At 44.0% G+C, this 57,671-nt stretch carries 53 protein-coding genes (1 of these 53 running past the window's edge); 21 read left to right on the top strand and 32 right to left on the bottom strand.

Features of this window, described 5'->3' with window-relative positions; genetic code table 11:
* Positions 1-744: the 5' portion of a D-alanyl-D-alanine carboxypeptidase gene (locus J3998_RS06425; protein WP_208148807.1), read on the bottom strand. It extends 534 nt beyond the left edge of the window; only the first 744 of its 1,278 coding nucleotides appear in the window; the start codon lies at positions 742-744; its stop codon lies off the left edge, out of view.
* A 97-nt stretch (positions 745-841) separates the two neighbouring features.
* Between J3998_RS06425 and J3998_RS06420 the strand changes: the two genes are divergently transcribed.
* The 3 genes from J3998_RS06420 to J3998_RS06410 all read left to right on the top strand — a co-directional run bounded on the left by J3998_RS06420 (position 842) and on the right by J3998_RS06410 (position 2,570).
* Positions 842-1,210: a hypothetical protein gene (locus J3998_RS06420; RefSeq protein WP_208148797.1), complete on the top strand. Its 369-nt coding sequence runs from the start codon at positions 842-844 to the stop codon at positions 1,208-1,210.
* Positions 1,211-1,218: 8 nt separating this feature from the next.
* Positions 1,219-2,052, top strand: a complete 834-nt coding sequence (locus tag J3998_RS06415) for a class I SAM-dependent methyltransferase (RefSeq protein WP_208148795.1) — start codon at positions 1,219-1,221, stop codon at positions 2,050-2,052.
* A gap of 140 nt (positions 2,053-2,192) precedes the next feature.
* The gene (locus J3998_RS06410; protein ID WP_208148775.1) at positions 2,193-2,570 is read left to right on the top strand and encodes a response regulator transcription factor; all 378 of its coding nucleotides are present in this window, start codon (positions 2,193-2,195) and stop codon (positions 2,568-2,570) included.
* A 4-nt stretch (positions 2,571-2,574) separates the two neighbouring features.
* Here J3998_RS06410 and rsmI read toward each other — a convergent pair whose 3' ends face one another.
* Positions 2,575-3,456, bottom strand: coding sequence for a 16S rRNA (cytidine(1402)-2'-O)-methyltransferase (gene rsmI / locus J3998_RS06405; RefSeq protein WP_208148774.1), 882 nt, complete (start codon positions 3,454-3,456; stop codon positions 2,575-2,577).
* Between the two features lie 122 nt (positions 3,457-3,578).
* Here rsmI and J3998_RS06400 point away from each other — a divergent pair, with 122 nt between their 5' ends.
* Together J3998_RS06400 and J3998_RS06395 are read left to right on the top strand one after the other, a co-directional pair.
* Complete coding sequence (locus tag J3998_RS06400; protein WP_208148772.1) at positions 3,579-5,246, top strand: penicillin-binding protein activator; 1,668 nt, start codon at positions 3,579-3,581, stop codon at positions 5,244-5,246.
* Positions 5,218-5,700: a YraN family protein gene (locus J3998_RS06395; protein ID WP_243750629.1), complete on the top strand. Its 483-nt coding sequence runs from the start codon at positions 5,218-5,220 to the stop codon at positions 5,698-5,700. Before J3998_RS06400 ends, J3998_RS06395 begins: the two co-directional genes overlap by 29 nt.
* 8 nt (positions 5,701-5,708) lie before the next feature.
* On the opposite strand, the gene ppsA is transcribed toward J3998_RS06395, so the two are convergent.
* From ppsA to J3998_RS06345, 10 genes are all read right to left on the bottom strand, one after another.
* Positions 5,709-8,138, bottom strand: a complete 2,430-nt coding sequence (ppsA, locus tag J3998_RS06390; RefSeq protein WP_208148770.1) for a phosphoenolpyruvate synthase — start codon at positions 8,136-8,138, stop codon at positions 5,709-5,711.
* 199 nt (positions 8,139-8,337) lie between these two features.
* Positions 8,338-9,027, bottom strand: a complete 690-nt coding sequence (locus J3998_RS06385) for a class I SAM-dependent methyltransferase (protein ID WP_208148768.1) — start codon at positions 9,025-9,027, stop codon at positions 8,338-8,340.
* 89 nt (positions 9,028-9,116) lie between these two features.
* Positions 9,117-12,677, bottom strand: coding sequence for a UvrD-helicase domain-containing protein (locus tag J3998_RS06380; protein WP_208148766.1), 3,561 nt, complete (start codon positions 12,675-12,677; stop codon positions 9,117-9,119).
* Positions 12,637-15,549 (bottom strand): PD-(D/E)XK nuclease family protein, encoded by a 2,913-nt coding sequence (locus J3998_RS06375; RefSeq protein WP_208148755.1) that lies wholly within the window; start codon positions 15,547-15,549, stop codon positions 12,637-12,639. Before J3998_RS06375 ends, J3998_RS06380 begins: the two co-directional genes overlap by 41 nt.
* Before the next feature lie 217 nt (positions 15,550-15,766).
* Positions 15,767-16,699, bottom strand: coding sequence for an HNH endonuclease (locus J3998_RS06370; RefSeq protein ID WP_208148743.1), 933 nt, complete (start codon positions 16,697-16,699; stop codon positions 15,767-15,769).
* Between the two features lie 103 nt (positions 16,700-16,802).
* On the bottom strand, positions 16,803-17,615 hold the full coding sequence (locus J3998_RS06365) for a hypothetical protein (protein WP_208148741.1): 813 nt from the start codon (positions 17,613-17,615) through the stop codon (positions 16,803-16,805).
* A 10-nt stretch (positions 17,616-17,625) separates the two neighbouring features.
* Positions 17,626-18,678, bottom strand: a complete 1,053-nt coding sequence (locus J3998_RS06360) for a DGQHR domain-containing protein (protein ID WP_208148739.1) — start codon at positions 18,676-18,678, stop codon at positions 17,626-17,628.
* Positions 18,679-18,938: 260 nt separating this feature from the next.
* Positions 18,939-19,772, bottom strand: coding sequence for an MDR/zinc-dependent alcohol dehydrogenase-like family protein (locus tag J3998_RS06355; protein ID WP_208148738.1), 834 nt, complete (start codon positions 19,770-19,772; stop codon positions 18,939-18,941).
* Positions 19,773-20,250: 478 nt separating this feature from the next.
* Complete coding sequence (locus tag J3998_RS06350) at positions 20,251-20,535, bottom strand: type II toxin-antitoxin system RelE family toxin (RefSeq protein WP_208148736.1); 285 nt, start codon at positions 20,533-20,535, stop codon at positions 20,251-20,253.
* Positions 20,525-20,785 (bottom strand): type II toxin-antitoxin system Phd/YefM family antitoxin, encoded by a 261-nt coding sequence (locus J3998_RS06345; protein ID WP_243750628.1) that lies wholly within the window; start codon positions 20,783-20,785, stop codon positions 20,525-20,527. The genes J3998_RS06350 and J3998_RS06345 overlap by 11 nt, the downstream gene beginning before the upstream one ends.
* Before the next feature lie 240 nt (positions 20,786-21,025).
* Here J3998_RS06345 and J3998_RS06340 point away from each other — a divergent pair, with 240 nt between their 5' ends.
* Positions 21,026-21,364: a DUF6172 family protein gene (locus J3998_RS06340; RefSeq protein ID WP_208148734.1), complete on the top strand. Its 339-nt coding sequence runs from the start codon at positions 21,026-21,028 to the stop codon at positions 21,362-21,364.
* A gap of 85 nt (positions 21,365-21,449) precedes the next feature.
* Here J3998_RS06340 and J3998_RS06335 read toward each other — a convergent pair whose 3' ends face one another.
* Entirely contained in the window at positions 21,450-22,151 is a 702-nt protein-coding gene (locus J3998_RS06335) for a M48 metallopeptidase family protein (protein WP_208148732.1), read from the bottom strand.
* A gap of 55 nt (positions 22,152-22,206) precedes the next feature.
* On the opposite strand from J3998_RS06335, the gene J3998_RS06330 reads away from it, so the two are divergent.
* The 5 genes from J3998_RS06330 (at position 22,207) to J3998_RS06310 (ending at position 25,978) form a co-directional block, all read left to right on the top strand.
* Entirely contained in the window at positions 22,207-23,178 is a 972-nt protein-coding gene (locus J3998_RS06330) for an RluA family pseudouridine synthase (RefSeq protein ID WP_208148731.1), read from the top strand.
* Complete coding sequence (locus J3998_RS06325) at positions 23,178-23,585, top strand: HIRAN domain-containing protein (RefSeq protein WP_208148729.1); 408 nt, start codon at positions 23,178-23,180, stop codon at positions 23,583-23,585. The genes J3998_RS06330 and J3998_RS06325 overlap by 1 nt, the downstream gene beginning before the upstream one ends.
* Before the next feature lie 73 nt (positions 23,586-23,658).
* Entirely contained in the window at positions 23,659-24,546 is an 888-nt protein-coding gene (locus J3998_RS06320; RefSeq protein WP_208148727.1) for a 3'-5' exonuclease, read from the top strand.
* Between the two features lie 59 nt (positions 24,547-24,605).
* Positions 24,606-25,103 carry a thiol peroxidase gene (gene tpx / locus J3998_RS06315; protein WP_208148725.1) on the top strand — a complete coding sequence of 166 codons (498 nt, stop codon included), beginning with the start codon at positions 24,606-24,608 and terminating at the stop codon, positions 25,101-25,103.
* Between the two features lie 284 nt (positions 25,104-25,387).
* Positions 25,388-25,978 (top strand): cytochrome b, encoded by a 591-nt coding sequence (locus J3998_RS06310; RefSeq protein WP_208148723.1) that lies wholly within the window; start codon positions 25,388-25,390, stop codon positions 25,976-25,978.
* A 69-nt stretch (positions 25,979-26,047) separates the two neighbouring features.
* Here the strand turns inward: J3998_RS06310 and J3998_RS06305 are convergent, their stop codons facing one another.
* From J3998_RS06305 to J3998_RS06290, 4 genes are all read right to left on the bottom strand, one after another.
* Positions 26,048-26,425, bottom strand: coding sequence for a diacylglycerol kinase (locus tag J3998_RS06305; protein ID WP_208148721.1), 378 nt, complete (start codon positions 26,423-26,425; stop codon positions 26,048-26,050).
* Positions 26,426-26,448: 23 nt separating this feature from the next.
* On the bottom strand, positions 26,449-28,257 hold the full coding sequence (gene ggt, locus J3998_RS06300) for a gamma-glutamyltransferase (RefSeq protein ID WP_208148719.1): 1,809 nt from the start codon (positions 28,255-28,257) through the stop codon (positions 26,449-26,451).
* 183 nt (positions 28,258-28,440) lie between these two features.
* On the bottom strand, positions 28,441-30,444 hold the full coding sequence (locus tag J3998_RS06295) for a M48 family metallopeptidase (protein ID WP_208148717.1): 2,004 nt from the start codon (positions 30,442-30,444) through the stop codon (positions 28,441-28,443).
* A 17-nt stretch (positions 30,445-30,461) separates the two neighbouring features.
* On the bottom strand, positions 30,462-31,055 hold the full coding sequence (locus tag J3998_RS06290; RefSeq protein WP_208148714.1) for a LemA family protein: 594 nt from the start codon (positions 31,053-31,055) through the stop codon (positions 30,462-30,464).
* A 170-nt stretch (positions 31,056-31,225) separates the two neighbouring features.
* On the opposite strand from J3998_RS06290, the gene J3998_RS06285 reads away from it, so the two are divergent.
* Both J3998_RS06285 and J3998_RS06280 read left to right on the top strand, forming a co-directional pair.
* On the top strand, positions 31,226-31,861 hold the full coding sequence (locus tag J3998_RS06285) for a lipid-binding SYLF domain-containing protein (RefSeq protein ID WP_243750627.1): 636 nt from the start codon (positions 31,226-31,228) through the stop codon (positions 31,859-31,861).
* 8 nt (positions 31,862-31,869) lie between these two features.
* Positions 31,870-32,337, top strand: coding sequence for a hypothetical protein (locus J3998_RS06280; RefSeq protein ID WP_208148712.1), 468 nt, complete (start codon positions 31,870-31,872; stop codon positions 32,335-32,337).
* A 73-nt stretch (positions 32,338-32,410) separates the two neighbouring features.
* Here J3998_RS06280 and J3998_RS06275 read toward each other — a convergent pair whose 3' ends face one another.
* Complete coding sequence (locus J3998_RS06275; RefSeq protein ID WP_208148702.1) at positions 32,411-32,689, bottom strand: peptidylprolyl isomerase; 279 nt, start codon at positions 32,687-32,689, stop codon at positions 32,411-32,413.
* Positions 32,690-32,818: 129 nt separating this feature from the next.
* On the opposite strand from J3998_RS06275, the gene J3998_RS06270 reads away from it, so the two are divergent.
* The 6 genes from J3998_RS06270 to mvaD all read left to right on the top strand — a co-directional run bounded on the left by J3998_RS06270 (position 32,819) and on the right by mvaD (position 39,451).
* Positions 32,819-33,883, top strand: a complete 1,065-nt coding sequence (locus tag J3998_RS06270) for a hydroxymethylglutaryl-CoA reductase (protein WP_208148700.1) — start codon at positions 32,819-32,821, stop codon at positions 33,881-33,883.
* Between the two features lie 8 nt (positions 33,884-33,891).
* Positions 33,892-34,956: a type 2 isopentenyl-diphosphate Delta-isomerase gene (gene fni, locus J3998_RS06265; RefSeq protein ID WP_208148698.1), complete on the top strand. Its 1,065-nt coding sequence runs from the start codon at positions 33,892-33,894 to the stop codon at positions 34,954-34,956.
* 138 nt (positions 34,957-35,094) lie between these two features.
* Positions 35,095-36,273 (top strand): hydroxymethylglutaryl-CoA synthase, encoded by a 1,179-nt coding sequence (locus tag J3998_RS06260; RefSeq protein WP_208148686.1) that lies wholly within the window; start codon positions 35,095-35,097, stop codon positions 36,271-36,273.
* A gap of 67 nt (positions 36,274-36,340) precedes the next feature.
* Positions 36,341-37,390 carry a mevalonate kinase family protein gene (locus J3998_RS06255; RefSeq protein WP_208148665.1) on the top strand — a complete coding sequence of 350 codons (1,050 nt, stop codon included), beginning with the start codon at positions 36,341-36,343 and terminating at the stop codon, positions 37,388-37,390.
* Positions 37,391-37,394: 4 nt separating this feature from the next.
* The gene (locus J3998_RS06250) at positions 37,395-38,417 is read left to right on the top strand and encodes a mevalonate kinase family protein (RefSeq protein ID WP_208148663.1); all 1,023 of its coding nucleotides are present in this window, start codon (positions 37,395-37,397) and stop codon (positions 38,415-38,417) included.
* Complete coding sequence (mvaD, locus tag J3998_RS06245; RefSeq protein ID WP_208148662.1) at positions 38,414-39,451, top strand: diphosphomevalonate decarboxylase; 1,038 nt, start codon at positions 38,414-38,416, stop codon at positions 39,449-39,451. Before J3998_RS06250 ends, mvaD begins: the two co-directional genes overlap by 4 nt.
* Positions 39,452-39,531: 80 nt before the next feature.
* Here the strand turns inward: mvaD and J3998_RS06240 are convergent, their stop codons facing one another.
* The 4 genes from J3998_RS06240 to efp all read right to left on the bottom strand — a co-directional run bounded on the left by J3998_RS06240 (position 39,532) and on the right by efp (position 42,346).
* A complete protein-coding gene (locus J3998_RS06240) occupies positions 39,532-39,999 on the bottom strand; it encodes a ClpXP protease specificity-enhancing factor (RefSeq protein ID WP_208148660.1) in 468 nt (155 codons plus the stop codon).
* A gap of 4 nt (positions 40,000-40,003) precedes the next feature.
* Positions 40,004-40,636 carry a glutathione S-transferase N-terminal domain-containing protein gene (locus tag J3998_RS06235; RefSeq protein ID WP_208148658.1) on the bottom strand — a complete coding sequence of 211 codons (633 nt, stop codon included), beginning with the start codon at positions 40,634-40,636 and terminating at the stop codon, positions 40,004-40,006.
* Positions 40,637-40,798: 162 nt separating this feature from the next.
* Positions 40,799-41,776, bottom strand: coding sequence for an EF-P lysine aminoacylase EpmA (gene epmA / locus J3998_RS06230; RefSeq protein ID WP_208148656.1), 978 nt, complete (start codon positions 41,774-41,776; stop codon positions 40,799-40,801).
* 3 nt (positions 41,777-41,779) lie between these two features.
* Positions 41,780-42,346, bottom strand: a complete 567-nt coding sequence (gene efp, locus J3998_RS06225) for an elongation factor P (RefSeq protein ID WP_208148654.1) — start codon at positions 42,344-42,346, stop codon at positions 41,780-41,782.
* Between the two features lie 101 nt (positions 42,347-42,447).
* On the opposite strand from efp, the gene epmB reads away from it, so the two are divergent.
* Positions 42,448-43,395, top strand: coding sequence for an EF-P beta-lysylation protein EpmB (gene epmB, locus J3998_RS06220; RefSeq protein WP_208148652.1), 948 nt, complete (start codon positions 42,448-42,450; stop codon positions 43,393-43,395).
* Here the strand turns inward: epmB and J3998_RS06215 are convergent.
* Positions 43,392-44,006 carry a tRNA-uridine aminocarboxypropyltransferase gene (locus J3998_RS06215; protein WP_208148650.1) on the bottom strand — a complete coding sequence of 205 codons (615 nt, stop codon included), beginning with the start codon at positions 44,004-44,006 and terminating at the stop codon, positions 43,392-43,394. The two genes, epmB and J3998_RS06215, sit on opposite strands and share 4 nt — an antisense overlap.
* A gap of 40 nt (positions 44,007-44,046) precedes the next feature.
* Between J3998_RS06215 and J3998_RS06210 the strand changes: the two genes are divergently transcribed.
* Positions 44,047-44,502: a GNAT family N-acetyltransferase gene (locus J3998_RS06210; RefSeq protein ID WP_208148648.1), complete on the top strand. Its 456-nt coding sequence runs from the start codon at positions 44,047-44,049 to the stop codon at positions 44,500-44,502.
* 1 nt (position 44,503) lies between these two features.
* On the opposite strand, the gene J3998_RS06205 is transcribed toward J3998_RS06210, so the two are convergent.
* The 9 genes from J3998_RS06205 to J3998_RS06165 all read right to left on the bottom strand — a co-directional run bounded on the left by J3998_RS06205 (position 44,504) and on the right by J3998_RS06165 (position 57,050).
* Positions 44,504-45,967, bottom strand: a complete 1,464-nt coding sequence (locus J3998_RS06205) for a DNA recombination protein RmuC (RefSeq protein ID WP_208148645.1) — start codon at positions 45,965-45,967, stop codon at positions 44,504-44,506.
* Positions 45,967-46,767: a hypothetical protein gene (locus J3998_RS06200; RefSeq protein WP_208148635.1), complete on the bottom strand. Its 801-nt coding sequence runs from the start codon at positions 46,765-46,767 to the stop codon at positions 45,967-45,969. The genes J3998_RS06205 and J3998_RS06200 overlap by 1 nt, the downstream gene beginning before the upstream one ends.
* A 77-nt stretch (positions 46,768-46,844) precedes the next feature.
* Positions 46,845-47,507 (bottom strand): hypothetical protein, encoded by a 663-nt coding sequence (locus J3998_RS06195; RefSeq protein WP_208148633.1) that lies wholly within the window; start codon positions 47,505-47,507, stop codon positions 46,845-46,847.
* Positions 47,491-49,056 (bottom strand): hypothetical protein, encoded by a 1,566-nt coding sequence (locus J3998_RS06190; protein ID WP_208148631.1) that lies wholly within the window; start codon positions 49,054-49,056, stop codon positions 47,491-47,493. Before J3998_RS06190 ends, J3998_RS06195 begins: the two co-directional genes overlap by 17 nt.
* 1 nt (position 49,057) lies before the next feature.
* The gene (locus J3998_RS06185; RefSeq protein ID WP_208148629.1) at positions 49,058-50,260 is read right to left on the bottom strand and encodes a type II secretion system F family protein; all 1,203 of its coding nucleotides are present in this window, start codon (positions 50,258-50,260) and stop codon (positions 49,058-49,060) included.
* Positions 50,261-50,270: 10 nt separating this feature from the next.
* Positions 50,271-51,956, bottom strand: a complete 1,686-nt coding sequence (locus J3998_RS06180) for a GspE/PulE family protein (protein ID WP_208148627.1) — start codon at positions 51,954-51,956, stop codon at positions 50,271-50,273.
* Positions 51,956-53,815, bottom strand: coding sequence for a tetratricopeptide repeat protein (locus J3998_RS13490; protein WP_208148617.1), 1,860 nt, complete (start codon positions 53,813-53,815; stop codon positions 51,956-51,958). The genes J3998_RS06180 and J3998_RS13490 overlap by 1 nt, the downstream gene beginning before the upstream one ends.
* A gap of 18 nt (positions 53,816-53,833) precedes the next feature.
* A complete protein-coding gene (gene mshL / locus J3998_RS06170) occupies positions 53,834-55,522 on the bottom strand; it encodes a pilus (MSHA type) biogenesis protein MshL (protein ID WP_208148609.1) in 1,689 nt (562 codons plus the stop codon).
* On the bottom strand, positions 55,512-57,050 hold the full coding sequence (locus J3998_RS06165; protein WP_208148608.1) for an ExeA family protein: 1,539 nt from the start codon (positions 57,048-57,050) through the stop codon (positions 55,512-55,514). The genes mshL and J3998_RS06165 overlap by 11 nt, the downstream gene beginning before the upstream one ends.
* Between the last annotated feature and the right edge of the window lie 621 nt (positions 57,051-57,671).

The raw sequence follows: 57,671 nt of genomic DNA, 5'->3' as shown, positions 1-57,671 counted from the left end.
TGCATGTTTTTTTAGAAATGCCTGCAAAAGCTCGACAGCATATTGCTGATTTAATTGCGTATCTGCGCCAGTATTAATCCGCTCCGATTTACCTTGTTTTAAGGTTAATCCTGAATGCTGGACGATGTCATCCGCAACCGACACCCAAGGCGTTTGTTCTTCGGCAGACTGCCAACCCAATTGGTTTTTCCGAGCATTCAGGCTATTAAAGTTAGCGACCAAGGCACCATTAATCGCATCATAAGGGTTCAGGCTCTTCCCTGCCCCCGGCATAACCAATGGCTGTTGATACCAATGGTTTACCAACGCCATCTGCTCAATATGACTAATGCCGTGTACTTGCAATTTCTCGGCAAGCGTCGCAGCGATTTGCGCCAATTCTTCCGACACCAAAAACGGATCGCCGTAAGCTTTAATCTCTAAGCGCGCGCAATCTTTGGCATTTGTCTGGCACGGATAAAACGTAAAGTCGGTATAGAATCGGTGCTCCGCCCCCCAGTGTTGTAATGCCAATAATGCAGTAATCAATTTGGTGGTCGATGCCGGAACCATCGCCTGCTCAATATTATCGGAATACAGCAACTGACCACCTTCGTCGGCAATCAATAACGCCGCCGGATTCAGCGTCTGATAAAGTGCAAAGTTTTTACCGGAAAAATTCAACTGTTTATGAATAACCGGTTCAGCTGCCTGAGCAGAAAAGCCAACTATCAGTAAAAACATTGTCAGGTAAAATTTAATCACTGCCAGCACTCATTTCATAAAAAATTAAAAATTAGAGTCTAACCGAATATTCTTTTAATATAGTCGCCAATTATAATAAAACGAACCTTTACAAAAAATGACCTCTACAGTAACCGACTTCCGCTGGCATCAACGCCCAGCCAATAAAACCCTATTTTATAGTTTCATTTGGGCATTGATTGCCGCCCTGTTTATCCCGCTTGGACAAATCGAGCTTTGGCAATATGGCTATCTATTCAGTGCCGTGCCTAGCATGCTACTGTGGGATTTATTCGATATTCGCAGCCCTACTAGCGTTACCCTAGCGGCTTTGCTCAATATCATTATTCTATTCAGCCCATACCTTGTTTACCGCAAAATTCGTGAGCAATTCTGGTGGTTTTACGGCAGTATTTCTATCTATGCTTTGGCGAATGCCGGTTTAGGTATCACCATGATTATCAGTTTACGGAATATTGCAAACTAGGCTTATCGATGCAGGTTTATATTGACGATCGAGAGTTTCCAGAAAAAGCGCAAGCCTTAGCTAAGCGTTTACAGTTGCCAATACTCACTGAATGCGACTTCCGTAAAAAGGAAGACGCCCTACTAACTTGGCAAACGCCGAAAAAATCCGAATACTTGCAGCTATCGCTTTTACCGCCTGATTCCGGTGTCATTAGCATCGATTTTTTTGGCGGCAAGAAAGCCCATCGCCGTCAATTTGGCGGCGGCAAAGGTCAACCTCTGGTTCGCGCCATGGGCTCTGTAGAAAACGGTCAGCCGAGTATTTTCGATGCGACAGCCGGTATGGGAGGCGATGCCTTTGTACTCGCCTCACTTGGTTTTAAAGTTCATATGAATGAGCGAAGTTCCATTATTGCCGCTCTACTTGACGATGCTTTACAACGAGCACAGCTAATGGCAGACAACGGCGAGTTGGATAGAGAAAGTATGCAAATTTTGCAAAATCTTAGCTTAAGCCACGGCGACAGCGCACAAGTCATCTCTGAATTCGCACGACAAGGTGTGCGTTTCGACAGCATTTATCTCGATCCAATGTATCCACATAAAAAGAAAAAGGCCGCCACCAAAAAAGAGATGGCAACTTTTCAAAAGTTGCTCGGGCCGGATATGGACAGCAGTCATTTACTGGAAAGCGCGTTACAACATGCCAATTACCGTGTCGCAGTCAAACGTCCAAAAGGAGCCGAACCGATTGCGCATAGCGTTCAACCCAGCACTGCTATCGAGAGCCCCAACACTCGCTACGACATCTACTCAATTAAAGCGCTTATTGCCAGCGGCAGCTTGCAACAAAACCGCTAATCGATTTCTCTCATAGGCGTTTGATTTTTAATTAAAATCAAGCGCAATCCGTAATTATTCAAGGCAAGAAAAAATCAGTAGTCAATGCCGTAAAAATCCACTTATACTGACTGAAAAATCACAAGATTAAATGAAACTGCATGAACAAGATTCCACATGTTTTAGTGGTCGATGATTCTGAAGTCATCCGCAAACTGCTACAAATTACCTTGCAACAAAGCAATATGCGGGTGCGGCTTGCTGAGAGTTTGAGTGCAGGCTTGAAAGCAGCGCAGAGCGAGTTGTTTGATTTGATTATCGTCGATTACATGCTCAGCACCGAAGAGAATGGATTACAGCTCATCGCACAACTACGTTATACACAAAATGCCGCCACGCCGGTACTGATGTTAAGTGCGGAAGTCGAGCAAAAATATAAACAACAAGCCAAACAGCTTGGCGTAAAAGCATGGGTTAAAAAACCGTTTTCACCGCAATCAATCAGCAAGTTAAGCCAACAGATTTTAGGCATTAATTAACCCTTTAAAGCAAGGAGCCGTCTTTTAACTCCAAAACTCTTTGGTAAACTTGCTTTTTCTTTACCGACAAGACATCCGCAATGATTTCCGAGATTTGTTTGACTGGCAAATTCTGTTTCAGCATGGCGTTAATCATTGGATCGAACTCAGTGCTCTGCACCTCATCTTTTTCAAGATCCGCACCTTTCAGCATCAATACAAATTCACCACGAACCTTGTCCGAGTTTTCCTTAAAAAAATCATGAACCTCTTGCAAAGTACCAGAAACGAATTGCTCATATTGCTTGCTCAGTTCTCGGGCTACCGCGATTTCTCGCTCCGCGCCAAACAGTTCCAGCATATCGGCTAAAGTCGCCAATAATCGATGCGGAGATTCATAAAACACCAACGTTGCTGAATCAGCGAGCAATTGCTGTAATCGCAGTTTGCGCTTATTTGACTTAGCTGGCAAAAAACCTTGATAACTGAATGAATCGGTCGGCAAACCGGCGGCACACAAAGCGGTAATCACGGCACTCGGCCCCGGAATCGGCACCACACGCACACCGGCTTCTCGCAAACGTTTCACCAAAACAAAGCCCGGATCATTAATCAATGGTGTCCCGGCATCGGAAACCAAAGCACCGTTTTCACCGGCAAGTAATTTTTGCAGCAACTGCTCGCTACGCGCCGCTTCGTTATGCTCGTGTAAACTAATTAAGCTTTGGTTAATGGCAAAATGCTGCAAAAGAGGCTTGCTGTGTCGGGTATCTTCCGCCGCCACCCAATTGACCGATGTTAAGGTCTGAATCGCTCGTTCGCTAATATCCGCTAAATTGCCAATCGGAGTCGCGACAACATATAGCGTACCGCTGCCGTCCTGATATTGATCTGAATTGAGTAACAAAAGCCGTCCTTCACTGTTTCGTCAATCGGCGAATTCTGCAAAATTCTTAGCCGAGAATGCTCTGTGCCGAGAGAGCAAATCTTTTATAATTCGCCTATTCTAACTGAAAAATTTTTGCCGCCATGTCGAATCCAATCAATTATTTACGTCGCAAACCTTCTCAACTGGCTATTGCCGGTTTATTAGGCCTAAGTTTTACCTTAACTGGCTGCGGAACTCAGCCCCCAAAACCGGAACCGGTCGTAAAAAAAGTAGCCCCGCCTGAGCCAAAAGTCGAAATCACCCCTGTGGTTCCAGAACCGGTAGTGGTTGCAATTGACCCAGAAGTGGAACGGCAAAAAGCTTTCCAAGAACAAGATTGGGAACGTTATCTGCAATTCAGTGATGACCTATGGCAAGAATCTCCAGATCAACGTCGCGCCCAATTAGAGAGCGAAATCTGGCAAAATTTATTACCGTTGGATGAAATGGTTCTGCAACGTCTTGAAGACAGCGTCGACATGCGTGTCAACGCTTGGGCATATTTAGTCAGAGTGTTTCGCCTGCAAGGGCTGGATTTCAAACAAGGTTTAAAAAACCTAGAGGTCTTTGAGCAAGATGCGATCTACCAAGCGCACCTGTTGCCACAACTTTTGACGCAAATCCCAAGTGAAAAAAGCATTCAAAAAATTGCCGTATTCCTGCCTGTTAACAGCAAATACGGACCCGTTGCAGAGCAGATTCGTGATGGCATTCTGAAAGCGTTTTATCAGAACCAAAACCTGCAACAACAGTTACAACTTCGCTTCTATGACAGCAGCGACGAAACTCAGGTCAGCAGCCGGTATTTTCAAGCTAAACAGGAAGGTGCAGACGTTATTATCGGGCCGTTGCGTAAAAGCGCTGTAGAACAGTTACAAGGTTTTGACGACGATTACATTATTGCCCTGAACGACATCGGCAAGCCAACGCCGTTTCCGCAATTTAGCCTAAAAAGCAGTGACAAAATCGGCCAAATGACCAATGCATTTGTCCAGCAGAGATATCAAAATATCGGAATTATAGGTAGCGACAATGCAGAACAAGGATTACAGGCAACCTTGCTGATTAACGCTTGGAACAACCCGCCATACCATACCCAAACTCAGGTCACTTATTCGGACGAAAAACCACGTTTTCGCCAAGCTTTTGACCAACTGCTAAACGCTAGCAACAGTATTGAACGCAAAAACGTGCTGAGCCGAACCATTGGCGAAAAATTGGACTTTTACCCACGCACTCGCAAAGACTTAGATGCCATTGTCGTCTTCGACTCAGCACAGCGTTTGGCAGTTATCAATCCGCAAAAAGATCTTTATCAACTCGATATTCCTATTTACAGCCCGACCAAAATGACAGGACGAAACCTCGCTGCAATGCAGAATAACCGTGATTTGCGCGATGTTACCGTACTGACCCAACCCCTAGTATTAAATCCAGATAATATTGGGAGCGCTTTTGAGGCTTTTGGCTGGGATTCACTCATGCTAGCGAGCCACATCGGTTCGCTCAAACAAGGCGGCTGTCTCAGTAATACCAAAACCGGCCATCTACGTTTACAAGATAATAAAGTCGTACAGGAATTAGTGTGGGCAAAATTTAATCGACAAGGCAAATTGCTCGCCTATCAATTACCTCAAATTTCCGAAGAACCGACCTTGCCAAACGATCTCGAAACTCAGGATGACATGAGTGATGAGGAGCAGGAGCTCCAGATGCGTTTGCGTCAAGAGATGCTCGACAATGCGCAGCGAGAGAGCGCCACGCCTTAACCGACAAGGACAGCAAATGGGTAAGCAACAGACGTTATTGCAACAAATCGCCGACAAGCTTACCCAAGCGGATGCTCAGAAAAAAGCCGGCCGAGTTATCAGTAAATGGATTGGCCAACAGAAAGAACAAGCCGCTGTCGATTTTCTCAAACAGCACAAAATTACCATCCTGCAGCAGAACTTTCGCTGCGATCGTTATCAAAAAGGTGAAATCGACCTAATCGGCATTGATAAAAGCAAACAAGTGTTGATTTTCTTTGAAGTCAAATACCGCAAAAACGCCAATTACGGCAACCCGGCCGAAATGATTACCTCCGCCCAACAACAGCGTATTCGCCGCTGTGCCGAAGTTTTTCTACAAAAAAACCGCCAGTACCAGAATTGGGACTGCCGGTTTGATGTTATCAGTATGCTTGCCGAGCAAGCACCGGAATGGCTAAAGAACGCTTTTTAAGTAACTCACTAACCGCGTTTTTTCTCAGCCGCTAAAATCACCGGCCAAGTACTTAATACCGAATCCGGATTCAGACTCATAGTATCGATTCCACACTCAACCAAGAACTCGGCGAAGTCGGGAAAATCCGATGGCGCTTGTCCACATAGGCTGATGTGTTTGCCGTTACGATGCGCACCTTCAATTGCCCACTGCACCATTTTCTTAACCCCCGGATCGCGCTCGTCATAATCGAAGGCAACTTTTTCCGAATCGCGGTCAACCCCTAAAACCAGTTGAGTCAAATCATTGGTACCGATGGAAAAACCATCGAAGAATTCCGAGAACTCGTCAATCATTAAGACATTATTCGGAATCTCGCACATCATATAGACCTGCAAGCCGTGCTGACCGCGCACCAAACCGTTGGCCGCTAAGTTATCGATAACCGCACGTGCTTCTTCGACACGACGACAGAACGGCACCATCACAATGACATTTTCCATGCCCATCTGTTCACGAACCTGTTTAATCGCCTGACATTCCAGAGCAAACGCTGGTGCAAACTCTTCGTCGTTATAACGCGAAGCACCGCGGAAACCGAGCATCGGATTTTCCTCACTGGCTTCAAAAGCCTTGCCGCCAATCAAGTTTGCATATTCATTGGTTTTGAAATCTGACAAGCGTAGTACCACCGGTTTTGGATAAAAACCGGCTGCCAAAGTACCAATACCTTCACCCAGCTTCTGTACAAAAAATTCTGCACCGGAGTCATAACCGTCAATCAAATCAGCAATTTTATTACGCGCTTTCTCGGAAACTTTCTCTGGATGCAGAAGCGCCAAAGGATGCGCTTTGACTTCATTATTGATGATAAATTCCATCCGCGCCAAACCAACGCCGTCGTTCGGAATGGAATTCACACTAAATGCGATTTCTGGATTGCCGACATTCATCATCACTTCGGTTTTCGGCTTGCTCAAGGCGCTCAAATCGGTTTCAACAATTTCAAACTGCTGCTGCCCTTCATACACACGGCCCAAATCACCTTGCGCACACGAAATCGTCACCATCTGCCCTGTCTCGATTTTCTCGGTGCCACATTCGGTTCCAACGACTGCCGGAATGCCTAACTCACGGGCGATAATCGCAGCATGACAAGTTCGTCCACCACGATTGGTAACCAGTGCGGAAGCAATCTTCATGACCGGCTCCCAGTCTGGGGTCGTGATATCGGAAATCAATACCTCACCGGCTTGGAATTCATTCAAATGTTCTACCGAATCAATCACTCGCGCACGACCATAGGCGATTTTGCCGCCGACTGAACGACCGCTAACAATCGGCGTCAATTGCTCGACTTCCGGATTGATTTTGTACTGTTTTAAAACTTGCTGGCGTTTCTGCGAAGCGACCGTTTCCGGGCGCGCTTGCACAATAAACAACTCGCCGGTTTTACCGTCCTTAGCCCACTCAATATCCATTGGCCGGGCGGTTCCCGCCTTAGCACTGTAATGTTTCTCAATCTTATTGGCATAACCGGCTAGCTGTAAGACTTCTTTATCACTAACACAATAAGCTTGGCGCTCGGCAATCTTCGTCGGCACATTGCGCACCGGATTACGGTGATTGGCATCGGATGAGTAAATCATCTTGATTTTCTTTGCGCCCTTATGGCGTTTCAAAACTTTGCGAAAACCTTTCTCATAAGTCGGTTTATGCACATAAAACTCGTCTGGATCAACCGCCCCCTGTACCACGTTTTCACCCAGCCCATAAGCACCGGTAATCAACACCACATCTTTAAAACCGGTTTCGGTATCGATAGTGAACATGACACCGGAAGACGCTAAATCCGAGCGCACCATTAACTGCACACCAATCGACAGTGCCACTTCAAAATGGTCAAAGCCTTGGTCAATACGGTAGTGAATCGCGCGGTCGGTAAACAAACTCGCAAAACAGCGTTTACAGGCATCGACAAAAGACGGAATGCCGCTAATGTTCAGATAGGTATCTTGCTGACCGGCAAAACTGGCGGTTGGTAAATCTTCGGCTGTTGCCGAGCTACGCACCGCAAAAGAGACCTCTTGGCCATACTCATCCACCAATTGGTTATAGGCTGCAACCATTTCATGGAATAACTCGTCAGGAATTTGCGCACCGTAAATCGCTTCGCGCACCTGTGCACCGCGCATCTGCAAATCTCGTGGGTCTTCCGGATTTAATGCATCCAGTAAATCGTGCAACTTAGGCCATAGGTCATTGTGCTCGATGACCAAACGATAGGCTTCAGCGGTAATCGCAAAACCGTTCGGCACCGGAATGCCCTTCGGCACCAACTCCTGATACATCTCACCAAGCGACGCATTTTTACCACCGACGAGCGGAATATCTTCAATTCTTAGCTCACTGAAAAAACGGATATAACGGAATTGATTCGTATCTGAAACGGCCACAAGCACCTCCTGTCATCGTGTCGAACTTGGATGATTTAGGATACGCGCTTTTACGCTAAAAAGAAGAGAACCGAGTTAAGATTTCGGTGCTATTGGCATGCCACTTAAGTGAAATCAAAATTAAGGAAAATTCTAGAAAACTGTCGCTAATTAAGAGGTAGTGGTGGGCAAATAGATTTCATTGCCCACATCAAAATGATTAATTATTGACTGGCTTTTGTACGACAAGGCGAACCATACGTCCCATCGGTTCTTGTGAAACCACCTCAAAACCGACGCTTTCCAGCATGTAGATCAAGTCTTCGGCATGGTAACGGTTGTGCTCCAGAAAATGCTCAAAAACATCTTCAATTTCCGCATTCTCAACCGCTTCATTCCATAAACGGTTCTCAGGGAATTTATGATCCAGATAACTTTGCAACGGTTGGCGAACCAAATCGATAATGCACCAACAACCGCCCGGTTTTAGCCATTGATAGACCGATTTAAACAAACTAACCGGTTGCGGCAACTCGTGAATCAACATATTCGCCATCACCGCCGCAACCTGCCCAGGCGCGACCCATTCTTGCGGAGCCATTAAATCACCGCGCAAAAGGCGGCCGTTTTCCGGTAGTTTCATTCCCGCCACCAACATATACTCTGCAGCTTCAATCCCCAGCACTCGATTATGCGGATAACGTAACGCCAAATCATTGACGAACTGCCCGACGCCGGCGCCCAAATCCATCAACACATCATTTGGCTGAATAGCGGTTGCCACCTGCTCATTCCAGAACTCCCAAAACGGCACATCATGCCGACGCTCATAACTTTGAGTAATCATTTTACGTGCGAAATCGCCGTCACCACCGTGATGACGTAGAATTTGTTGTTGTGTTTTTTCCATAGAAACCTCCAATATTTTATTCTCAGAGCCCTTTTATGATGGGTTAACGTTCTAAAAAACGAGGATAATGTATCAACTTTTCGCAAGTTTTAACCATTTTTAAGCTCTACCCATTCATCAATTTCCGCTAAGTAGAGTACCCATTTTTGCGGACAGTTTTCTTGCGCTGCCATAAGATTGCCGTAACGTTGTAATTGCGGACGGTAGTATTCGCACTGTTCGGTAATGAAAGCTTGGCGCTTGTCGGCACTGTCACAATCCACGCAGGCAGAGGTCTTGTAATCGATAATCCAACGCGTGCCCTGCTCGTCAATCAAAGTGCGGTCGATAATATGCAGAGCGACTTCGCCTTTATCATCCAAAGACTGCAATTCGTACTCGCTTATCGCGTTTTGTTGATTTGCCGACAGCGCCCAACGCAGTTGCGGATTATGATAGGCATTACTTAAACAGCGTTGCGCTTTTTCCCAAGCACGCGTTTGTTGTTCGTTATCCAGCCCTTGTTGTGCCAGCCAGCGTTGTAAGAAATTTTCTTGGCGATTCAAAAAATCTTCAGCGATATTCTCGATACCTTGGCGCGCCCATTGTTCCAATAGCAAATGCACCAGATTACCGGCCGCTTTAGACACCAAATTCGCACCTTGCCAATAGGCTGGCGTAACGCTTTCCGGCTCTTCTAAATTTTCGGCTTTTGCTTCAACGCTATGCAAACTCTGCATCTTAAGCTGTGGCGTTTGAATATGCGGCCACTGCGAATAAACACCGCTATGTTCAAGCGGTAAGCGCGGCACCACGATTTCAGGGAATGCAACTTCTGATGCTTCTTCAACGGCCATTTCTTTGGTCAACTGTTGACTAATCGCCTGTTGCGCAGAAGCTTTTACTGCCGGCCACATCGCTTCCAACATGGTCCCTTTACCGGCTGAGAAACTCTGCTCATCGTCATCGGCTTTTAGCTTCAATTGCGCAAATAGATGCAGCTGCATTTTCGCTCGGGTGCAGGCCACATACAACAAACGCCCCAACTCATATTCCTGTTTCTGCTTTTCAAAACGGCGCAATAAACTGGTCAACGGCGATTTACTCGCACCTTTTTGATCCAACGGCGCTAACACCAACTGTTCTTGCCCATAGGTATCCATAAATTGGAACCACGACAGTAATTCCGGATCATCATTTCGCGGCAGTTTTTCCAAGCCCGGCAAAAGCACCGTATCGAATTCCAAGCCTTTGGATTTGTGCATGGTCATGATTTCAATCTGCTGGCTCTGCTCGGAGCTATCTGCCGCTGCGAACAAGGTTTCCACTGCTTCTTCCAACTGAGTTAAATCCAACGCTTGATGGTCAAATTCCGCCAAGGTCTGCAAATAACTGCGAACATTATCCAAGGCGACGCGATTCTCGACCGTTAAAGGCCCGTCCAGCAGTAACCACGTCTGTTCAATCACTTGCGAAAACGGCAAAACACCTAATTGCGAAATCGCCGCCTGCAAAACCGACCAAGCGCGTTGCAGACGTTGTTGCCCTTCCGCACTCAAGGTTTGCAAATCAATCACGCCCTGCGCGAATGCTTGGCTAATGCAGAAACTGGCGGTTTTATATGGCTTACTCGCTAACAAAGCGTGCAGGTCATGCAGATTCAAACCAACCAGCGGCGAACGCAATAACGCAATCCACGCAGCACGGTCTCCCAAATGCAACAAAGCACGGCTCAACGCCAACATATCTTGTACTTCTTGACGCTCTTGTAGCGTTTCCAACTCGACCGCACGGAACGCAATACCACGTTTTTTCAGCTCGGCGGCAATCGGTAGAAGATGCGAACGCGAACGCCCTAAAATGGCAATTTGCTTGCCACTTGCATCTTCCTGAGCGAACTCAGCCAAACGCTGCTCAATTAACTGCACTACTTTCGGCGCTTGCGCAGGTTCGGCAGAATCCGGGAAATGCCAATGATTAAAAACCGCCATGTCGGTATCATCGCGCAAGGTTAACGCCTTGCTGAATTTAACCGCGCCTTTGGCCATATCATCGTCTTTCGGCAACACCTGTTTAAAGGTGTCGTTGACCCATTGCACCACCTGTCTGGCAGAACGGAAGTTGACGGTCAGATTCAGCGGTTCAAGCGTCACCGGCCCGAATTGCCCCTTCCACGCTTTCAGGAAATTAGCGACTTCCGCCTCTCGGAAACGGTAAATCGACTGCATCGGGTCACCAACGATAAACAAGGTGCGACCATCATCCGGCTGCCAACCAGCGACCAATTTATTGACCAACTCATACTGTTTGGAACTGGTGTCTTGGAATTCATCAATCAATAAATGCTGAATTTGGTAATCCAGTTGCTGCGCCAAATCAGTCGGCTCTAATTCGCTCCCCAAGGCTTGCGACGCCGCTTGTGCGATTTCAATAAAATCCGCCTCGCCGCGTTGCTGGAAAACCAACTTTAAGTTGGCGGCACAGATTTTCAGCAGAATCATCAAACTCTGTAACGCTTGCCATTGCTGGTCGCTGTAGTTCGGGTCCGGTAAATCTTTCAATGCCGCTAAAGCGGTGACAATATCGCCGCTAAAATCAGCATCGCTAATGCCTTGTAGCACCTGCACCATCTGCTCTTTGCGTTCTTTGGCTTCGCCTTTACCGGCTGGAAAACCTTCGTTCTTGGTCAAACGACCACGCAGTTTTTTGCCGTCCTTGGTCAAAATCCACGACGCCAATTCGCGCCACGCCAAACTATCGTCGTCAGCAAACGGCCAACGACCACAAATCGCCGCTAGCTGAGGCTGATCGTTATGCTGCGCATACTCGGCAATCTCGCACACTTCCGCCAATAAATCACCAATTTTACTGACCTGTCGTTTTAACTGCTTAAGCTCTGCGGCAACGATTTCCTGCAAAGCCGATTCCAAGTGTTGGCGAATATGTTCATCGGTATCCTGCACATGCCCAAGCCACTGGTCACGCTTTTGCAACATCGCCACCAACAGATTCTGCGCACGCGCGTAGCGACCATTTACTAAATCCAGCAACTGCGCGATATAAGGCGCGAAATCTTCTTCCTGCAAAACTTGACGCACCGCTTCTTGATAAACCTTTTGCGGACGGTCACTTAAAGAAAGTTGCGCCCCCATTTTCGACAGCAACGGCATCTGCCCGACCAAAAAACTGTTAAAACCGTCAATGGTCTTAATGCGTAAACGGTTCGGATTTTGCAATAAGCCCCAACCCAATTCTTGGTCGCGCTCTAACGCCTTTCGCGCCAAACGCCACAGGTTTTTATCCATTAAGGCGCCGTTTTCCGGCCACGGCTGAATCCCGAAAGCTAAAGCCTTCATAATTCGCTCGCGCATTTCCGCCGCCGCTTTTTTGGTAAAGGTCATGGCGACAATCTGTTCCGGCGACTGCACTTGCGACAACAAACCGAGGAAACGCTGCGTCAATAACGAGGTCTTACCGGAACCGGCCGGTGCTTGCACAATAAAGGATTTAAACGGGTGAATCGCCAACTCACGTTCGGCACCGTCGGCCAGAGCCAAATCGGCTTCAACGGCGAATAGTTCTTGCACAGTCGGCATATTCTCAGCACTGAACGGCATGGCATTCTCTTGATTAAACATCAGCTTGCCCTCCAGCAGATTCGGCACTGGCATTTGATAATGCCTGCGCAATTTGCTGACGCACTTCCGGCAAACGCAACGCCAATTTTGCTTCAGCATATTGCACATCCGTTTCACGCGCGAACTGCATCTGCGCTTGGCCTTGTTGAATCTGCGCCGCCAAATCCAGTACTTCCGCTTTCAGTGAATTCAGCAAGTCGCCCCAATGCACCTGATAAAACGCCGAGTTCTCTTTTTCCGCCATCTGATTAAAAATCTGCACACTGCGTGCTTTCGGCAAAACGCCTTCATCTTCCGCCAAGGCGCTGAAACTCACACCGTCATCGGAGTGCAAAAGCCCATAACCGATGCCGCAAATCTCATCCGCCAGATTCTTGATTTTGGCACCATCGCTCTGTTCTTTAAGCTGCTCCAAAGCATGCAGATAAACCGCCAACTGCGGCGCTTGCAATGGCGTTTTCAGCAAATCGCCAATCGACGCCTTACCGGTCTTATAATCCAGAATCAGCGCTTGACCATCAACCGAATCGATACGATCGACCACTACCGAGAACTTAATCCCTGCCAGTTCGATTTCCACTTTGCTTTCGGTGCCGACATTGGCAAAATTCGGGCGTGTTTTTTCCAGCTCCAACCACTGTAAACACAGCGTTTTAATACGGGCTTTTTCCAATTTTAATAGGCTGTCATTTAAGGTATTGGCTACCTCGGCAAAGGCTTCTTCGATTTTCTGCTCGAGCAGTTCATCCAGTTCTTCGGCAGTTAGCAGCAACAATGCCGATTGATTGCCAAGCTTTTGCCACAGCAACTCCAACACACGATGCAATAACTGTCCTTGGTTGGTCGATTGCAGCGTTTCATCGATAATCTGCAAACCGTATTTGGCACCCAATCGATAATCGAAAAACGCCATTAACGGGCACTTGCTCTGCGCCCCCAAAATGCCACTGCCACCCGGTGCTTTCGAGCCGATTTCCAATTCCGGCCCTTGCGCATCGGCATGCCATTCAAGCAGTTGATTGTCGGCGACTTGGTTTTCCGTGTTATCCGGCACAGCTTGTGTAAACAGCTGTTGCGCCATGCTCTGATACTTCCGCGCAGTAAAACCGCCAGCATTAAACTCTTCTAAAAGTGGCGATGGCAATAATTCGGCTTCGCCGGAAAAACGCGGATAACTCAGACAAAGATTTTGAGTACAAGCCTGCAAACGTCGATCAATCTGCTGCGCATACAACAGTTCGCGCTGACCGTCGGCGCGCGGTAATTTATGTTCGCGTTGCAAATGCATCGGAATAAACGGATTCGGATTGGCGGCGCGCGGCCACGCTTGATCACTCAGTCCAAGCACCCAAAGCGCATCAAATTCTTGACCGCCGGCTTCCAGCATCCCCATGACCTGAATCGGCGGTTCACCCAAAGTTTGCGGTTGATGTAGTTGTTCAGAAATATAACGTTGCAATAAACTTAGCCACTGGCTGACATTCTGCTCTTGTGCCAAACCTTGAAAGCTGGCGAACTGATTGATGGCATTTAACAAAGCTTGCTGCTGCTGATATTCGGAACTGCTTAAGGTGCGCGAGCCTGGCCAACCGATTTGTTGCAAGGTGGTTTCACAAGCTTCAATAAACTGCGCCTGCGAAAGCTTTGCCGCTAGATTGAAAGTCACCAATTTTTCCAAAGCCTGCAATAATCCGGTCGGCAAAATCAATGGCAATAATCGCTCTTCATCTTCCAGATAATCGACACATTGATTGAGTAGCGACGGCAGACTGATTTGCGACCAGCCCAGACGACGCAACTGCATATCGGCCTGATGGCGTTTGATTAAATCGCCTTGCGTGTAAGGCGAAATCAGCCAGCGACTCCAATCCGAAAAACGACAGGTTTTCTGCGGCTGCAGAAACAGCTGCAGACACAAAAGCGCATTTTCCACCAACGGCACTTGATGTAAAGGCTGACCAAGCGAGAGGTTATAAAGTTTATTGGCATTGCCGAGTAAATCCGGCTGCTGCGCGCCCAGCGCAGTGAGAAAATCATCCAAGGTGGTTTGCAGTAGCTGTTTGTATTGCTGCATTTCCGGTGCAATCACACCGATTTTTAAAGCCTGTGCCGAATCCTTGCAATTCTGAATCTGCTGCCAAGCCCACAGCACCGCTTGCTGCACTTCATCCTGCATATCTTGTGCGGCATAAAGTTGGCTGTTCTGAGCGGTATTATTTTCCGCAATCTGTTCCTGTTCGATTTGCACACCAGCTTGTTGCATGATGTTCAACCAACGCTGCATATTCGGGCTGAAATCATCGAAACCGTGCAAGCTGATAATATTCGGCAATAAACCTTGAATCGCCTGAGGCTGTTCGCTAACCAAATTTTGCATTTGCGCCAAAGACGCTTTCATCAACTGCTCCGAATCCAACCACTGATTTTGTTGCAAGCGCTGCTGATAACGGTCGCTGACCGCTTTGAAAAGTTGCACTTCCGGCGACAAGAAAGAATCATCCAACCACTCCTCTTGCAGGTATTCGATGCTCAAATTCCATGCCTGATAAAGCTGCTTGGCGGTCTGCTGCGGATTCAATAACTGAATCTCGTCCGGGTTTTCCTCACGCGCTTTTAACTCCGCATGCAACGCCTGCTCAAAACACCACTCCGCTTCAAAATCCGACAATAATCGGCGGTAATTCAAATCATCCAAACCGGCAAAAGCGATACTGTCGCGCCACTGCTGCCACCAGTTATTAAAGGTCATCGCCTGCAAACTTGGTGCAACCAATTGATATGGATTATCGTCGTTTTGGAAAGTGTTGCTTTGCCATGCACGCAAAGCCTTCTGTTTTAAAGCTGCCGCCAGGCGATTATTGGCGCATAGATGAAGAGTGTTTTGATTGGATTGAATTGGAGTCATTCGATTCCTGCATGTGATTGAGCGAGTGATTGAGAATATGCAAAAGCAGGAAGTGATTCTAAATCATTTTGTGGTTTTGGCTAGGCAAGAAATCCCTCGTTTATTGCGATACTCTGCATAAACGTAAAAGCAATCGAGCCTATACCCAATATTTAAAAAAGGGTAGCGTCCTCTTTTCCGGCGCCGTAGGCGCGAAGTTGATGATTTGTTAGGTCTGCTATACATCTATGCTTCTTGGTATTCTGTTATTGTCCATATTGAAAATATCGTGCAATGGAGATTTCGGTATTCCCATAACTAAAGGTGTTGCTGTGATGATATGCCCGTCATAGTCGATAGATTTAACCATGGCTAAGCCAGAGAATTTATTTTGTCCTCCAGAGGGCGAAAAATCGCAAAATGCAGTTGATGTAGTAATCCACATCGGATCAACTATCATTATCAGCTTCCAATTTCCAAATTTTTTGTAAACCTGAGGGTCTTTTGTGACATCACCTTTCAAATAGTTCGAGTAGTCAATCGTTCTGTCAGGCCAGGGGGCATTTTTGGTGCGGAAGCGGTCGTTAAATTTAAAGAGCATACCAATCTGTTCTTCGCATGGGTCTGAGAAGTCTGGCATCTCAATAACTAGAGGATGCATTCGTTCAAGCAAACCTTGATAAGCAAGCATAACGCCTAGAAGCTTTTCTCCCAAGCAGTGAAGCCCTCTGCTTGTATCAATATCATAAGTTACCATTTCCTCTGACATTGCAGAGAGAATGGTCAGTCTTGGGATATTTAAGTAGTGCAAGCTTGCAAGATTACAGTCCCATGACTTTGAAATAGATAACTGACGAACAATCCAGTCAATATGCTTGATTTTTATTTCAGCAAGCCGTTCAGCTGGAAATAGCTCTGGGTGATCATCGACGTATTTGTGATGTTTTCTACATAGCAATAAAAGGTTATTTGGCAAATCCAACTCTTCTAGAGGGATATTTGGATTTGCTCTTGGTCCTTTTTTCCCTTGAGCGAATATATGGCAAACCTCACCTACTAAGGATTCATGAATGCCAGAATCTTCAGAATAAATTAGCTGCTCCTTGCAGTGCGCACACCTTGCAGCAGATTCACCCCATACTTGTATTCGTGTTTTTGGTGATACAGCCATGATATTCCTTGTGGTGCTTAATGGGGGGGCGATAACCTGCGTGGCTTCGCGCACGGAAAATTTTAATTTTTCGGGTGTGAAACACGTCAGGTTGATTGCATTGTTAGCGCCGACCAAAATCATATAAAGACTTGAATATTTGGCTTTGATTCAGCTGGGAACCTTTAATCAATTTTTCTATCTCTGCTTGTTTATCTCTAGAGATAGGTTCAAAGTCAATAAAGCTAGACAGCTGATTTCTAACAGCCAAGGCCAGCTTCAGTGGCGCGGCAAGACTACAGTGATCTTTATCAAAACAATATACGTGAGCATCATCATTTAAATAAATTTCGATTTGTCTTTTAATTTTGTTTTTATCAAAGACACTATCAAAAAAGTATTTATTAACAGGCTCTGTAAATTCTCTTTCTCGATAATTTATCTGATTTCTTAGCTCCATTAGCCACTCGTATATATTTTTTCCATCTACAGTGTTGGATTGAAGTATATCGGAATCTCTGAAAAGGTTAATGTATGTCACAATGGTGGTTTTATGATCTCCACTGATTCTTTCTCCTTGATAATTTCCCAGATCTCTCCGCTCAGGGGACTCGTTATTAACAAGCTTGAGAGTGTATATACCTTTATTCTTGAGGAATGCATATTTATCGGTGGCAAGCGAACATCTTAAGAAGAAGAAAACGGCGTAATATAGTTTTATTGCCGACCAAGAATGGCGACCTTCACACAAACCATTGATTGCCTCTGCTAAACTTAAAATAGCTTTGAAATATATATCCGCAGAGTCCTTTCTTAGTTCCGATAATAAGATCTCTCGATTAGAATCAATTACTTTATAATCTTTAAATTTTTGTAGATAGGAATTCCATTTCGTTAAATCTGTGCATCCTATTTCTAGCTCAATTGCTGACTGCACTCGGAACCGCTTAAAATTCATACTGATCCTGTGCTGGCAAAGATTTCAACAGATTTGCTTCAAGTGCATCTTTCACTTTTTTCCGGCTTGTTTTTCCGTCCAACCCCTTCAAATCATCCCACGTCAAAATGTCTTCGGATTCAAACGAGATAACCTTGTTCATTGTATCCACCGAAAAAGAGCCTTTTTCTGCACAACGCTGAATCAAAGAGCCAGTTAAAAAGTCAATAGCGCCATTAAATCCGGCTGCTTTTAAGAAAGGGTTTTTCGTTTTAGATGTCCAAAGTTTCTGTTCGCTATAAAATGATTTAACGCTTTTAAAAAAGTTGGTAATAACGACACGTTGATGATCAAGAGTGGTTAGTTTATATACGCCGAACGTTCCTCCAGGCTTAAGATGCTCTTTAATCGAAGAAACAAATGTCGACAATTCAATGCTTCCTACACCACGAGGTGAGCCAGGAAACTTTATCAATTTATATAGAGGTGATTCAGGATCATCGTTTAGGTGCCGAGCAATATCGGTAGATCTATTAACAGCGTGGCTTTCATCATCTATGACCTCTCCGAATAGATCATACATAAGACTTTTAGGTACAGGCTTCTGTTCCGTGTTGATATTGAGAAAAATCTCAGCAGCTTTCTGAGTGCTTAGATTCATACAGAGAGTAATAATAATATCTCTTTCACCAACGGATTCATCATCTTCCATTGCCGCCTCAAACCCAGCAATACGATGTTGACCATCAATTACTTGCGCACTTGAATTCATAATCGGTAGCTCGATCAGGCCATCGTTAAACGTTGGCGCGTAGTTTTCGTCCGTCCAATTAAGAATAAATGAATTAAAAAAGGTATGACCGCCTAAAATAAACTCCTTAATATCGCTTATTCTTCTCTTATTGAGAACACGTTGTACCGCGCCATCAACTTTATCAATCCCTCGTACTGCTACGTAATATATAGACATCAAATCTTTTACCTTCATTGTGAACGTAAAAGTAGGAGTGTCACCAAACCTCGCTTCTAAATATTGGAATTTTTTCTTAGTTACTCCATCCATCGAATGGACTCCTTTAATTGTATGATGCAAAATAGCTCTAACGGGGTGGCGATAACCTGCGTGGTTTCGCGCACGGAAAATTTTAATTTTTCGGGAGTGAAACACGTCAGGTTGGTTGCATTGTTAGACTGCCGCAGGCGGTCTGACAAGGGAATCTATTAGCGCCACCCCGTTAGAGTCGACCGCCCTGCGGTCGGCTCTAACGCCCAGCTCAGCGGGCAATTGAAGCGCAGCGTTAATTGATCCGCTGCAGCTGCTTGTTAAATGCCGTTTGACTCATCTGCCAGTTGGTTTTTCTTCTTTAGCACACATTGCATTGGGACGATTTTGTGTTGGCCGTCGCTGTATGAAGAGAAGAACCCTTCAAGCACTTTCCCGTTATTAGTTAACATCAAAGAAAGTGCCCCTCGATCAATGTGATCTCTATTACATGTTTCATAACATCCAGACAAGATAAGATTTTTAAAACTACCACCAATATTGTATGTATGAACTTTACTGGCCCCACCAATTTCAATAATTCGCCCGCTTATCTTGTGGCCAACCCTAACGAGTTCTACACGAACAATAATCGGCACTGACCCAATGGCTATTTTTATATGCTTTTCTTTTTCATCAGCTTCAGGCTTACTATCTTGATCGTTATGTAAAATTAGCTCAGCACTAACCTCTTTTTCTCCACTTTGATCTGCTACGGAAGATGAGGGAATGGGTTCTCCACGATCAGCCTTTCTCTCAGTTCGCAACTTTTCTTGAAATCGACGCCAGGCTGCTCTTTTGGCTGCGCGATCCAAGTCTTCTAGACCTAAGTAAGGGATCAGTATTCCCGACCACTCACCTTCAATGCAAACATCTTGATATAAGAGATTTTCAAACCAAGGTTCGATGTTTTTACGCCACAAAATGGCAAATACAAATAATAGAAGGGCAGTTATTAAACCACTAACAATACCACCTGCCAAAGAGTCGACTATTTTAGATGAACTACTTGCCAGCCCATTCAGATACCACCAAAGAAAGACACCCGAAACAATCAGAATAAAGTGTGGGAATATTTTCCATAACATGGAAGCAAAAGCTTTCAGATATTGCACTATTTCTCCTTAGGCATTTAACATTTAGTATCAGGCACTTTTGCCTTGATACACTCTCTTGAATAGATAATCGGGCATCTTTTACCGATTTAGATGAAAAGGTAGTCAATTTGACAGTCTATACTCTATTACAAGAAAAACTGTTCTTAACGCTTAGCTTTTCACTGACCATTTTTTTCAAAAAAACTATAGTACCTAAAGACAAGAAACAAATCCAAAAAAGTTAACTATTCCAGCGATATAAAAGGTTATTTAATTATATAAATTAATGCATTGGCATATAGAGCAAAGGTAGATTTAAGAAGAACTCGACGCCCGAAGGGGTAAGTCGAGAAATTTGGCTAAGCGGTGTTGTCCGTTTTTGTCAGGTCTAAACATGACGGCAAACAACGTCTTGCTTAGCCTAAATTTTACTTTGCCTGAAGTCATTTGGACTTGTTCTGCTCTTCCTTAGAAAAAATAAGGAGGGAAAAGCAGTTTAAACTCTCGATTTCGCCGTTTTATAGACCTGATTACGGTCTCGTTTTCCAACCGCTATGACGGATACAACCAGCTCATTTTCGCGAACTTGATAAACTAGACGATAGCCGACGCTACGCAGTTTGATTTTATAACAATCCTGCAAACCGCTTAATTTTGCCGATTCAATGTGTGGGTTTTGAAGACTCTCTTTGAGCTTTTTGCGAAAGACTTCTTTGACCGTTTTATCGAGCTTTTTCCACTCTTTCAAAGCATCTTCTTTGAAGGTCAGTTTATATGGCATCAATATCAACTTCGACTTCAGCTTGATTCTCACGCTCTCTAACCAATGCGGCTAACTCTAAGTCCTCTAAACGCTCCATTAATTGTTCATAAGCGTCAGCAGGAACGGCATAAAAGACAGGTTGGTTTCGATTCAGGATTGCAACAGGAAAGCCCTCTCCTTGTTGCAGAACAGCCATCGGGTTTTTCTTTAACTCAGAAATCCCGGCACTGATATTACTGAGAATGGGGTGCGTGATTACAACAGACATTTAAAAGCCCTCTTAAAAATCTTTTAACAGGTTTATTCTAGCATTCTAATTTAGAAAGAATTGTAAAAACAAAAACTTAGGAACTCAAAATTTTCATTCGCTGGCTATCATGAATTTCGAGAGTGCGCCAGTGCTTCTAATAACGCAACTCCTAATTTTTTACCGCGCAACTAATTTAACGCTGACGAGGATGATAGAAACTGCTCTATAATCCCCTCTCAACTCAATCTAGAGAGCATCATGAAAAAGACTTTCCAACTCACACACGAAAAAATTCAACCGGCGCGTTTAACCGATGCCATTAAGCATGAAGTTAAAAAATACATCAAACGCGAGCGCCGTCTTGCCTTACCGGCAGATGCGGATTTCTGGGCGTTTAAATGTAAATACGGTGCCACAGCGGATGACTGCATAGAAATTCACGAAGCGGAAATCAATAAGTATATCGATAAGTCGTTAGCCGACAATCTGACGAGCTTTTATCTTGAAGTCATCGCTCAGCCAGCAACTCGCAGCAAGCGACCAGAAACGTATCAAGATGCTAACGATGACTTTGATGACGATTTCGACGACGAGTAAGCTCTCTATCATCTAAATGCCTATCCCCCATCTGAACGCTGAGCCTGATTGCTCAGTGGTTCAGGTTCAGCACTATGCTTTCACCTTACTTCGCTAAAAACTGCATCATTTGATTGCCACTTTGTTGCAGATAAACCTTGGCGTTCGGAGTTTCAGGATAATGCTGTTGCACCAGACTCCAAAAATCTCGTGAGTGGTTGGGGTGAACGAGATGGGCAAGTTCGTGGACTATCACATAATCGACCACCCATTCCGGTGCTTGCAGCAGTTTCCAGTTGAATTGCACCAGTCCGCGTTGGTGGTAGCAATTTCCCCAGCAGGATTTATAGTTTTTGACTTTGATTTGTTTCGGGCTAAGTTGCATCTGCTTGGCATAGAACCTGACTTTAGGAAGCAGATAGTCTTCCGCTTCTTTAATCAATTGCGGTTCCAATTGTTCCAACGCTCCATCAATCAGGCGTTTCTCACCGAGCCAAGAAAATTCCAAACCTTGTCGCTGCTTTGTTGCTTGCTGTTGCTTTGCCTGAATAGCTGGCGAATGCTGCTCGATAAAACGTTCAAAATCGGCTTGTGACTGCGTAAGCATCTGCTCGACCTTTTTCAAGGACGCTTTTTCCGGACAATACAGACACCAGCCTTCGACAAGATGTTTTAACGCAAGAGAACCTGTGCGGCGCGTGTATTTAATCGGAATCTTTTGTATTGAGCCATTTATCGACAACGGCCAACTCTGCGGTTTTGGGCGTCGCGATAGGCTTTGCTTAAGCTTTCTGGCAAAATGCGACATTGAACTCCTAAAAACCACGATGAAACGAATCAATAATTGGACATTATAGTAACCGATGAGCCTGCCAAAAGAAGAGTTAAACACGCAAAAGACCTCAGCTGGCGATAGCGTTCAGCAGGCGCAACAAAGCACTCAGCACTTTACTGTCCAAGCTACGGAAACTAATCGAAATGCCATGGACTTATTGGCTACCGAAAGCGGTTTTAGCAAAGCGAAATTAAAAGATTTAGCGCAAAAAGGCGCGGTTTGGCTGAGTCAACAGAACGGAAAAATCAACAAGGCGCAGCGATTACGTCGTTTAAAACGCGAGCTTGCGGACAATCAACAAGTCGACCTGTATTTTCATCCGCAGTTGGATGCCATGCCACTTCTCTATGCCGAAAACCCGGCACAGTTAATTGCAAATTTTGGCGATTATTCAGTGTGGCTTAAACCTCGAGGCATGATATCGCAAGGCAGTAAGTTTGCCGACTTCCAAAGCCTGCCGCGCTGGATTGAATTACGCTCGGAAACGATTTTTGGCAAGCCTCGCCAGTGTTGGCAAATCCACCGTTTAGACCGTGCTACCGAAGGCTTGATGTTGATTGCACACAGCAAGAAAGCCGCCGCGCAATTAACTAATCTTTTTGAACAAAAGCAGATTCACAAAACCTATTTAGCGGTGGTTTGGGGAGTTCCTGAACCGACTGAATGGACGAGCCAAGAGCCGATTGATGGCAAAACGGCAGTGAGTCATTTTAAGCTACTCGCCCATTCCGAGCTGAATCAGCACAATATCAGCTTGATTGAAGTGGATATTGAAACCGGCCGTAAACATCAAATCCGTAAACATCTGGCGGCGGCGAATTTACCGATTATCGGCGACCGTTTGCATGGTAACCAAGCTCTCAATGAATCGCTGAATCCACAGCCGGATTTACAGCTGTCAGCCTATAAATTACGCTGGATTTGTCCGCTTGAGAATATCGAAAAAACCATTCAATTAAGCGATGAACAGTTAACGCTTATCACCAAGGAAACGCACTAATGCAAGTCAAACTGCGCTTTCCGATTAAAGGGCTGTATTACTACAGTGCCGAGCAGTTATTTGATTTACAGTTGATTGAAGCGCACCGCCATCTGACGATTGAATTGGAACCGGATAACCGTTTTGATGCTAATGCGATTCAACTGTGGTTGCGATTACCTGAACAGAATTTTCTGGTCGGTTATGTACCGCGCCAGTTGGCGAAAATTATTCGTCACGCTTTAAACGAACAGCAAATCCTAAAACTGGAAAACCGCATCAGTTGCGCCAATCGTATCGGCAAGTGGATGGAGATTGAACTGGAATTAAATATTGACCTCGGCTGGCAAGACGCCATGAGCGCAATGCTGTTTGCACTTTGGTTACGACAGAAACATAACTGGCAGAAAATAAAGAAAAAGAAATGAGAAGTTTTTGCCAAGGCGCAGACAATCTGCCACAATTTTGACCATCACAATTTTAAAAATCTAAAGAACCACCATGAGCGAAACCAATCCTGCCCTAGCGCAATGTGCGCAGATGTTAAACCAATCCGACGATTATCAAGTTTTACGCAAACTCAAAGCGACCGAGCAATTCAATCCGGCGCAACCGCATGATGGTTTTCATCATGTCTGCGTGATTGATACCGAAACCACGGGGTTGAATACCGCCGAATGTGAAATCATCGAATTGGGTTATCAGATTATCGAATTTGATAGCCAAGGGCATTTTTATCGCGTAGTGAAAGCGAAAAACTTTTTAAACGAACCGGAAGGTGAAATCACACCAGAAGTGACCAAAGTAACTGGCTTAACCATGGACGATGTTAAGGGGCAGCAAATCCCATGGGATCAAGTGGTCGACGATATTCAAAACGTACAACTTTGTGTGGCGCACAATGCCGGTTTTGACCGCCCTGTTCTGGAACGCTACCAAGATGTCTTCGTTAATAAAATCTGGGGCTGTTCAGTGGTGCAGATTGACTGGGATAAACTGGCTGATGTCGGCTCGAAAAGCCAAGAGTTTTTGTGTTGGAAAGTCGGGCAATTCTTCTATGGCGCGCACCGCGCCTTGGATGATGTACAAGCGTTATCTGAATTATTGTCACAACCGGTCGGCGAAGCGAAAATGCCAGCCTTCCATTATTTACTAAAGAAAATCCGTATCGCCAAATCCTTGATTCAAGCGACCGGCGCGCCGTTTGAAATCAAAGACCAGCTACGCAGTCGCGGTTATCGTTGGGATGCGTCGCAACGTGTCTGGAAGAAACTGATTGATGATGACCAATTGTCGGCTGAACAGGCGTGGTTGAATGAAAACAATACCCCAAATCCAACGGTGATTAAATTGAAAGCGACCGATACTTTTTCTATACGCGCTCAATAAAACTTGTTTAAGATAAATGGCGCTTTTATCGCAAACGAAATAAATAAGAGGAATGTTGAATGGCAACAATTACACTGGAAGGTAACCCAATCGAAACAGCGGGTACGTTACCAACATCTGGCAAGGCACCGGATTTCACTTTGGTTGGGACAGACATGAGCGAAAAATCACTTGCGGATTTCGCCGGTAAAAACCTTGTTCTGAATATTTTTGTTAGTATCGACACAGGCATCTGTGCGGATTCAACCACTCGTTTCAATGCAGAACTAAATAATCTTGAAAATACCGAAGTGCTTTGTATCTCTAAAGACCTACCTTTTGCGCTAGGGCGTTTCTGTAGTGCAGAAGGTCTGGAACACGTTACACCGCTTTCTGCGTTCCGTTCAGATTTCGGTCAAGCCTACGGTAATGAAATCACTTCTGGCCCAATCCGTGGTTTGCTATCTCGCAGCATTGTGGTGATTAATCCTGAAGGTGAAGTCATCTACAGCGAACAAGTTCCTGAAATCGTTCAAGAACCAAATTTTGATGCCGCACTAGCTGCGCTTAAAGCGTAAACCACCATCAAACTCGACGCCATAATACCTGTTATGGCGTTCTAATCTTCGTTGCACTTCTCAGTTACTGCTCTTCACAAAACTGTCATTTATCAACCTAATGCATCACCAAAGTTTAAAACTCTGCGCATACCATTGCACAAAACCTCGACAGACAGATGTCTATTACCAAGATAAAAGCTCGGTTCCTCACTTTTAAACCACTTTTGCCCGATGTTATTTTTTGTCAGCAAGGTTTCAAATAGTCTTTAACCCTTAATCACAAGCAAATAAAGGATTTGTGGATGAAAGTATTAAATGATAAAAACAGTTTCGGCCTCGTCTCAATCAGTTTGCATTGGTTAATGGCCGTGTTGATTCTTCTCGCTTACATCAGCATAGAAATGCATGATTTTTTTGACAAAGGTACCGATGCGAGAGCGTTCGCAGATTACCTTCATCATGTCGTCGGCTTAAGCATTCTGGCTCTAGTCATAGTGCGCTTGGCATTCAAACTAATGCAAAAATCCCCAACGTATTTAAGCAACGACCCTATGCAGATTAAATTGGCGACTATCATGCATTGGGTGCTATACGGTTTTATGTTTATTATGCCTGTACTTGGTTGGCTGACACTTAGCGCAGAGGGCAAAGAGCTAATTATTCTGGGCGCCCAACTACCGCAGTTGGTGACGGCGAATCATGACCTCGCCGAGATTTTCGAGGAAAGCCATGAAATCATCGGTCAATTTGGTTACTTACTGATCGGTGTACATGCTCTAGCAGGACTTCTACACCACTATCTATTCCAAGACGCAACCTTATTAAGGATGCTTGGTAAAAAAGCCGATCAGCACAATACACCTGATAACAATCCAGAGTTGGTTAAAAACTAAGGTCTGTTGAAGTAAGTAAAACGCGGCTTGATGCCGCGTTTTTTGTGTGCCGTTTGGCTGTAAGAGAACCTACAAACCGCCCATTATTTTAGAGACAATAAATCCGATCCAAACCACCCCGGCAATGAAAAAAGAGAGAAAGACTGCAGCTGAAGCCTGATCTTTCGCCCTACCGGATAACTTGTGATAATCATCACCAATCCGGTCAACGGTCGATTCAATCGCGGTATTTAAAAGCTCGACCAATAAAACAATCATCAAGACCGCAATCAATATTGCACGCTCAAAAGCGCTTTCGCCAATCCAGAATGCAAAAGGGACAAGAAAGATAAATAAAATAACTTCTTGGCGAAAAGCCGCTTCATGCTTCCACGTTGATTTAAAGCCTTTCCAAGAATAACCTGCCGCATGAATAATACGCTTGACCCCTGTATGCGGTGATTTCATCTGATCCCCAATTCTATTTGTATTTAATTTGTACTTTTCGACAAAACTTTTGCGACGCCACGCCCGCGATTATCAGCTGCCGCCTGCCAACCGTCTGGCGAATGCCAAATTAACTGTACATCGCCAAGGTAATTATTGCGTTTCAATTGATAGCCCATTAACGCCAGCTCTTCTTTAACTTCCGCAGCAAGCTCGGGGTGATAGACAATCACATCTTTCGGCAGCAGTTGATGATGCACTCGCGGCGCATTAACTGCCTGCTGCGCGTCCATCTGCTCGCGATACAGATTAATTAAAGTCTGGAAAACCGAGCTGATAATCGTCGAACCGCCCGGAGACCCTAGAACAGTTTGCACCTGATTATCTTGCATCACGATGGTCGGCGACATCGACGACAACATACGTTTTTGCGGCGCAATCTTATTGGCTTCACCACCGACAACACCGAACAGATTAGCGACTCCGGGCTTGGTCGAAAAATCATCCATCTCATTATTCATCAGAAAACCGGCTCCTTCTATGACAACTCCGTTACCAAACGGCATATTTAGAGTGTAAGTATTAGAAACCGCATTACCGTAACGGTCGATAATCGAAAAATGCGTGGTTTCCGGCGATTCAAATTTGCCCGGTTTAATTTTCTCAGTCACGGAAATTTCGCGAAAATTGACCTGATTAGCTCTTTCACGCAGATATTTATCTGCAGTCAATTGTTGAATCGGCACCTGATAAAAATCACTGTCCCCCAAATGTTTGGCACGGTCGGCAAAGACACGCTTAGAAAGCTCGGCATAAAAATGTGCTTGAATCGCCCCCTTATGCACGCCAGCCAATTCGGCATCGGCAATGGCGTCTTTATATTGCGATTCCAACAATTGATACATTTTCAGTAATTGGGCAATAGCAATCCCACCGGAACTTGGCGGCGGAGCGGAGATAACCTGCTGATCGAACCAATCAATTTGAATCGGCTGACGCCATTTAGCTTGATAATTTTGTAAATCTTGTAGGGTAATTAAGCCGCCATTTTGCTGATATTGCTTAGCCAGCAACTGCGCGGTTTTACCTTGATAAAACCCTTGCGCGCCCTGGTTAGCAATGCGCTGTAAAGTTTTCGCTAATTCCGGCTGCACAAAATTCTTACCAACCTGCAACTTGCCGAAATAGGCTTTAAAATTCAGCGGCTGTGTAGATTTATCGGCAATCCAATTTTGATACCAATTAGCGGTCTTAACCAAGGATTCCGGCACAATAAAACCTTTTTCCGCCTTATCGATGGCCGGTTGCAAAAGTTCCTGCCAGCCTAGAGAACCGTATTTTTGATGCGCTTGCCACAGGCCCATCACCGTCCCCGGCACGCCGGACGCCGCATAACCGACCAGCGATTTATAAGGCACCACTTCGCCCTTGTCGTCTAGATATAAATCTTTAAAAGCCGCTTTTGGCGCCGTTTCCCGATAATCCAAAAATGCCGGTTGCTTGGCTTTCCCTTCGCCAAAAGCCAAGGACATAAAACCGCCGCCACCAAGATTACCGGCTTCTGGAAAAGTCACCGCCAACATAAATCCTGACGCCACGGCGGCATCGATCGCATTACCGCCTTTGGCAAAGACCTGTTCAACCACCTCGGCGCTGAATTTATCCGGCATCGCATAAGCACCTTTGAAGACTTGCTGCTGAATCGTTTCGACATTGCCGGCGTTTTGCAATTGGCTCGGCACTGCTTCCAAAATCTGCGCTTGCGCAGTCGTTACCACAAAAGTACTTAATAACAGAGAGCGAATTAACGGTCTACTGAAGGTAGTGCTGAAGAATTTTTTCGATAAAGACATGATATTTTTCTAAGTTAGCTAACGGACAAGGATTCGATAAATTACAAATAAAAGTGAGATTCATTATTCACAAAGCATTGCGCTTTGCAAAATCGGTCAGCAATTAAGCAAACTTATCCACTGAAAGCCAATATCAACCTGTGGATAAGTTGTGATTAAGTGGATAAGTTCATTTTTATCAAACTAGGTATCTAATTGAGCTTGCAGAGAAAATCGCGGTAAAGGCGCTTCCAGACTAAGAGCAATGACTAAAATCAACTCTTCCTCGCTGGCTGCCAAAATGCCATCGCGCTCAACCAAGTCGACCATCACTTGTAACAGTTTGCCTTTCTGTTGCCAGGCCAACCGTTTCAGACGATTTAGCGAACGTTCGACCGATTTTTCATCAAACCCTTCAGCATCCAACATAGGCAAATCCTGTAATTCCAACTGCTGTATGGCGGCTTGATAATCGCGTTCCGGCAAAATACTCTGCGCAACTTCTTGGCATAGATATGAAAACAGGATTTGTAGTTCCGGTTTAAAAGCGGAAAAACGACGAACACGGCCTTCTTGTTGCGGCTTCAATCCTAAATTGGCTGCAAGATAGTTTTCCAATAAACCGATGATTGCCGTTTCAAATAAACTCAGCTGATCGTCAAATTGCGCCACGCCTTGCATCAAGGTTTGTAACGTTTGATATTGCGCTTCGGAGAGTTGTTTTAACGAAGGCATTGCCAATTCAATTAATAGCAGACGATTGATATGCGAGAAACTCTGTAAGCGTTCCAACTGCTGCGCCAATAGCTTATCCAAGCCGTTAATCGTACCGAAAGTGTGCTGTTGCTCGGATGACATCGAATCCAAAAGCTGTTTGACCAAAACCTTACCGCTGTAATTTTCATGTGTGACTTGCAGCTGTTTTGCCATCAGTACAGCCAAGACCATTGCCATTGCATCCAGCGGATTATGCAACGATTCCAAAAGCGCCTGACCATGCATCTGCTGGCGCTGGCTCAACGACTGTCCGGCTTGAAGCACTGGTAACAATACCGCTAAATTCTGTAATTCTTCGACTTGGATACCGGCAATATCGACATTCGCTTGTTCGCTCTGTTCACCGGCTTTACTTTCTTCTTGCGGCAGATGGCTATTCACTTCCTGCAACGCCAAGCCTTTTAGCCCCATGCCGTCCCAATTTGGTTCGATACGGCGAATACGCTCTTCCAGCGTCGGATGGGTCGCATACCAGGAAAACATACGCGCTAAAGCTTGAGCAAAAAACAGATGCGCCACTTCATCAAGGTTGTCTTGCGATAAATAGGACCGGCCTTGCGTATAAGCCAGCACTTTCAAGGCTCCACCGATGGATTCGGGATTACGAGTAAATTGCACCGCGCTAGCATCTGCCAGATATTCACGTTCGCGAGAAATCTTGGCTTGCAGAATACGCGAAAAAATATGCCCAAGCCATCCAACCAAGCGTAACAGTAATCCGATTAGAACTGCTGCACCGCCGTTATTCTTTCGACGACTGGAACTGCGATAACGACGACGGCTGGACGAACTCATAAAACGCCCGACCGAACCAATGAACTCAATGCCGTGCAGCAACACAATCAAACGCAGATTAAGACGCATATCACCATTGAGGATATGACTGAATTCATGCGCCACCACTCCCTGTAGCTGCTCGCGAGTAAGCCTTTCCAGTGCACCACGGGTAATACAAACCACCGCATCGGAGGGATACATGCCGGCAGCAAAAGCGTTAATCGAAGTGTCTTCCGCCATTAGGTACAGTTGCGGCACAGGCATATTGGCCGCAATCGCCATCTCTTGCACCTGATTCAATGCTCGTTTTTGGAGTGGGTTGCGAGTATTCAACGGCACCAAACGCGCCCCGAGTTGCTCGGCTATCACCGCGCCCCCTTTTGAGAGTTCGCGCGACTTTAGCCACGAGTTAATCGCCGCACCGCCAAACACAAAGGCGCTGACACAGGCGAAGATATGCCAGTTCTCCCAAATATAAACTCTACGCAGCAAATAATCCGAACTGATGACCATATGTCCGGTGCTGAACATCGGTATCAGTAACATCAAAACCAAGGAGGCAATCACTGACACCGCAAACAGAATCAGCAGATACCAAAAGACCAACCACCGTGTATTACGGTGCGCTCGGTCTTGGGCTTCAAAAAAATCCATCAGCGAATAGTGCTAGGTTAAAAAGCGACTTTCGGTGCTTGTTGAATCTGCTCTTTATCGGCAAATTCCAGCAGAGCCGCATCGTCGGGATGCCCAAAGCTGGCGGCAAACAGAATTTGCGGGAAGCTTTGACGATATTGGTTATAGAACATCACCGCATCATTAAACGCTTGGCGCGCAAAAGCGATGCGGTTCTCGGTTGACGAAAGCTCTTCATTGAGTTCTATCATGGTCTGATTGGTTTTCAAATCGGGATAGGCTTCCACCAATAGATTGAAACTGCCCATGGCATTCTGCAACTGCGCTTCGGCCTGTTGCAGACTCTTCATTACCGAAGCATCACCCGGATGCGCCGCCGCTTTACTCAAAATAGCATGCGCTTGATTTCGCGCTTCAATCACTTCGGTCAGGGTTTGACGTTCGTGCTGCATCGCCTGCTTGGCGACTTCAATCAGATTCGGAATCAAGTCATAACGGCGTTTGAGTTGCACATCAATTTGCGCAAAGGCATTTTGATAGCGGTTTTTCAGTTTGACCAGCTGGTTATAAATCGCAATCAGATACAACACAATCGCAACCACTACAGCCAGAATAATTAAAAAGGTTGTCATGCTTAGCCCTCCAGAAATTCCGAAACAACTTTTCAGCTTTAAATTTACTCATTTGATAAAGGTTTGTCAGACTTTTTAGAGTAAGTCTTCATACAAATCATGAAAAATTCTCGACAACTTCGTATTAGAATGACCTTGTCATAAATGCATAGCCCGAAAGGAAAGAAAAAATGCTTAAAAAATGGATGTCCGGTGTTGCTCTTGCGGCACTTTGCTCTTTCGCAGTTACCCCTTCAGCCATGGCTTATGAAGATAACAATGCTTCAGCCGATTCTGAATCTCAGCTATTCAAACCGACCACTGACAAAGATTATGCCGAAACCATTCGTGCCTTCCGCAATGCACCGAAATCGGCGGCATTTTTTGACACGGCTTACGGTTATGCAATCTTCCCGATTGTTGGTAAAGCGGGATTTTTCATTGGTGGCGCTTATGGTGAAGGTCGTGTTTACCGTCAAGGCCAATTCACCGGCATGACCAGTTTGACGCAAGCAACAGTCGGCTTTCAATTTGGTGGACAAGCAATCAGCCAGATTGTGTTTTTCCAAGACCAACGCGCTTATGATGAATTCACCAGCGGCAGTTTTGAGTTTGGCGCACAAGCGTCGGCGGTCGTGATTAAAGCCGGCGCTTCGGCAGAGGCATCAACCAAAGGTACTTCAGCCACGGCTAATGCCGGTGACGATTATGTGGCTGCGGAAGGCCAATACTATAAAGGTATGGCCGTATTCTCATTGGTTAAAGCTGGTTTGATGTATGAAGCGGTCATCAGTGGCCAGAAATTTAGCTTTGATCCGGCACGTTAATTTCTACGATGTACCAAACCAAAATCAGTAGCGCTTTCTTTAAAATCTCTTTAGTCGTGATTTTGATTGCGCTCGGCTTAGGCAGTTATTACACCGCTACGGCAACCGATATTGATCCTAATTTGGTCGATGTCGGCATTCCGCTTATGGCGGTATTGGCCGCGGTGGTCGGTTTTATCTTTGGACAGCAGTTTCAGCAACCGGGTTGGAAATATCAACTCAAGGTAGATGAAAACGGCATCGCGTGGCGAACTGACTTTTCCGACGGTAACTGTGAACAGGTCACTCTGACTTATAATGAAGTTGAGAAAATATCTGAAAGCATTGATGCTAACCGCACCGTTTGGCTATACGTATTTGCTAATGGCGACCGCTATCAAGTTCCGCGTAAACAACTAAACAGTCTACGATTTATCCAAGCGGTTCAGCACTATGCGCCGCAGATTGAGATAGAGAAACACTTTATTGTGAAATAAGTTGCCTTCTCCAGATACGAAAAAGCCGCAATGTAAAAACTGCGGCTTTCTTGTTCAGAGACTTTCGTTCGGATTAAGAACGAGAAGTCACTTCCAGTAGGTGGTAACCAAACTGAGTTTTTACCGGCCCTTCTACAGAACCCACTTCAGCGCTGAATACAACCTTATCAAATTCAGGAACCATCATTCCAGGGCCGAACTGACCTAAATCACCGCCGTTAGCACCAGAAGGACATTGTGAGTTCGCTTTCGCTACGTCTGCAAAATCTGCTCCGTCTAAAATTTGTTGTTTAAGTTGATTACACTGTTCTTCGGTTGAAACCAGAATGTGACGAGCTGTTGCTAGAGCCATGCGCTTTTCCTTTGTATTTTCATCAGCTTAATTGCTTGCTTGTAATGTATAGGCAAATCGAAAAGTTTCAAGGCTGAGCAAGCGAAAAACTTTCACCTAAGTGCAAAGCCAGCTTTTATAATACGCTCTATGAAAAATGAGACTCCAAACCCTACCCAAGCGTTCGCCTCCATTCCAATGCAGGCGGTTGGCCCATTCAAACTGATCGGCGATGTTGAAGTCGATGATTTAATGGTGCCGATGGCAACCTACGAAACGCCACTGTGGCCTTCAGTAGCGCGTGGTGCGCGTGTTGCTAAACATTCCGGCGGCATCCGTGTCAGCTTGATTGATGAGCGCATGACTCGTTCGATTTTATTGCAAGCACCAAATGCCGGTGTCGCAGCCAAGCATCTTGCCAGTATTCAAGCGCGTCACGATGAAATTCAAGCGGTGGTCAGCCAAACCAGTCGTTTTGCCAAATTGATTGATACTCACCACCAAGTAGTCGGTAATCTGATTTATTTGCGTTTGGAATTCCATACCGGCGATGCATCCGGTCACAATATGGCAACCAATGCCGCTGACAAAATCATTCCATGGATTCTGTCCGAATATGACGATTTGCAATATGTCTCGATTTCCGCCAACTACTGCACCGACAAAAAAGTCTCGGCAGTAAACGGTATTCTTGGGCGCGGTAAATATGTGGTCTGTGAATGCACTATCCCAGAAAAATTCTGTAAACGCTTCCTGAAAACCACCCCGCAAGCGCTGGTCGATTTGCATATCAAAAAAGATTTAATCGGTTCAATTGTTTCCGGTGGTCTGCGTACTGCCAATGCGCACGTTGCCAATATGTTGCTTGGTTTCTACCTTGCCACCGGTCAGGATGCCGCCAATATTGTTGAAGGCTCGCAAGCCATTAACCATGCGGAAGTCACTCCGGAAGGTGACTTGTATTTCTCGACCACCCTGCCAAACTTGATTGTCGGCAGTGTCGGTAACGGTAAAGGTCTGGATTTTGTTTTGGAAAACCTTGAACTGCTAGGTTGCACCAACCCAGATGTTGAACCGGGCGCCAACTCGCGCCGCTTAGCCTGCATTGCCGCGGCGACCGCTTTCTGTGGCGAGTTATCTTTGCTGGCAGCACAAACTAATCCGGGCGAGTTGATGCAAGCACACATCAAACTTGAACGTAGCCATAAAAGTTAAGACAACTTATGAAGTCTAGCAAGCAAGATCAGCGGCAGATTACGCAACGAAAGCAGGATCACATTCAAGCCATTTTGCATGATCCGAAGATTGAACGTAAAAGCGATTTCGACCAGATTCGCTTAATGCATCGTGCTCTGCCGGAAATCGATTTTGCCAAAATCGACAGCTCCAGTGAATTTCTCGGCAAGAAACTTTCTTTTCCGTTTTTAATCTCTTCAATGACCGGTGGCGCGGCCGATAATTTGGCGAATATCAATCGCCGCCTTGCTGAAGCCGCCGAAGAATGCCAAGTGGCTATGGCGGTCGGTTCACAAAGAACCATGATTAATAATCCTGCTGCCGAACCCAGTTTCAAACTGCGTCAATATGCTCCGAATGTGCCATTGATTGCCAATATTGGTGCCGTACAACTGAATTATGGTTTCGGTGTTGAGCAAGTGCAACGGGCTATCGACACTTTACAAGCCGATGCAATTTATCTGCATCTCAATCCGCTGCAAGAGATTATCCAGCCGGAAGGCGATAGCAACTTTGCTCGGTTAGCAGAAAAAATCGCCGATTTGAAAAATCGCCTAGAAGTTCCCATTATCCTCAAAGAAGTGGGTTCGGGATTAAGCCCTGCCGATATTCGTTTAGGACTGGAAGCCGGCGTTGAATGGTTTGATCTAGCGGGTCAAGGCGGTACCTCTTGGAGCCGCATCGAAGCGCATCGTTCAGACAATGATCTTGGCATCACTTTGCAGGATTGGGGCTTGAGCACCACTGAAAGTTTAATGTTGGCACAACAATTTATCCCACAAGCCAATTTAATTGCCAGCGGTGGCATTCGCTCCGGGGTGGATATGGTCAAAGCATTAATTTTAGGTGCTAAACTGGTCGGAAGTGCAGCACCTTTACTGCAACCTGCGATGCAGTCAACTGAAGATTGCATACAAAAAATTCAACAATTTAAACAAGAGTTTCAAGCCGTGCAATTTCTGCTGGCTATTGAAAATTTAGATGATTTACACTTTAATAGCGACCTTATCTTGCAGTCCCCTTGGCACTCTTTTGAGCGTCATTGCCGGTAGCTAGATACAGTTTTTGATAAAAAACTTACATTTGTCGAAAAACAACAACAAGAAATAGGACAAAAAAACCGCTATAATTCTGCGTTTCTCTGGCGACGGTCAAAGAAAAATTGAGAACATTAATTTGATTTGGACATTATGAAAGTTGGTATTGATTTAATCCATTTTGCAACATCGGACTATTTTTTGGGCATGGATACCTTTGCTCAAGAAAAAGGCATTGATGTGAATAAATACTATGTCGGTATTGGCCAAGAAAAAATGTCCATTGCACCTCCGGACGAAGACATTGTCTCGCTCGCAGCGAAAGCGGTAGAGCCGATCCTTCAAGCAATCGACCGCAATGAAATTACCGCCGTATTGTTCGCCACCGAAACCGGTATCGATCAATCCAAGTCAGCGGGAGTATTTCTGCACAAACTATTAAATCTGCCAAGCCGCTGCCGCATGATTGAGCTGAAACATGCTTGTTATGCAGGTGCAGCAGGTTTGCAGATGGCGACTGCGATGGTCAAAGCAAATACCAAAGAGAAAATTCTGGTTATTGCTGCCGACATTGCTAAATACGATCAAAACTCTTCAGGTGAAGCAACCCAAGGTTGCGGTGCGGTCGGCATGTTGATTACCGAAAATCCTCGCATTCTTGAAATTGAAGCCGGCTCCGGTTATTTCACCGATGATGTCATGGATTTCTGGCGCCCGAATCACCGAAACACGGCTTTGGTAGATGGAAAATATTCAACTAAAGTGTATCTAAACAGTTTGAAACAGACTTGGGATCACTTCACCGAGCAGACAGGTCGCGTTTTCGACGATATCGATTATTTCTGCTACCACATTCCATTTACCAAAATGGCAGAAAAGGCACATCAAACCTTAATGCGTAAAGTCGGTAGCAAGTTAGAAAAAGCTCATGCTGACGCGAAGACATTGCCAAGCCAAATCTATAACCGCATTGTCGGTAATAGCTACAGTGCCTCACTATTTGTCGGCTTTATCTCATTATTAGATAATGTTAAAGATCAACTCGACAATAAACGAGTCAGCTTCTTTAGCTACGGTTCAGGCTGTGTCGCAGAATTCTTTACCGGCGTAATTCAACCCGGCTATGAAAAAGTCTTGATGACCGAAAGCCATCAACAGCAAATTGATGAACGTGAAGAGCTGGATTATCAGACCTATGTACAGTTCTATTATCAAACCGATTACGCGCAACCTAACTTAACTCTCGAGCATTTCAATAAAGGCGCCTTCCGTTTCTCAGGTATCGAAGATGACAAGCGTCAGTACAGCAAACAGGCGACCAACGCAGAGTAGCCTTTTTCACCGAGTTGCTCATACAGCTGCTGTTATTTGTACCGTAGAATAGGCAAAAGTTTCCAATATGAGCACTCTCAAATCGGCCAGTTGCCAAGTTCCGAGCAAACTTATTCTATGCGGTGAGCATTCAGTTTTATTCGGGACGCCGGCGCTCAGTATGGCAATTAATCTACCGACCACCTGCGACATTCAATTTACCCCGTTAGATCACACCAATAACAGCGAATTCTTTATTGAGCTGCCGGACTTGCGCATCTCATGTCGTTACAGCTATGAACAATGGCAGCAAGAGTTAATAAGTATTGAAGCGCGGTTCGAAGCTTTTAATAACCCGGCAGATGTAAACAAAACCGCAATACTGACTCATCCTGCGCAATTGATTTTGCTATGCATGGCGCGCATTAGCCGTTATCAAACGCTTGCCTCAGGGCAATGGCATATTCGCGTCACCTCGGAAAACTGGCTAGGGCGCGGCATGGGCAGTTCGGCGGCCGTTATCTTGGCAACGCTTAAAGCCGCTGCAAAAATTCTCCCCCTGCATTTAAAACCGGAACAGCTGCTAAAACAGGCTACCGAAATCGAAAGCTATCAACATGGTCGTTCCAGCGGTCTTGACCCAGCGACTTTATTGGCAAAAACCGTAATTGAATTTTCCATCCCCGGACACATCCATCCACTCGGTTTAAATACCCTGCCACTGTCGGCTTGGTTAATCGATACCGGTAAGCCGAAGACCTCGACTGGCGCTTGTGTCAGCCATGTTCGAGATAATTTTGGCGCCGACAAAAAACGGTGGCAAAACTTTGCCGAAGTGGTTAAACAAATTAAGCACGCTTGGCAAGCGCATTCTACTGAACAGTTTGTCGACGGAATTAGACGAAATCAAGAACTACTCAATCAAATCGGCGTGGTGCCGAAAAACGTGCAACAATTCATAAAGCAATTAAATCAATTGGAATTAAATGCCTGTGCAAAAGTCTGTGGTGCCGGTGCAGTCGCTGGCGATTCTGCTGGCGTGGTCATCTATTTCGGCACGAAAGCACCAAACGACTTGTGTGACCGGATGGGCTATAAGTTTCAGCCTCTGACACTTTATAAATCGAGCGGTGAGTAGACTAATGCAAAACTTTATATCCAAAGCCCCTGCTAATACCATGCTGCTCGGCGAGCATAGCGTAGTGTATGGACATCCTGCTTTAGCCTGCGCACTAGACCAGTGGATTAGCATAGAATGGCAAGCGCGTGAAGATGATTCGATTGTCATTATTTCCGATTTAGCACAATATAGTGCCAACTTGCATGACTTAGGATGCCATCCAAAACTGCAATTTATTTGTTTAGCATTTGCTCGTTTTCAGAATGCCCTTTTAGAAAAAGGCTTTGGTTGGGATCTTCGAGTTAACAGTGAATTTTCTTCGACTATCGGTTTAGGCAGCTCTGCTGCGGTATTGGCCGCAACCCTGTTCGGTTTAAACCATATCACTGGCAATAAGCTTTCCAAATACGAACTCTGGGATATTGGTAAGGAAATTATTGTCGAAATCCAAGGCAGAGGCTCTGCAACGGATTTAGCCGCTAGCTTGTTTGGCGGCGTAGTGTATTTTCAACCACCATGCGACAACAAGCCTCTCAAAATAGAATCCTTGTCGGTCAATATGGATATATTGCTGATTTACAGCGGTTATAAAACCCCTACTGGCGAAGTACTCGCACGCGTCGCTGAAGAGTGGCAAGACAGACCAAATGCCTTACATAAACTGTATCAAAGCATGGGCGACATCACTCAAAACGCCCGCAATGCGCTAATTGAAAATAACCTACCGATTTTTTACCGTAGCTTCGACCAATACCAAAACCTATTGGAACAGCTCGGCGTCAGCGACATCACTTTGGACTTCTTAGTTTCACAACTGCGCGCCTGCCCGTTAGTCTGGGCCAGCAAAATTTCCGGTTCTGGTTTGGGCGACTGTGTACTGGCAATCGGCGAAGTCTATAGCAAACACCGACCAAATCACTATCTCAAGCCGTTACTGGAAAACTGTTCGGACCCAGAAGCCATTTCCAATTATCTACAAGTACAACTACCGATTAGCCCAGTCGGTAGTCATATCGTCACGCAAACAACCAATACTGAATCATGAACAACGACCGACAAAGACAAACCCAATTTATCCAACAACTTTTACAAGCCAGTAAAAACCCACAGCCGTTAACGCCAAATAGTCCTCAAGGGCTGGGGTCAGCACCGGTGAACATCGCACTGAGCAAATACTGGGGAAAACGCGACAAAGTACTTAATTTGCCGATTAACGGCAGTGTTTCCATTAGCTTGCCAGGACTCGGCACAGAAACCGTTCTAAAACCGCTACAAACAGGGCAGGACAAGATTGTTTTGAATGGCGAACAACTTGGCGCGGATGTTACCTTTGCCAAGCGTTTAAGCCTGTTTCTGGACTATTTCCGCAGTGACGCTTGCCCTGCTTTTACCGTGGAAACGGTGAATAGCGTACCGACTGCCGCTGGCTTGGCTTCTTCAGCATCAGGCTATGCCGCTTTGGTTCTAGCACTGGATGACCTATTCGGATGGCAGTTGCCGAAAACCGACTTATCCTTGCTAGCACGTTTCGGTAGCGGTAGTGCCAGCCGTTCCTTATTTGATGGCTTTGCACTATGGCATCGTGGTGAACAAGAAGACGGCATGGACAGTTTTGCTGAAGCGCTCGACAGTCACTGGCCGGAATTTTGCATCGGTCTAGTGAAAGTCGATACCAAAGAGAAAGCGGTCGGTTCAACCGTCGGCATGCAGCAAACAGTGGAAACCTGTGATCTGTATAAAAGTTGGCCAGAGCAAGCGGAACGCAATTTACAAACCATTAGCCAAGCGATTATCGAACAGAATTTCGGCACACTAGGCAAAACCGCCGAACACAATGCCTTAAGCATGCACGCCACCATGATCGCTACTTGGCCGCCAATTGTCTATTGGCAGCCGGAATCCGTCGCAGCTATGCAAATTGTCTGGCAGTTGCGCGAACAGGGAACCGAAGTTTATTTCACCATGGACGCTGGCCCAAATTTGAAATTGATTATGCAAGCCAAAGACCAAGACAAAGTGCGAAATGCCTTTGCCGAGCATGGAACACAAGTGGATTTTATCCTGCCCTTTGCCGAATAAATTGAAAGTGTTCAGGCAATAAAAAACCCGAAACTTAATCGCTAAGTTTCGGGTTTTCGTTTTAAAAGAGAGTGTTAACCCTATTTAACAACCGAAAGTGTCGGACGTTTTTTTGCGGTTTTACTCCCCTTCTTGACTGTCGATGCTGAAGCCGGTTTTTTAGCTGATTTCTGGTCATCCACCGCTTTCAGCGTTGATTGGCTCTCTGCTTGTTCATCAACTTCGGCACCTTCCGGATAAGGCTCCGGCGGAAAAGGCATACCTTGCCCGTTTTCTCGCGCGAATACGGCTAGCACCGCTTCTGGCGGGAAATACAAACCTTGCTCTTCACCTTGAAAACGCGCCGAGAAACTAATCTCCTCATTGCCTATTTCCAAACCAACCACTGCGGTCGGGCTGGCATTTAAGACAATCATGCCTTCTTGAACATACTGAGTCGGCACAACAACCCCTGGATAATTCGCATCGACTTGCAGATGCGGCGTCCAACCATTATCGACCACCCAGTCGTAAATCGCGCGAATTAAATAAGGACGATTAGAAATCATCAACTTAGTCTCGCATATCCAATTCGTCGTCAGACAGGCTTTCCGCGAACATCTCACGCTCTAACACTTTTTCCGCGTAATCGATAATTGGTTTAGCACTCTTCGGCAAGTCGATACCTAAGAATGGCAAACGCCATAACAACACCGACATTGAAATATCAACCAACGAGTAATCGTCACTCATAAAGAAATCTTTGTGCGAGAAGGCAGGAATCATTTGGATCAGGCGCTCTTGCAAGTCACGACGCGCTGTTTTCACTTCCGCTTCGTCTTCCGAATAAGTAATGGTTTCAACCAATGGATACCACTCGGTTTCGATTTGGCGTAGCATTTGGCGAGCACGCGCTTTAGAAATCGGATCAACTGACATTAATGGCGGATGCGGAAAACGCTCGTCAAGATACTCGATGATGACCTGAGGATCATAAAGCACAAGATCACGGTCTACCAAAGTCGGTAAGGTACCGTAAGGATTCAACTCAACCAAGTCTTCAGGCAGGTTATCAATTTCAACTTCGATAACATCCATCGGAATATCTTTTTCTTTAGCAACTAGACGCACACGATGGCAGCTTGGGCTTTTTGAATCAGAAAACAATACCATTTGCGAACGCTTGGTTACTGGTACATCACTCATTATCTACTCCTTATTCCAATTCAATTTACCTGATTATTCAATTTTACAGGCAAGGTATGGGGGTTGAGCCTATGGCAAATCTTCGAGCATAAAGCGCTAGACGCGCCCGCTAAATATTAGCGACGGCAAATCAGGATATTATACAACACCTTGTCAAGCCCCTTAGCAAGCTTCTGTTGAAAAACAAACCACTTGCGCGATGTCTTTAACGCCTAAAGATAGCATCAATAGACGGTCTACACCCAGAGCAACACCACTACATTCAGGTAAAGGTTTCGCTTTTAGGGTACTTAACAAATTTTCATCCAGAGGAACTTGCGGCAAACCGTACTCTAGCCTATGCGCAAGACTCTCTTCGAAACGCTGCCGATAAGAATCGGCATCTGCCAACTCGTTATAACCGTTCGCCAATTCCATCGCATCGACAAATACTTCAAAACGTTTCGCAATCCAAGGATTAGCATCATCGATTTTCGCCAACGCTGCATCACGCGCCGGAAAGTCATGGATAACCGTAATCTCGCATTGCCCAAGTTGCGGTTCGATGACTTCAGTCAAAATAAGCTGTTCCCAAAGAACCTTGTCGTCTTTATCAACCCCGACAATTTCAGGCACATTATGTCGATTCAGGCAATCGATACATTCTTGCGCCGAAGCTTGGAAAATATCGGCAATACCGGCAAATTGCTGAAAGGCTTGCTGATAGCTCAATTTTTGTATTTGACGTTGCTCTGGCAAAACGGAATTGACCAGTTCACAGACTTCGTCAATGAGCTGCGGCAAGGAAAAGCCAAGACGATACCATTCCAACATGGTGAATTCGATCTGATGGCGAGGACTAATATCGCCATCACGAAACACTTTTCCGAGATAAAAAATATCCCCGGAACCTTCACACAATAGTCGCTTCATCGGGTATTCAGGAGAAGTATGCCAAAAATAGTTTTGCTTATTCGCTTGCCCAGGAATTTGCAGCTCACTGCTGAGGGAACGCAAATGTAAATCCGGCGTCGCCCCCTGTGACAACATCGGCGTATCCACTTCTAAAACATCGCGAGCATAAAAAAACGCCCGCAGTTGTTGCAGAAACTGCGAGCGTTGTTTCAGCTGTTGACGACGGTTAATAATCGTCTGCTGCATCGATTATTTCGCGCGAGAAACGTATTCACCTTTTTCGGTGTTTACAATAACTTTCTCGCCGATTTGCACAAATAGCGGAACCTGAACGACTGCACCGGTTGTTAGCGTCGCCGGCTTACCACCTGTTCCGGCTGTATCGCCTTTTAGACCCGGGTCGGTTTCAACGATTTCCAAAGTAACTTGCTTTGGCGGTGTTACCGAAATAGGATCGCCGTTGAATAGGGTTACTACGCACATATCTTGTTCAACTAACCATTTCGCAACGTCAGCAACCGCAGCCTCTGCCGCTTGGAACTGTTCAAAAGATTCTGCGTCCATAAAGTGCCAGAACTCGCCGTCGTTATATAGATACTGCAATTCAGTATCCATAACATCAGCCGCTTCAACTTTTTCACCAGACTTAAAGGTTTTTTCCAAAACACGACCTGTCATCAAGTTACGGTATTTAACACGATTGAACGCTTGTCCTTTCCCAGGTTGCACGATGGTGTTGTCAACAATGGTACAAGGCTGTCCGTCCATTAAGAACTTAAGACCATTTTTAAATTCGTTAGTGCTTACCGTTGCCATAATTTTTTAATCCATTTTTCAATAAAAAGTTGCCGCGCATTTTACCGCAAAACCTTGAAGGTTTAAAATAATGCGTTTTACCTACCCCGATTTGAGAGCTCATGTCAGATTCCGTTCGTTCCAGCGCCGCCCTTTTGCAACAGCTTAAACTTGATCAAACATTGAACGACAAGCTTATTGACAGTGAATTCCCTTATAAAGCGCCTAAGCATTTCATCTCGCAGATTCAGCTTGCTGACAGTAAGGACCCACTTTTAAAACAGATTCTACCGGTTGAAGAAGAACTTCGACAAACAGAAGGCTTTTCTCAAGACCCGGTCGGCGATTTTAAAAAAAACCCGCAGCCATCCTTACTGCATAAGTATCATGGACGCGTTTTATTAATCGCCAGTCCAAAATGCGATATTCACTGCCGTTACTGTTTCCGTCGCCACTTTCCGTATGAAGAGCATACCAACCAACGGCACTGGCAAGAAGCACTCAACACGATTGCTGAAGATAACAGTCTACATGAAGTGATTTTAAGTGGCGGTGATCCGATGAGTTTAAGTGAAGCGGCAGTGTTAAAGCTCAGCCAACAAATTGAAGCCATTGCGCATATTACCACGCTACGAATTCATTCCCGAACCCCAGTAGTGGCGCCGGATAAAGCCATACAAAATAAATGGTTAGATTGGGCGCAACAAAGTCGTTTGAATATCGTTATTGTCGTGCATTGCAATCACGCTAATGAATTGAGCGAGCAAACTAAAGAGCTGTTTGCGAAGTACCGCCAAGCGGGCATTACCCTTCTGAATCAGAGCGTGCTGTTAAAAGGCATCAATGACTCGGTAGAAACGCTAAAAAATCTTAGCCACAAACTATTTGCACAAGGCATTCTTCCCTACTATCTACACCAACTGGACAAGGTGCAAGGCGCTAGCCATTTTGAGGTTAGCGACCAACAAGCCTTAGCCCTGCATGAAAAGTTGAGGACAAAATTACCGGGTTATTTGGTGCCGAAGCTGGTACGGGAAATCTCTGGCGAACCTTACAAAACACCGCTTTAAGACTTTTTAATATATGGAAAAACCGCTTCTTGAAAGCAGATAAACGCTTGATTTAGCTTTTCTGTGATCTCTGGTTGATTTTCCACTTCTGTTAAAAGCTGTCCAACGGCTTCGATAGTCGACAAACTGCCTTCGTCTTTTTGTTTGCGAATGCTGTATTGTGATACCTGTTGCGCTCGAATACTAATTCGAGGCAGTCGCTGTAATACAGGATTAAGTTGCAACATCTTAAAGGTCTTACGCCAAGTGCCGTCTAAAACCAACACCTGTAACTGCTGTGCAGGCTCTTGCAACTGCTTCGCCTCTACTACGGTAATATTTTCATCTTCAGTGGCAGGATAAAGCAGATAAGTCTTTTTTGGGTTATCGAGCCATTCCTGTAAAGAAATGTCTGTTTCGGCTAATAGCTGGGTATTTTCGATTTGCTCGCCGACCCACGCGAACTGTTTTTGTAAGCACGACAATAGTAGCGGAACGGTCGATTTGACCTGTTTTTGCTCGGTTGGGTGTTGCAGAATCCCAACCTCGACTTGGTTATCAATCAATAATCGGCAATGACACCAGCATGCGCTAAGCGGTCGATTGCATTGTGCACAAAGCTCTCTAGCCATAAGATAGAATCAGTTTACGTTAATAGAAGAAAATAAGACCGTGAGTGACCCACTTTGCTATATCGCTTTATGCGAGACAAATGATGTCGCATTGAACTTTCAAATAAGGCACTTTCTCAAGCTTGCACAACAAAAAAACTGGCAGCAAGATGATAAGGTTTTTATCGCTAAAATAGACAATAAAGTCATTGGCTTTGCGCGGTTTGTCACCGTCAGCTCAAACCATTTCTGGCTGCGCGGTTTGTTTGTACTTGACGAATATCGCCGCCAAGGCATCGCCGCTAGGCTGATAAAGTTTTCACATCAGAAACTAGCTCACGAAAGCTCTAATGAGGTACAGATCAGCTGCTTTCCACTTGATTACCTGCATGATTTTTATCATCGGCTCGGTTATCAAACAACGCTGGCAGAGAATCTTCCAGAAACTTTAGGATTGCGCTACAAGCAAGCTCAAAAAGATGGAAAAACTTGGTTATTAATGCAAACCACCTTGTGAATCAGCGTTCGTCTTCAGTTAGTAATTTAGAACCTTGTGCCTCATTAAGCAGATGCTCCGGCAGCTCTTTCTTAGTCTTGCCGGCAAGTTCCTTGAGCATCTCTGCCTGACGAACCAAATTACCATTGCCTTGTATCAGACGTGTTCTCGCTTGCTGATAACTGCCTTGCACCGTTTCTAACTGCTTGCCTATCTTCTCAAAGCTATCGATAAAACCAACAAATTTGTCATGCACTTCTGCGGCACGCTTAACCAGTTTTACCGTGTTTTCACTCTGACGCTCATAGCGCCACAACTGCTCAATGGTTTTCAAGCTAGTAAACAAGGTGGTCGGGGTAACAACAGCAACACGCTTATCAAAAGCATCTTCAAAAATTCCAGGCTCTGCTTCAATTGCCATCAGATAAGCCCCTTCTACGGGAATAAACATTAACACAAAATCCGGGGCGTTCAGCAATTCCAAGTGCTCGTATCGTTTGCTGGCCAAAGCATCGATGTGTTTGCGTAAGCTCTGCAAATGACTCTTCAGTGCTTTGCCTTGAGCATTTGCCTCGTCACTATTTAACGCTGCTTCATAATCTTTTAAGGAAACTTTCGAGTCGATAATAATGTGTTTATTATCTGGCAAATTCAGAACCACATCAGGACGTAGACGAGAGCCATCTGCTTGCTGGAAGCTCTTCTCACGGTCAAACTCAATGCCTTCGCGCAATCCGGAACGTTCCAATAAACGCTCAAGAACCAATTCCCCCCAATTCCCTTGAGTTTTACTGTCTCCTTTCAAAGCCTGAGTAAGATTTTTGGCTTCCTCGGTCATTTGCGAATTGAGTTCCTGCAACTGCTTTAACTGCTGTTGCAAGGTCGCGCGCCCCTCAATCGATTCTTTATGCGTCGTTTCTATACGCTGTTTAAATTGCTCTAAAGATGACTGCATAGGCTGTAACAAGGACTGCACCGAATCTTTATTTAACTGCGAAAACTCTTGCTTTTTCTGGTCAAAAATCTGACCCGCTAAGTTTTTAAAAGCAAGTTCGAGCTGTTGTTTCGCTTCTTGCTGAAAAGCTAACTTCTCTTCGGAGTTCTGTTGACTCAACCTCAATGAAGTTTCTGCTGTCGCTAGTTTGGCCTGAGCATCACTTAACTGAACTTGAAGTTGCTCCACTTTTTGTTCGTGCAATGCAAATTGTTGGCGAGACTCCTGCAACTGTTTTTCAAGCTGCAACACTTGCCCCTTAGCATCGGATAAGAGTCCTAACTTCTCATTAAGCAAGCGCCCTTCTTCTTGCCATTCAGCCTGCTGCAGTAATAGATTATCAAGCTGTAACTGAACCGCCTGACGGTCTAACTCGCGTTGCTGGTTTAACGATTGCTCTTGGCGCCACTGCCTGTAGAAATGGTAAGAGGTATAAATGAAAAAGCCCGCGAAAAATAATGCGGGCCAAAAATAAATAGGGATTGTATTCATTACGGCTTAGGTTTCTTTGTCAAAATCTGTACTTGTTCAAGGGTGTCTTTTGCCACGGTTTCTTTCGTTTTCGGAACTGCGCGACGTTTAGCCCGTGCTTTTTCCTGCTGTACCATTTGGTAAGTAGGAATCACCTTGGACTTTCTTGGCATCAGAGTACTTCCAACCGGAACAATCTGTTCTTTATCGATCACTTCCAAAGCCACACCTTTAGGAGAAGTATGCTCTTTATTAATTGTAATGTGCTTAGACGATGTATTGTTGTACTTACCATTGATACGAACCAGTGAGTCGCCATTTGGCTTCATTACGACAGCAGAAACTGCCAATTTGCCCGGTAAATAAATCGGTTTTTTCTTTGGCTTATAGTTTTTGGATCCTGTGCCCTTTCCCGGAGGAGGTGGCGGGGGAATCTTTTCAATCTCTTTCGTTACCGGCGGGTTAATATAAGCAGCACGTTGACGATCAATCTTTTCACGGGTCGGCTTATCCAAGAGAATTGTCTGAAGATTTAGGGGTTTATTCAGCACGTCATTATCAGGATTTGTAACAACAGGAGTCTTTGCTTTCGTAGACTTATCTACAGCATCTTCTTGCAACGCCGTCAAGTTTTTTGACTCAACTTCATCAACCACTTTAAGCTTGCCATCCGCCCCTCGTTCTAAAATGATTGTCGTTTCATTCACTTCCCGGGCAGAATCTATCATTGCATTTGTCGTATCCGTTGGTCCAGAAAATGCCAAAGAATTGATGGTTAGCAATGCCAAACCGACTACAAATATATATTTATTTCTTTTCATAACAAGTTCCCCTTTTCAGGGTTATGCGAAGCTTAAGCTGTTAATAACTGAAATTATCCATTACTTGTTGGTAACAACTATTTTGTCTCCGGTTTTTTCTTTCCCAGATTAATATGAGTATGGAATACCACTATGGTACAACTGGTAATTACATTACCTTGAGTCAGATTAAAATTTGCGTTAACTTCATAGTCATTATCTCGCAATTTATTATCACAAGATTCGATTAGATATAAAGGAGAAACGCGTTCATTGACGGACTCAAAAAAGCGCAACAAGTCTTCTTCATGTTGCAATTCCATATTCAACTTTATGCGACTGAAAAAAAACATTTTCTGGGGTACTTTAACCTTTTGAAATTGCGCCGAACTCAGAGGCTTTTCAGGCAAAAACTCAAAACTAAATTTAGGCATTAAATACCCTTGTTTTAGGCGAATTAAGCTATCTGCCCAAAATACACGGTCTTGTTTTTTTACCAAACCTTTTTTCATTAATTCAGCATATTTATCCCCGTATTGTTGGTACAGTTCAACCTGTCTTTCTAAAAAATCAACTTCACTTTTCAACCGATTTAACTGCGCCTGTTTCGGCTTCGCCTGGGCATTAAGTTCCTTACTTAACTCTTGAAAGCCATACCATGCACCACCAATTGTTGCTGACATCAATACGGTAAAAATCAGGAGGTTTTGAAAGAAACGTTTAAAAAACGGATCTTGGACAATCTTACTTAAACTGGCCATCTTTTAACCTCATACTAATACTAAATGGTAAGGCATAAACCTCACCTTGATCGGTATTAACCCTTACTGCTTGTTTCAATTCTCGGTTCAAAGGTTCTTTAACTAGAGTGACTGTTTCAACTTTATCAAGTTGCTCTAAATCATTTACAAGTGCATCAACCCAAGCAACAGGGTCTTTATAAGTGTCATAAAAAGGGAAAACCCATCCATCCATCACCAATTCATGTTGGAGACTATCTAGAGGTCCTGCATTACGCCAATCCAGCGTACTTAGCTGGATGTTCGGATGACGCTTAACCGTTTCACTAAACCCTTGAATATTAAAACCAATCAAGCGATCTACACGAAGATTAAGCACCGCTTCAGAAAATTCAACCGATGCCTTAATTTGTTGCGCATCATCCTGCAACTTAACTAATTCTGTTAAACGCTGCTTTTCTTTTTGATGTGAGGCAATGTTTTGATCTAATAATCCGATTCTCTGCCAACTTAAAAAATTATCAACACCATTAATAAGAATGAAAGCCAAACCTCCTGCTAAAAGCGCTAGATTGAAGCTATATAGAAACTTGCGACCTATTTGAAAATTTTGTATCTGCGTGACATATTCAGTCGAATAAAATCCTTTTATGTCATTCTGAAAAAGAAAATCAATAATTGCCTGTTCTGAGTAGCAGGTTCGACTGTCAAGACAATACTGCATTCCGGCATTAAATTCCGCAAAAGTCTTGGAAACAAAATAATAATCTTGAGGATCCCAACTTGGCCGAATAATTCCTGAGCTTAGACAATCCTCTTCAATATGGTTTAAAACTAATTCATCTTCTTCTAGGAAAACCAGGCCTATTGGCGCATTAAACGGAATAATTTTTTGGTTATAAACATAGGTAAGAGCTAACTTAGTCTCTTCTAGTAAAGCATTATGGATTGACTGCGGATCTTTATCCTGAGCCTCAATTTCAACTGGACGACTGAGACGCATTTCCCCTTGATAGAAGAAGGTTTGTCTATAGTTGAGTTCAGACTGTCGCGATATTATTAGAAAAGGTAAAGCTTCCTGCTCTTTGGTTAAACCTAAACTTGGACGAATTGCTTGTCGAAAATAATAAGTAAGAAGGAAAGGTTTCGAATAAATACCTTTAATCACTACTTGTGCAGCTTCAAGATTTGTAAGAAACCGAGTTAACTTAAATGAATCGCTTATTGTCGCCGATAAGATCAATTCTTCTTTTCGCCCTTCATCAGATTTGCGCAGCTGATTAGTCGAATGAACTTCACTCAAAGCGATTTTTTCCGACATTAGTCGTTCTTTACGACGTTTAAGCAAAGCCGTTCTTTCCCAAGGCATCACCTTAGGCACCCACTCGAAGAATAAATCCTCATCGATTAGGTCTAGAACCAACATAACTTCTACTTTGGAAGATAGTTGGCTGATAAACAATTCAATTTGAGCAATATCATCCCAAGAAAACTCTTCAACACCTGCATCCGATAAAACACTCGAATAGGCGCGAAAGCCAGATTCTGTTACATAAAATACATATTGCATATCATTGTACCTGGGCAATAGTGTCGTAAATCGGGCCAAGCACAGCAATCATGACCCACCCAACGATAAAGCCCATAATAACTGTCAATACAGGTTCTATTGCCGGCTCAATCTTTTCAATCAATTCTTTCGCTTCACGGTCATAAAAGTAACTAACATTCTTTAAAGCCACATCCATTTTCCCAGTTAGCTCACCAGATTTGATCATGCGCACTGCCATCATAGGAAAAGCATTTGAATCTCTAAAAGAGATCCAAATTTCCTTACCATCTTCAATCATACCTACAGCCGTCATAATATTCGCTTCTAGGTGTTTATTACCTGCCGTTAGTGATGCCATACGAAGGCTATCTGGAAAACTAACCCCCGCTCCGTACATGACAGATAAAGAATTTGCAACCCTAGCTAACTTCAACTTATGTATCACCTCGCCGATAATAGGAGTTTTTAAGCTCCACTCGTCTGATTTAAGTTTAAAATCAGGGGATTGCTTTCGCCACCATCTATAAATTGCAACCCCTACAATAGGAGCAATGATTAATTGAAGTATATAATTCTGAATAAAATTCGATGTCGCAATCAATGCAACCGTAGCAAAACCAATCTCTCCACCCATAGAAGTAATGAAACCAAGCAGTTCAGGAACAACAAAAAGCATCATTAAAATCACTACTGCAACGACGACGGTTGCAACAATCGCAGGATAAATCATGACCTTTTTGGCTTTTGATGCGAGCTCATCTTCCCACTTCATCATATTCCCAAGATCACGTAAGATCTCTTCGAGTTTACCGGTTTTCTCACCAACCGATACAAGAGAAATATATACTCGGCCAAACTCTTTTTCAAAACCCTCTAGAGATTCTGAAAAAGTATTTCCTCCCTCCATAGATTCATAAATATTAGCGAGCATTTCTCTAACGGCATCATTTTCAAAGGTATCTTTCATATCTTCGATAATTTCCATTAACGGAACGCCCGCTTCCAACATCTGTTCGAGCTGAAAAGTAATGGTGATAATGTCACGTTTTTTTATTTTTGTTCCGAAGGATAGAGATAAGCCTTTGCTCTGCTCTTTAGAACTCAGTAGATCAATTTGCGTTTTTTTTAATTTCTGTTCAAGTTCATGGACATTATTAGCAGGCATGACGCCATTAACTCGTTTTCCGAACTGATTGATTCCTATGTAATTGTAATTCTGCATCTTAGAATTCCTACAGTAATTCGGTTAAGTCAACTACACGACTCACTTCATCAAGAGTTGTCTGTCCTTTAACAACCCAGTTAATTCCAGCGTGCGCCATATCAATAAAACCCTTCTCTTTTGCTTTACTAAGAATCGTATGCTGTGATGCGCCTTCTAATAATAAATCATCCATTTCACCATTGAAACGCATCGTTTCAAGCAGAGCTAAGCGTCCTTTATAGCCAACGTTATTGCATTTAGGACAGCCTTTTGACCGATACAAGGTTACTTCCTCATCCAAAGGAATACTCAATAATTTTTTTTCAAATGCTTCAGGTTGATAGGCCTCTTTGCAATGAGGACAGAGCTTACGAACCAAACGCTGCGCAACAATTCCAATAATATTCCCCGACAAAATCGAACGTGACACGCCAATATCCAGCAGCCGAGGAATCGCTCCAATTGCTGAGTTAGTATGTAATGTAGCAAACACTTGGTGACCGGTCATTGCCGCTCGCAACGCCATCTCAGCGGTTTCGCCATCACGAATCTCCCCAATCAAAATAATGTCCGGGTCTTGGCGTAATAAAGATCGAATCCCCGCTGCGAAATCCATGCCGATTTCCTCATTAACAGGTGTCTGTCTAATCAAAGACATTGGATACTCAACTGGATCTTCCAACGTCATAATATTTACACCCATATCATTCAATTCATTCAAGATTGAATACAGTGTTGTCGTCTTCCCTGAACCCGTAGGCCCTGTCACCAAAAAAATCCCAGTCGGCCTCGCAATCATCAATTTCAAGTCGTGATAAGCTTCTTCAGCTAGGCCGAGTTTATCTAGAGGGACGATTCCTTTTTCTCTATCGAGAATACGTAAAACAAAGTTTTCACCATGCGTACAAGGTAACGAAGATACACGAAAATCTATTCTTCTTCCCTGTACAACAAGAGTCATACGACCATCTTGCGGCAAACGCTGTTCAGTTAAATCTAAATTCGACATAACTTTTAAACGAACCACCAAGCCTGACCAAAACATTTTATGCAAAAGGCGAATTTCTTGTAATACACCATCGATACGGTAACGAATTCGAATATAGTCTTCTTCAGGTTCAAAGTGGATATCCGATGCATTTCTTTTTACAGCATCCGTTAAAAGATTATCTACTAGCCGAACCATTGGCTGAGAATATTCACTTTCATTTCCGGACGCAGTAAAATCGATTTGCCCTGTTTCGAGTTCTTTTAAAATCCCTTCAATTGAAAGTTCATAGCCATAATAATTGTCAATTGCATGCTGTATTTCCGCTTCAACAACCAGAACGGGTTCTATTCGAATATCACTACGATGCAGATGACGGCGCAACTTATCCAACACCATAATATCCCCGGGGTTGGACATTCCCACTTTGAGGACATTTTCCGAAAGACTAATTGGCATCAAAATATAGTTATGTGCAAACGTTTCAGAAACCAAGGATATTGCTCGAGGATCAGGAACAACGTCCTTTAAACTCATTGCGCTGAAACCGCCATAGGAACCGACAACTTCACGAAGCACGTCAACACTTATGAAACCCATTCCAACTAAGGTTTCACCAAGTTTCTGACCATTTCTTTTATGCTCGGTCAATGCAATATTGAGTTGGTCACGCGTTATGTAGCCATCACGAATTAAGCGCTCACCAAGCCTTTCTGGATATTGCATTAGGGCTCCATATTTCTAAACTGTCGCAATACAAGTAATCTCTGTTTTATTACATCTTGATCTACTGCCGTTCCATTTTTTTGATAAATCAAGGCTTTTTTATAATAGTCTTCAGCTAGCAAATATTTGCCTAAATGATCTAGACTGACTGCTAAATTCATTAAATATGTAGGCTCTGAATCCTTAATCGCCACTGCACTAAAATACTGTTGCTGAGCTTTAAACCAATTCTCTTGTTTAGCATAAACATTACCAAGCGCATTCTGTAATACGGCAGATTTCGGATATTTCTGAGCTAATTCCAACAACTGCTGCATCCATTCAGAATTCAGCTCTAAAACAGTATTAGCAATTTCGGCAACCGCCTCTAAAGCATAACTATTCCCTGGATTTTCTTTTAAAATATCTTGATATACCGCTAGCGCGTCTTCAGGATTACCTAAGTAATTTTGGGTTGCAGCAAAGCCTAACTTTGCTTTTAAATTTTTTGGTTCACTTTCTAAAACTTTAGCAAATACATCGCGTGCCGACTTCCAGTCACCTTCTTGATAAAAACCATAACCTTCTGCAAGTGCATTCTGTTCTTGAGTCAAGGCTTTGGACTTAGTTATTTGCGCTTTAACTGCCTGTGGTTTAGGCTGAATAATCGTTGATATTGCTGTATCCATCACTAAAACCTTATCCGATGTTTTCAATGAATTGATTTTAGGTTTTTCGGTTACCGCAGCTTTCTTGCTAGCGCTAACTTGCGACACGGTTTTCAACTTTGCCATTTCAGGTTCAGATTCAATTTTGGCAAGAGGCACTTCCACAGTATTCTGGTCATCTATCTCAACATTAGCTACTGCATTTTTGCTTTCATCACCTAAAGTCTTTACATTCTGAGAGTCCGCATCGACTGGCTTTACTTCGGGCTCAATTACTGTGTTTTCAGGCAAATTGATTTTTATTGGATCAATTTTGTAGCGATCAAAACTTGCTTCTAAACGTTCATTTTCCTGTTGATAATAATAAGCCGTGTAGATGCCAACCAGCATAAATACCGTTATTGATATAAGAGATAATATGATTTTTGGGTTAGTTAGAATTGATTTACGGAAACCATAAGGCGTAGCATGAGCATTCTTAGTCAATATACTATTGTTAGCTAACTTTTCGCTCCCCTGCTCAGAATTAATTTTGTCCCTTTCTTCAACAGAAGAACTTTGCTCAACGTCAACATGTTCTGGTCTTGTCTTTAATTGACCCGGAACCGGCACATACGCAGGAATTTGATCAAGACTCCATTGATAACTACCTTCATCACCTTCGTTTCTCTTCTCAACCGTTTGTTCTACAGCGTTATCACTTGGATTCGAAGAAGGGTCACCTTTTTGCAAATCACTTTCTTCATTATTTTCAGCAGTAACTTTGAGCACACCTCTTTCAAGTTCTGCAAATTGCTCAGGAACATCCGGAACTTCAACTTCAACATCAGATCTATCTATGGACGTCACTTCTGGCGCCGAAAACTTTAGCTTAATTGCAGATGACTGCTGCTCTCGACTTTCAAGCATTTCGTCATTTTGATTCAATACACTTGGTTTGAGTGTCGATATTGGAACAACAGTCTCTTCAGAAAAATCGTCGACAATTTCATCTAAATCTAAATTTGATGCCTTAGGCAGACTCTCATCAAGAGTTTTCAACGTTTTATCTGAAGAAACTTTCATGTCTTGCGAATCTTCAGAACTGGTCAACAATGATGGTTCTTTAGAATCTTCTGCAGACAATTTTAAAGCCTGACTTTTTTCAGACTCTAAAGTATGTTTATTCTTCTCTTCGGCTGCTTTTTTTAAGGCATCTAATAAAACACTCACTGCTGCACCTCAACCCAGTTACATCGTTTGAGTTTTTAAGAACTGTCCAACTGACTGTAAATCACCGTTGTATACATCAGGGTTATCGATTATGACTGGACGGATAAAAATCACCAACTCACTCTTCGATTTATCATCATCTCTAACAGAAAATAAATTCCCCAAAACAGGTACATCCCCTAATGCAGGAACACTCGATTTGTTTTTACTATTACCATCCTCAATAAGCCCGCCTATAACCGCAACTTGTCTATTTTGCAGTCTTAAAACAGAGGACATTTCTTTTTCTTGAATAATCGGAATCAAACTTGTTACCCCTGCCTCACTCAAAGCTGGGTTAGGATCTGCTGCATCACCAATTTTACGAGATAGAGTTGGACGCACATTCAAAGTCACAGAGCCATTATCGCTAACAAAAGGCGTCACACTCATAGTAAAACCAACCGGAACCGTTTGTACCTCTGTTTCGTAAGTTACCTGCCCAGCAGTTGTAGTTGTAGATGCAGTTGCATTAACCTCAACAGTGAAATACACCAAATTGTTAACAACTTTGAGCAATGCTGTCTGATTATTGATTGCCATAATTTTCGGACTTGAAAGAACCTTGGAGTCACCGAACTGCTTCAAAAGCTGTAAATTAGCAAGAATATTCCATTTCCCAGATGCAATCGAACCTGCAACACCCGATGGATTTAATGTACCAACCGCGAAAGCATCACTTGGGTTTGTAACAGATGGAGCATTAAAGCTAACTCCACCAACTTGATCTTTTACCGCAGACCAGTCAATACCAGCCTGATATTTATCATTAAGAGTAACTTCAACAACAGTTGCTTCAATTAACACTTGTTTTTCAGCACGGCTAGCGACCTGGCTTATATATTCTTTGATTGCTCTGTGCTTTTTATCAGTCGTAAACACTGAAATCATCCCTGCTTCAGGATTTACTACTGTGTTTTGCGATGCTCCTTTTGAAACTTGTTTATTTTTGCCTTGCTCAGTTTTAGCGACTTCATCAGAGACTGAATAAGGATCAAGTTGCGCTAGGCGTTGAATATTATTCTCCAACTGTAGCCAGAAATTATGCTCGGAAGAAACTTTTACCTGAGAAGAACTTCCTTTACCTATTTGAGATGATGAACCCTCAACAGTAGAAGAAACATTCATTTTCATATCAATAGTATCAGTAGAACTCTTAGATATATTCACATAATCAACAGTATAATTACGCCACTCAGGAAGATCTGGACGAATTTTAATAATATTATCACGCATTTCAAATACAAAATTTGCCTGTTCAGCCATGCGATCCAATATCACCTCTAGAGGTTGATTGATTGCATTAATAGTTACCGTACCTTCAACACCATTAAAGATGTCTATTTCCTTACCGGAATCTTGTGAAACCTGAAATAAGAGTTCAGTAATTGGTACTTTTATGGCAGTTATTGAATAAAGTTCTTTCTGAATCAAGTCAAGAGGTGGGAGTTCTGTGGAAGGAGCCATAGAAATTTTAGGAATACTAGATTCTCTTAAATTTTTACTTTCCAACGCTTCTGGAGAAGCAATATGACCCTTTGGAACAAAAGTTTCAGAAAGCGCTGGAGATGAATCTTTTTTTACAGAAGAACTTTCGCAACCTTGCAATGAGAGTACGGCCAAAATTGAGCTACTTAAGATTAGCATTTTAAATTTTCTAGGACTCATTGACATAGGATCCACCATTTGTATTAGTTACGAACTGAAGCGCTTGGCTAAATTCTTTTTTTATTATGCGCGAAGACACAATAAAAGGCTTTGATCGTTGCAAGCTAACAGGCAAACCCTGCAACATCTGCTTTGCTAGAGAATAGGAAGCCGCCTTTCCTAAATATACTTTTAGACGAAGAAAACCACTCTTTTCTTTATCTTCAACTTCTTTTAAATCAAGAATATAAAAAATTTCTCTGGTATCAACGCCAGTTCTTTTAAATTCTCTTTGCATTCGAGGGTAACTGTCAAGCGTGATTGTAGCGAGCTGGATGCTGTAACTATTAGGAGATAAATTATCTACAATTCCCTGAGAATCAATAAGAAAAGGTTTTATACTGGATGCTAATTTGGCCTGTACAGATGAATATTCTAACTCTTGATTCACTCTTGATGTAGTTAGCGACTCACTTTCCACATCGGCATTAGACGATTGCTCTTCAACGAAATTAGTATTATCGTTACTTAACACTTCCTCTGCATCATGCGAATTAGTATACGTCTTTACACCATCAGTATCTTTATCTATATCATCTTTTGTTACTACTGAATCATACGAAGTAGGTTTATTTTTAAAAGACACTACATCAACCACTCCAGTAGTGTTATTTGCATAGAGCCAATATGAACCTGCGAACAACAAAATGACCAATAATACAGATGCCTGACGCAACCACTGAACATTTTGCCGATTCGGCTCGATTGCGGAAAAATGTTTACTTCTAACGAATTTATCCTGCTTACTAAAAACCGACATCAATAATTTATCAGCTACTACATTAATATCTCGAGGATATCCTCCTGTAAGTTTGGTTATCTTTTTGGCAGCTGAAAGACTAAAAACATCAACTCCAGAATAACCACTTTTACGCATCCTGAAGTTCAAATAAGAATGTACATCTTGAATAGAAAAAGGAGGGATATAAATACTATAGGTAATACGACTTTTCAATTGCCTGATATTTGGATGCTCCAAAGCTCGATCCAACTCGGGCTGGCCAAATAATACAACTTGTAATAATTTATCACTATCAGTTTCTAAATTACTTAACAACCGAATTTCTTCCAATCCATCCAAGGTCATGGATTGCGCCTCATCGATTAGCATTACAACTTTTTTACCTTGAGAATACAATTGCAGAAGGCGCTTCTGCAATAAGCTTATAAGTGAAAACTTCTGTTCACTAGCATTAACCTCTACCCCAAGCTCAGAGCAGATAAACAACAGCATATCTTTAGCAGATAAGTTAGGCGAATTAACATAGATAAGCTTAAAACTATCATCTAACTCGTTAGCCAAAAGTCGCAGAATCATGGTCTTACCACATCCCACCTCACCAACAACTTTAAGAATCCCATCGCCACGCACAACAGTATATTCAAGAGCCTGAAGAATTTCTTCGCGAGAGCCATCTCTATAAAACATCGCCAACTCAGGCGTAGTCTTAAAGGGCAGTTGATTCAAACCAAAATAAGGTCGATACATAAACAAATTAATCCAAAATCTACCTATGAGCTATCCTAATACCTTTTTTAATCAAATTCTCAATTAAATAAAAACCAAAAAATAAATTTGAGGCAAAGCATCACTTTATACGAGGAATTTTCATTGATGAAAGGCAATCTTAAGCTCAATAACAACCTAATAGGAATATGACATATATAAACCCGAACACACCAATAGATCTCCCCTTCTTCTTAAAACTCAGCGAGAAGAAGCTTACCAAGGTCAATATGGATGTATTTCAGGCAAAAAAAACCGCCGTTCCTTCTGGAATCAGCGGTTTTTAGGATATATACCCATTCGGGTACAAGACCTTGGCGATGACCCAGCCTAAGCGCAGAGGCCTGGTCGCTTTTATACCCGTATGGGTGCGCTTGCTAAAATTCATCCATTAGGATGAATTTCTTGACGCGTGTCGCCCTACTTGATGAACAGGAGTTCGAATGGCGTGAGCACAGGGATCTGCTGGAACGGCCTCCCGTAGTTTTTATACCCTTGGGTGCATTTTGTAAAGACATAAAAAAACCCCGTCAGGTTCAAAAGAACCTAACAGGGTTTTAGGATATAAGCTTGGCGATGACCTACTCTCACATGGGACCTCCC

It is taken from the genome of Thiomicrorhabdus marina, assembly GCF_017571465.1.
GTDB lineage: Bacteria > Pseudomonadota > Gammaproteobacteria > Thiomicrospirales > Thiomicrospiraceae > Thiomicrorhabdus > Thiomicrorhabdus marina.
Note: the sequence above shows the minus strand (reverse complement) of the source record. Positions and strands in the feature narration are given on the sequence as shown.

Excerpts from the sequence above, each read along its gene's own strand:
- J3998_RS06385 (WP_208148768.1), bottom strand. The coding sequence starts at position 9,027 with ATGGAAAAAACACAACAACAAATTCTACGTCATCACGGTGGTGACGGC.
- J3998_RS06295 (WP_208148717.1), bottom strand. The coding sequence starts at position 30,444 with ATGGATTTTTTTGAAGCCCAAGACCGAGCGCACCGTAATACACGGTGG.
- J3998_RS06260 (WP_208148686.1), top strand. The coding sequence starts at position 35,095 with ATGAAAGTTGGTATTGATTTAATCCATTTTGCAACATCGGACTATTTT.
- J3998_RS06280 (WP_208148712.1), top strand. The coding sequence starts at position 31,870 with ATGTACCAAACCAAAATCAGTAGCGCTTTCTTTAAAATCTCTTTAGTC.
- J3998_RS06285 (WP_243750627.1), top strand. The coding sequence starts at position 31,226 with ATGCTTAAAAAATGGATGTCCGGTGTTGCTCTTGCGGCACTTTGCTCT.
- J3998_RS06400 (WP_208148772.1), top strand. The coding sequence starts at position 3,579 with ATGTCGAATCCAATCAATTATTTACGTCGCAAACCTTCTCAACTGGCT.
- tpx (WP_208148725.1), top strand. The coding sequence starts at position 24,606 with ATGGCAACAATTACACTGGAAGGTAACCCAATCGAAACAGCGGGTACG.
- epmA (WP_208148656.1), bottom strand. The coding sequence starts at position 41,776 with ATGCAGCAGACGATTATTAACCGTCGTCAACAGCTGAAACAACGCTCG.
- J3998_RS06215 (WP_208148650.1), bottom strand. The coding sequence starts at position 44,006 with ATGGCTAGAGAGCTTTGTGCACAATGCAATCGACCGCTTAGCGCATGC.
- J3998_RS06320 (WP_208148727.1), top strand. The coding sequence starts at position 23,659 with ATGAGCGAAACCAATCCTGCCCTAGCGCAATGTGCGCAGATGTTAAAC.
- J3998_RS06310 (WP_208148723.1), top strand. The coding sequence starts at position 25,388 with ATGAAAGTATTAAATGATAAAAACAGTTTCGGCCTCGTCTCAATCAGT.
- J3998_RS06270 (WP_208148700.1), top strand. The coding sequence starts at position 32,819 with ATGAAAAATGAGACTCCAAACCCTACCCAAGCGTTCGCCTCCATTCCA.
- J3998_RS06395 (WP_243750629.1), top strand. The coding sequence starts at position 5,218 with ATGCGCAGCGAGAGAGCGCCACGCCTTAACCGACAAGGACAGCAAATG.
- J3998_RS06370 (WP_208148743.1), bottom strand. The coding sequence starts at position 16,699 with ATGGCTGTATCACCAAAAACACGAATACAAGTATGGGGTGAATCTGCT.
- epmB (WP_208148652.1), top strand. The coding sequence starts at position 42,448 with ATGTCAGATTCCGTTCGTTCCAGCGCCGCCCTTTTGCAACAGCTTAAA.
- ggt (WP_208148719.1), bottom strand. The coding sequence starts at position 28,257 with ATGTCTTTATCGAAAAAATTCTTCAGCACTACCTTCAGTAGACCGTTA.
- J3998_RS06190 (WP_208148631.1), bottom strand. The coding sequence starts at position 49,056 with ATGCAATATGTATTTTATGTAACAGAATCTGGCTTTCGCGCCTATTCG.
- J3998_RS06410 (WP_208148775.1), top strand. The coding sequence starts at position 2,193 with ATGAACAAGATTCCACATGTTTTAGTGGTCGATGATTCTGAAGTCATC.
- J3998_RS06200 (WP_208148635.1), bottom strand. The coding sequence starts at position 46,767 with ATGAAAAGAAATAAATATATATTTGTAGTCGGTTTGGCATTGCTAACC.
- J3998_RS06305 (WP_208148721.1), bottom strand. The coding sequence starts at position 26,425 with ATGAAATCACCGCATACAGGGGTCAAGCGTATTATTCATGCGGCAGGT.
- J3998_RS06360 (WP_208148739.1), bottom strand. The coding sequence starts at position 18,678 with ATGGATGGAGTAACTAAGAAAAAATTCCAATATTTAGAAGCGAGGTTT.
- J3998_RS06340 (WP_208148734.1), top strand. The coding sequence starts at position 21,026 with ATGAAAAAGACTTTCCAACTCACACACGAAAAAATTCAACCGGCGCGT.
- J3998_RS06195 (WP_208148633.1), bottom strand. The coding sequence starts at position 47,507 with ATGGCCAGTTTAAGTAAGATTGTCCAAGATCCGTTTTTTAAACGTTTC.
- J3998_RS06290 (WP_208148714.1), bottom strand. The coding sequence starts at position 31,055 with ATGACAACCTTTTTAATTATTCTGGCTGTAGTGGTTGCGATTGTGTTG.
- J3998_RS06325 (WP_208148729.1), top strand. The coding sequence starts at position 23,178 with ATGCAAGTCAAACTGCGCTTTCCGATTAAAGGGCTGTATTACTACAGT.
- J3998_RS06250 (WP_208148663.1), top strand. The coding sequence starts at position 37,395 with ATGCAAAACTTTATATCCAAAGCCCCTGCTAATACCATGCTGCTCGGC.
- J3998_RS06165 (WP_208148608.1), bottom strand. The coding sequence starts at position 57,050 with ATGTATCGACCTTATTTTGGTTTGAATCAACTGCCCTTTAAGACTACG.
- J3998_RS06335 (WP_208148732.1), bottom strand. The coding sequence starts at position 22,151 with ATGTCGCATTTTGCCAGAAAGCTTAAGCAAAGCCTATCGCGACGCCCA.
- J3998_RS06420 (WP_208148797.1), top strand. The coding sequence starts at position 842 with ATGACCTCTACAGTAACCGACTTCCGCTGGCATCAACGCCCAGCCAAT.
- J3998_RS06350 (WP_208148736.1), bottom strand. The coding sequence starts at position 20,535 with ATGCCATATAAACTGACCTTCAAAGAAGATGCTTTGAAAGAGTGGAAA.
- J3998_RS06180 (WP_208148627.1), bottom strand. The coding sequence starts at position 51,956 with ATGCAATATCCAGAAAGGCTTGGTGAGCGCTTAATTCGTGATGGCTAC.
- J3998_RS06275 (WP_208148702.1), bottom strand. The coding sequence starts at position 32,689 with ATGGCTCTAGCAACAGCTCGTCACATTCTGGTTTCAACCGAAGAACAG.
- J3998_RS06380 (WP_208148766.1), bottom strand. The coding sequence starts at position 12,677 with ATGCCAGTGCCGAATCTGCTGGAGGGCAAGCTGATGTTTAATCAAGAG.
- J3998_RS06205 (WP_208148645.1), bottom strand. The coding sequence starts at position 45,967 with ATGAATACAATCCCTATTTATTTTTGGCCCGCATTATTTTTCGCGGGC.
- J3998_RS06415 (WP_208148795.1), top strand. The coding sequence starts at position 1,219 with ATGCAGGTTTATATTGACGATCGAGAGTTTCCAGAAAAAGCGCAAGCC.
- J3998_RS06185 (WP_208148629.1), bottom strand. The coding sequence starts at position 50,260 with ATGCAGAATTACAATTACATAGGAATCAATCAGTTCGGAAAACGAGTT.
- J3998_RS06235 (WP_208148658.1), bottom strand. The coding sequence starts at position 40,636 with ATGAGTGATGTACCAGTAACCAAGCGTTCGCAAATGGTATTGTTTTCT.
- mshL (WP_208148609.1), bottom strand. The coding sequence starts at position 55,522 with ATGAGTCCTAGAAAATTTAAAATGCTAATCTTAAGTAGCTCAATTTTG.
- J3998_RS06240 (WP_208148660.1), bottom strand. The coding sequence starts at position 39,999 with ATGATTTCTAATCGTCCTTATTTAATTCGCGCGATTTACGACTGGGTG.
- fni (WP_208148698.1), top strand. The coding sequence starts at position 33,892 with ATGAAGTCTAGCAAGCAAGATCAGCGGCAGATTACGCAACGAAAGCAG.
- J3998_RS06345 (WP_243750628.1), bottom strand. The coding sequence starts at position 20,785 with ATGTCTGTTGTAATCACGCACCCCATTCTCAGTAATATCAGTGCCGGG.
- J3998_RS06375 (WP_208148755.1), bottom strand. The coding sequence starts at position 15,549 with ATGACTCCAATTCAATCCAATCAAAACACTCTTCATCTATGCGCCAAT.
- mvaD (WP_208148662.1), top strand. The coding sequence starts at position 38,414 with ATGAACAACGACCGACAAAGACAAACCCAATTTATCCAACAACTTTTA.
- efp (WP_208148654.1), bottom strand. The coding sequence starts at position 42,346 with ATGGCAACGGTAAGCACTAACGAATTTAAAAATGGTCTTAAGTTCTTA.
- J3998_RS06330 (WP_208148731.1), top strand. The coding sequence starts at position 22,207 with ATGAGCCTGCCAAAAGAAGAGTTAAACACGCAAAAGACCTCAGCTGGC.
- J3998_RS06255 (WP_208148665.1), top strand. The coding sequence starts at position 36,341 with ATGAGCACTCTCAAATCGGCCAGTTGCCAAGTTCCGAGCAAACTTATT.